Origin of the sequence: Pedobacter sp. KACC 23697 (assembly GCF_045348445.1) — a bacterium.
GTDB lineage: Bacteria > Bacteroidota > Bacteroidia > Sphingobacteriales > Sphingobacteriaceae > Pedobacter.
Map to the genome: position 1 here is coordinate 5,074,943 of NZ_CP157485.1, position 57,671 is coordinate 5,132,613.

Genomic DNA, 57,671 nt, shown 5'->3' on the forward strand with positions numbered 1-57,671 from the left:
TTAAGCAATTGAAACTGGGTAAGATTATCGGTACAGAAACTTACCGGTGGATTATTTTTACTTCGGCTAAAAGTTTGGTTGATGGTTCTTCTTATCGTTTACCATCTTGGGGCTGTTATACTATGGATGGTAAGAATATTGAAAAAGAGGGCGTTAAGCCAGATATCTTTGTTAAAAATACTTTTGAAGATCGCCTGGCAAATAAAGATCCTCAACTCGAAAAAGCTGTAGCAGAGATTTTGAAGGAGTTGAAATAGCATTAACTGGAAGGAAGGTTAACTGTTTAAATCGGTTAATCGTCACGCAACATCGTCATTTCGACTGATTGCAGCGAAATGGAGAAATCTTTTCCGCAAATTTAAAAGATTTCTCCACTGTGGTCGAAATGATGATAAAGTTTTAAGATAACATTTTGGCAACTCAGCCTTTTAACCAAATTCACACTTTGAACAGTTAACAACTTCAACCAATTAACCGATTTTTTCCGTTTCTTTGGGATTGGAATTATTAAAAACATGGCAAATTTATTAACCGACAGGGCTTTTTGGGTAAATTATTGGGAAAGTAAAAAAGGAATAGCGGTTCAGTTACCTGCTAACTATTTATTTCACAGGCAACTGGCAGATGTTATCCGGAAAGATAAGGTTAAGACCGCTATCGAATTGGGTGGTTTCCCTGGTTATTATGCCGTGTTCCTGAAAAAATATTTTCAGCTTGATGTTACCCTTTTAGATTATTTTGTTCACCCGCCTGTTGTTCATGAACTTTTGGCGAAAAACAGTTTAACCGAAAAGGATATCCACATCATCGAAACCGATCTTTTTAATTATACACCTGAAAAACAGTATGATCTTGTACTGAGCTGCGGTTTAATCGAACATTTTAATGATACGGCCGACATTATTAACCGACATATTGCATTTATAAAACCAGGTGGTACACTGTTTATCACGCTGCCAAATTTTAAGGCCGTTAATGGCTGGTTCCAAAAAAATTTCGATAGGGAAAATTACGACAAGCACAATATCGATAGTATGGACCCGGTACTGTTGAGATCAATCTGTGAGCAGGCTGGCCTTAAAGAGGTAAAATCGGGTTATTTTGGCCGATTCAGCGTTTGGCTGGAGAACGAAGATCAAAAATCAGCAGGTGTTCGTTTATTTAAAAAAGCGGTTTGGCTGGCCGGAAAAGTATTTACAAAGATTATCCCATTCGAAAGCAAAAATCTATCACCTTATATTATCTTAGTAGCGAAAAAAATATAACGCGCTATGTTAATCAGTTGGGGTTACTCACCTAAAATTGAAAAGTATATTCCTTTGGCCGATTTTCCGGCAGATAAATATTTAATTGTTGCCAAACAGGTCATCGAAAATCTTGGCTGGAGTTTAAGTCACGTTTCGGAAACCGGCTTACTTGCTTACACTCCGATATCCTTCCAATCATACAGTGAAGAAATATCGATCCGTATCCATGGAAATTTTGCTGTCGTAAAAAGCGAATGTGTAGGCATTCAGATGCTTTTTAACGATTATGGCAAGAATGATCTCAATCTGGAGAAATTTTTTCACGAATTTGAATATGTAGAATTCCACCTCAAAGATGTTTGGGAAGAGAGTCTGTTTAAATTCCGCCGGCTTATCGAAACACAGGACGATCACTATTTCGAAAAAGCACCTTTGGCTACAAAGAATAAAATCAAAAACGTATTATTTTTGTTTTTTCCTCAAAAGGGATATACAGTAACGCCAATTATTGTTTTACTTAATACATTATATTACATCGCAATTGTCTTTTTATCAATTGTGTTCATTGCTTATCTTTCCTTAAAAACCGGGCATGCTTCTCAAGAAGATTATCTTTTAGAAATAAAACGATTAGTGCTAAACTTTGGCGTTAATCAGCGCAACCTGGTTCTTGGAGGGCAATATTGGCGCTTAATTACCTATCAATTTATACATGGGTCGGTTTCACACCTGTTTTTTAATATGTATGCGCTGGTTTACCTGGGTTTAATGATCGAAAATAAACTCGGTTGGAAAAAATATCTTTTCATTTACTTAATGAGCGGTATTTGCGGAGGCCTGGTCAGTTTGATTTTTCATCAGGAAGGTGTAATGATGGGCGCTTCGGGTGCAATTATGGGCTTGTATGGTGCTTTTATCGCTTTGCTAATTAATAAATCTTTTGAGCGCAAGGCTACCAAAGCCTTACTGGTGAGTACGCTTATTGTATCATTATTGGTACTTATAAACGGGGCATTTGGTAAAAGGGTAGATAATGCGGCGCATATTGGTGGTTTTGTTTCAGGGTTTATCTTTACCTGTTTGCTTAACTATAAATGGAATAAAACTTTTGAGGTTAAAAGCCGGACAAGGTATGCTGTTGCTTTGCTTTTATTCCTGTTATTTTTTAGTGGGGTAATTTATTTTAATCCTAAATATGGAACTGAAGAGTACCGTAAACTAAGTGATACCTTTAATGGCAATTTGCAATCACTTAATGGCATTATGAACTTAAAAATTTCCTTGCCAAAAGATGTTAAATTAGCTTCGATCAAACAAGATGGCATTATCCCTGTAGAAAGGAATTTACTTGTGGTTAAGCAAATGCAGGCCTTAAATTTAAAACCTGAAGATATTACTGACCGGAATAAAAAAATAAAACTCAGTAAAGCATCCTATCAGGCAGTAACGCTGATGTACAGGGACATTAATGCCGATAGCACTTACCGTTACAGTAAAGAAACGTCTACGGCATTAGGAAAAGTATTCGAAATCCTTTATAAAGTAGAAGAATAACAGGTTTACATGGTTTTTTTGTATAGCCCAATTTCGCTCAGTGTAATACAAACCGGTGATTTGTTGATGTTTATTTTTACTTTGTTGGTTGTAACAGGATTATCCAGTTTAACCAAACGTTTTGCGCCAATACTTGTGCCATCATAAACCTTTTTCCAGGCATTGTTTTCAAATACTTCAATGGTATAGGCTTCTATTCGCTGACCTAAAGGAATGTATTCTTGCAGGCTGATAATGTCAAAGGTTTTAGCAGTTTTCAAATCCAGTTCTAAACTTGCCTGGTGCATATCGTCGTGAGTGGCCCAGTAACTCTCTTTTTTGCCGTCAAGCAGTGTAGCAACGTCATACTTTTTGCCTCTGCTGTTGCTTGCTTTAATTGATGCATTTTTGGCCAGGTTATGTTCAAAAGTATGTTTAACCATGTCGCCAAAAGTTTTCAGTGCAGCAACATCGTCATCATGAAGTTGACCACGGGTGTCGGGTGCTAAACCCAGATCTAAACCTGCACCACGGCCAACGCTTTTTAAATACAGATCAAACAACTCTTCCGGACTTTTTGGCTTTTCGTTAGGATGATAGAACCATCCTTTTCTAAGTGGAACATCACATTCTGCCGGCATCCAGAATTTTCCATTTCTAATTCCTTCGGGGCTTTGCGGGTAATTTGCCTGTCCCGGTACTGCTACACTTTTGCCGTCCGGGGCCATCGGGGTGAAAGTTGCCCAAGAGGTTTGCGCAGCATGCCCGTCTTCATTTCCCACCCAACGGATATCTAAACCAATATCGCTAAAAATATTCGCCATTGGTTGCATTTTACGTGTAATGGCCCAGGTATTTTTCCAATCGTAATAGGTGGTATTGTCTATAGAGCGTTTTTCTTTTGCACCGCCATAGTAGCCATCGCCACCATTAGCACCATCATGCCAGCTCATAAAAAGTTCTCCAAAATTGCTGTAAAGTTCTTTTAACTGTGCCTGATAAATAGCCAGGTATTGATCAGTACCATATAGTGGATTATTCCTATCCCATGGCGAGCAGTAAACCCCAAACTTTAAGCCGTTTTTACGTACAGCCTGTTCAACTTCTTTAACTAAATTTCCTTTTCCTCCTTTAAAGGGGCTTTTGCTTATATTATAAGCTGTAGTTTTGGTTGGCCATAAAGCAAAGCCGTCATGGTGTTTGGCAACCAAAACAATGCCTTTCAAACCACCTGCTTTAGCTGCTTTAATAATCTGGTCTGCATTAAAATCTGTTGGGTTAAATATTTTTGGATCAGCATCACCAAAGCCCCATTCTTTATTTTCGAAAGTAGTTGGTGTAAAGTGCATGATGCCATAAACTTCAACATCATGCCAGGCCAACTGCCTTTTTGATGGCAATGCGCCATAAGGCTGAGGAGGTGTTTGGGCATAAATAGCTGTAGAAAGAAGTAAAAAAAGGATTAGTAAAGATTTCATATACTTAAAGCTTAGATTTAACTAAAGTACAAATAATTACCATTGCCCGTGGTAAGTGTTAACCAATATTTAACCTGTTGAAAATGTAAATACGAAATTATTTTTACATCTTGAGTGTTACATCGATCTGTCAAACATTTAATTTCACTATACGTTAGTTAAACATGACCGCTTTTAACCAGCATCCGCCCGATGGAGGTACCATGTATACCGAAACCAATCTGGGTCAGTTATTTCCTGAGCCGTTTAATACCCTAACAAGTTGCTTTTTTCTTGCGATAGCGGTATATTGGACAATTAAGCTGTGGGGTAATTTTAAACAGCATACCTTTTTAAGTATTGCATTGGTGCTGCTCTATATTGGTGGCATTGGAGGCACTGCTTACCACGGGTTGAGGCGTTGGCCAATCTTTATTATGATGGATTGGATGCCGATTATGCTATTGTGCCTTTCTGCCGGTGTCTACTTTCTTTCTAAGCTAACCAAATGGTACTTTGCCGTTTTAATTGTAGCGGTATATGCCATTTTTCAGTTTTATGTAAGAAGGCTTTTTAGCAACGGTGATTTTCAGATTTTTATCAATATCAATTATGCTTTTATGGCTGCGCTGGTTTTATTTCCGGTATTTGGCTATTTAATCAAAACGGGGTGGAAAAATGGGAAATGGGTTGGCTTTGCCTTAATTGCCTTCATCTTTGCCTTAACTTTCCGAATTGCAGATAAGTGGGATATATTGAGTATCGGCACACACTTCTTATGGCATACTTTCGGAGCAGTAGCTTCTTTTTGTATGCTGAATTATATTTATTTGGTTAACCTGAAAAAAAATAAGACTTAAAATATTGTGCTATTCAGCTAATAGATAAGTTGAGCTTGCCGGTTAATTTCAACAAGCCCAACTATTATTTAAAACTTTGAATGGGCTTTATTGTAGTCTAGTTTCTTTTGCCCGCCTATGGCGTATTCAATACCTCCCCATAAATGATTCTGGAATTTATCATCTGCCCAACCTTCTTTGGTATGACCCATACAGGTATAAAAAGCTCTTCCGCCATCAAACTCGTGGTACCAGGCAAAAGGATGGAAATCGCCGTTTTTGCCGCCGGTATATGATTTTTCGTCTAAGTTAATCAGCACTTTAATGTCAGGGTTGATATTCTTAAAATTATACAGTTCATCTTTTCTCATCCATACCGAATCGGTAAGAAATTTCGTAGCGGGGTGTTTTTTATCTTTAACAATAAATCTGGCTTCCTGAACAGCTGGGTGGCTTATAAAATAAGCACCGGCCAATTTGCCATACCATGGCCAATCGTACTCCGTATCTGTTGCTGCATGGATACCCACATAACCTCCACCAGCCTGTATATACCTTTCAAAAGCCACCTGTTGTTTATCATCCAATACATCGCCCGTGGTATTCAGGAAAATAACAGTGGCATATTTTTTTAGGTTCTCTTCGGTAAAAGCATCAGAATTTTCTGTCGTATCCACTTCAAAATGATGTTCAGTACCTAATTTCTGGATCACTTCTTTTCCAGTTTCGATGGAGTTGTGCCTGAAACCCTTTGTTTTGGAGAAAACTAAAACTTTTGCCGGTTTCTTTGCTGTGGTATAGCTTTGAAATAAAATTACTGATGCAACTAATAAACATAAGGACAGGTATTTTTTCATTTTTTTCTCTGACTTGGTTAGTGTGATAGATTATAAGCTTTAAATTTAAGAAAGTTGTTTAATAATTTCCATACATCTTTCCTCAACCTGTTTACAAACAGGGCTAAACAGGCTATTATCCCAATATGGGTCTGTAACTTCGTCGTTATCAAGAAAAAGTTTAACCTTTTTCCGCTCATCATCGCTTTTTGCTAAATTTTTAACATCAGCCAGGTTGTTGCGGTCCATAACCAAAATCAGGTCGTAATCAGTAAACATGGATGGGTTAAACTGTTGTGCCCGCTGTTTACTGATGTCGTAACCCAATGTTTTGGCAGCAGCAATACTCCTTTGGTCGGGTGCTTTGCCAATATGCCAGTTACCTGTTCCTGCCGAAGCAATTTCCCAGTTTAAATGGGCTTTATCTGCCAGGTGACGCATAATGCCTTCCGCCAAAGGCGAACGGCAGATATTACCCAGGCAAACCATTAGAATTTTCAATATGGTAGTGTTTTATAGTAATTTATCGATAGCCATTAATAACTATCTAATAAGCTAAACCCGATTAATAAAATGCCTTTCAAAATTTTTAGTAGATATTCCAACCTATTATTGTCACCCTGAATTTATTTCAGGGTCTGTAATCTACCATGAAAGATGCTGAAACAAGTTCAGCATGACGATTTCATTGGGAAATAACGAAAATGGTCATAACACTTAGTATGAACCGAACTCAGTTTGACAGACTTTGACACTACTTTCATTTATGCATAAATATCATTCAGCATTTTGGCCAAACGCACGCCACCTTTCAGTAACTGGTTGTTAAGGGTTTCAACCCAGTCAAAATTATAGCGGTAGCTTAATTTAGCATCTGGTTTGGTGGTATCGTAAATTTTGTTGCAAATGGTGTACGATTCATAAATGCAATCTTTCAGGCTGGTGTTCTGCCAGTTGTACAGTTGTACAGCAGATGCATGATTTATGGCTTTTGCATATTCGGTATAGCTTAATTGTTGGTACTCGATCAGCTGTTCATCCCAAACCCGGTGGATATTCGATTTCTCGTTAAACCATAAAACCGAAATGCGGTTGCCACCCAAATCATCTTTACGGGCAACATGCATCGGCTGGCATAAATCTCCGGCCAGGTGAACCAACATGCGTAAAGCCAGTTTCTTTTCGGTTGGGGTGCTGCTTGTTTTCTTTAAAATGGCAATTAGATCAGGTATTTTATTGTAAAGGTTAGGCGATTTTTCAGTCTCCAAAAAGTTGTAAACACCATTTTTATCTAATCCTGCCGGAAGATTAACAAAGTGCCAGTTATACATATAGTTGTACGAAGAATCTGATTTAATGAAATCGCCCCAATTGGCCGACATGGCCAAAGTTTCATAACCTAAAATACTTTGAATGGCCTTTCGTGTTTTCGCTTTTAAATAACTATCAGCAATTTCGCCAACTACACGATGGCCAATGGTGCCCCATGCATTTGCCTGAATAGGGAAATAGGCTAAAAAAACCAAGGTTAAAGCCATGGTTAATTTCTGTTTAATTGATGTTAAAATCATTTTTTATAATTCTTTTGGTACGCAGGTAATTTTTTCTTTAAGTGTTAGTTTAATCTCGCGCTGATCGCTTAAACTTTCTAAAAATAATGTATCTGCTGATTTTTTGTTGATGAGGAAGTTTTTTTCGTACCGCCCGATGCGGTAACAGCCAGATATTTTTTGTTTGTAATTGGCATGCGTAAAAGTAGCGCCAACAAATAGCGTATCACCTCTTACTACATAAACACCCTTTGCATGTTCTTGCCAGATACCGTTATTATAGCATGAATCTTCATATAGATTCACTTTACTGTGGGTGACCATATCAATGTAAACCGAATCGCAGGTAAACTTGAAATGGTGTTGTGTGTAATTGCTCAATTTATGACTGTAAGCAACAGAATCTTCATTCCAAACACCTTGCATAAACTCTTCGCCCTTACCCTGTATGTTGGGGCGCGGACTACAGGCCAGCTGTAAAACGGATAATATAAAGAGGAAAATGTAACAAAGCCTTAATCCTAATTGCGGTCTACTCATGGTTATAATCGGTGCTTTTAGGGAATTGATTCTGGACTACTGCCTGTTTTTTAACCGTGTTGATCACCAGAATTAAAAGACCTGCTGCAAAACAAAGGCTGGCTATAAAGCTGATGATGCCCACAAAGGCATAGTATTTCGAAACTTCTGTATAAGCTAAATTTTGAGATGAAATTAGTAATGGCATCAAAAAGCTGTAAAACAGGGTAATGAGCAAGCCAATGCCTGAGCCAATGGTCATTAAAATGGCCTCAACTGAAGATTTTTTTATTAAAAAATAGCAGCAGGTTCCAAATACAATACAAGGCGAAATAATGGATATCAAGCTTAAAAGGTTAGAAAGTATTGAATTCATATTACCTATATTTAATTAACCGTATTGATTTGGGCATTATTTTTAAAAGTGACGTCATTCCCGTGCAGGCGGGAATCTTAATGCGATATATTTTAAGATTCCCATCCGATGGCTATCGGATCAGGTTGGGAATGACGACCCATCTAATCACTTATTTCAAGCTACCCACCATGTCTTCAGGGCGTACCCACTCATCAAACTGCTCATGGGTTAATAAGCCTAACTCTACAGCAGCTGCTTTTAAAGTCTTGTTCTCTTTATGGGCTTTCTTCGCAATTTTAGCTGCATTTTCGTAACCCACATGCGGGTTCAAAGCTGTAACCAGCATCAATGAATTTTGCAGGTGTTTTTCGATCTCAGGTAAGTTCGCGGTTATTCCTTCAGCACACTTATCCGTAAAGGAAACGCATGCATCGCCTATTAAACGTGCTGATTGCAATACATTGGCCGCAATTAAAGGCTTAAATACGTTCAGTTCGAAGTGGCCGCTCATGCCACCCACTGAAACGGCAACATCATTACCGATTACCTGCGCACAAACCATGGTTAAAGCCTCTGGTTGTGTAGGATTCACTTTTCCTGGCATAATAGATGATCCCGGTTCGTTATCTGGAATTACGATTTCACCAATGCCACACCGTGGGCCGGAGCTTAACATTCTCACATCGTTGGCTACCTTCATTAAGGCAACTGCAGTACGCTTTAATGCACCGGAAAGTTCTACCATAGCATCGTGTGCAGCAAGTGCTTCAAATTTGTTTGGGGCCGTAACAAAAGGCAGACCGGTTAAATCAGCAATTTTTTTAGCTACCAAAACATCGTATCCTTTTGGCGTATTTAAGCCTGTGCCCACAGCAGTACCACCTAAAGCCAGTTCGGCAACCATAACCAAAGCATTTTTAATTGCCCGGATACTGTTATCAATCTGTTGTACATAACCGGAAAATTCCTGCCCTAAAGTAAGCGGGGTTGCATCCATAAAGTGCGTACGGCCGGTTTTAACAATCGTACTAAATTCTTCCACTTTTTGGGCTAATGTATTTCTTAGTTTTTCTAAACCTGGTATGGTATTTTCTACCGTAAGCTTATAGGCTGCAATGTGCATTGCCGTTGGATAAGTATCGTTTGATGATTGTGATTTATTCACATCATCATTAGGGTGGAGTACTTTTTTATCGTCAGCTAATGAACCACCATTAATAACATGGGCACGGTTTGCAATTACCTCGTTGCCATTCATGTTACTTTGTGTACCCGAACCTGTTTGCCAGATGACCAAAGGGAACTGATCATCCAATTGACCAGCAATAATTTCATCACAGGCTTTAGCAATCAAATCGGCTTTTTCTGCCGATAATACACCAAGCTCAGTATTGGCCAGTGCTGCTGCTTTTTTCAGGTATCCAAAAGCGTGGATAATTTCTTTTGGCATCGAACCTTCCGGACCGATTTTAAAGTTATTGCGTGAGCGTTCGGTTTGTGCACCCCAGTATTTGTCGGCAGGTACCTGCACCTCGCCCATGGTATCGTGTTCTATTCTGAAACTCATTATATTTTTGATTTTTCTTGTCGCAAATTTAGGTTTTTTGCCTTTTAATGCGTTGGATTTATGTAAGATATTTGGTAGATAAGAAAGAATATAGTTAAAAGTACTTGTTCTTTGTGCTTGTACGCAAACTTTTATCCGGGCCACCTACTTCTACCAATGGAATCATATTCATACCTTTACCGCAGATATGCAGGGATTAGTTATTAAATCTACAGGGAGCTGGTATAGTGTTCTGGCCGATAATGGCGAACGCTACGATTGCAGGATTATAGGCAAATTCAGGATTAAGGGACTTAAAACCACCAACCCGATTGCGGTTGGCGACAGGGTGAAATTTGACCTGGAACGAGATAGCAACCAGGGTCTGATCAATGAAATGCTGCCCCGTAAAAACTATATCATCCGCAAGTCAATCAACCTGAGCAAACAGGCGCAGATACTGGCCGCCAACCTGGATATGGCCATGCTGGTGGTTACACTGGCCTCACCACGTACTTCGTTGGGTTTTATCGACCGTTTTTTGGTTACTGCCGAAGCCTATGATGTTCCTGCGGTATTGGTGTTTAATAAACTCGATCTGTTTAGTAAAGAGGGTTTGGAAATTTTACAGGAATTTAAAGATATCTATGAAAATATCGGCTATGCCTGCTATGAAGTTTCCGCTTTAAAAGGCATTAATATTCCGGTCATTCAGGAATTGATTACCAATAAAATTACCTTAATATCGGGTCACTCAGGTGTGGGAAAATCAAGTCTGATCAATGCTTTAATGCCCGATCGCGATTTAAGAACAGGTGAAGTTTCAGACTGGAGCGATAAGGGGCAACATACCACTACATTTGCCGAAATGTTCGAACTGCCACAGGGCGGTTTTATTGTAGATTCGCCAGGTATCAGGGAACTGGGCGTAATCGACATTGAAAAAGAAGAATTGGGGCATTTTTTCAGAGAAATCTTTAAAACTTCTCACAATTGCCGCTTTAATAATTGCAGGCACATTAATGAACCGGGCTGTGCCGTTATCGAAGCTGTAAATGAAGGTGAAATTGCGGTTTCGAGATATGAAAGTTACCTGAGTATTTATCACGGAAACGATACGCGACATTAGTTGAGTGGGGAGTCGGAAGTCTGGGGTCCGAAGATATAATCTGATTAAATGCATGGGACTAAACCTTTGCCAAAAAAATAAAGAAAATGAAATTTAAACTGGGAGATTTTGTGCGTTTTGTTGATGAAAAACGTGAAGGTTATGTAACCAAAATTATTGATACGCAAACTTTAGGTGTTACGGATGAAGATGGTTTTGAGATACCTGTTGCGGTAAGTAATTTAACCTCCGTGCATGGTCATGGTGTGGTTGCTGAAGAATTAGATGCGCCTAAACCCATCCAGGTGAATATCCCAAGTGTTAACAAAATCGAAAATGGCATTTATTTAGCCGTTGCTACCGATGATAAAGCGGGTAATGTGGTGCATTTTCACTTTCAAAATCATTCTCCCAATATTTTACTGCTAAGCCTAACCACCGAGCGTAAAGAAAAATATGCAGGTGCTTTTCATGGGATAATTGAATCTTACGGCTCTATTTTAGTTTATTCTGCATCTTTGGCCGATCTTGACCTTTGGCCGGAATTTAATTTTCAGGTTTTGGTATTTAGCAAAGCTGATGTTAAACCTATTGATCCGTTGGTGATCCGTAAGAAGTTTAGGGCAAAAGATTTTAGTAACGAACAAAAGGAATTACCTCAATTGAGGAATAAAGGTTGGTTCATCCGTTTGGATGATCTCACTCCGGTATCCATCGATCCACAGAAATTAAAAGAAAGTTTTTTTAAATCTGCAGATGAGAAAAGAACAGTTGAGGCACCCCAAAAAGAAATCGATCTGCATATCGAAAAACTAAGAGATGATCATCATTTTTTAGAAGCCGATGAAATGTTGCAGATACAGATCAATCACTTTCAAAATGCGATGGATGCTGCGGTGGTACATCATTTTGATAAGATCGTTTTTATCCATGGTTCGGGTAACGGCACCTTAAGAGATAAAATCCATAAACTGATCAGTAAAAATCCACATGTAAAAACGTACATGGATGCGCGGAAAGAAAAGTTTGGCTATGGGGCTACAGAAGTGGTTTTCAAATAAAATATCATCCTGAGCCTTTCGAGAGATCATCAGTTAATTACCTTATTTAATCATTTGGGCGTTCCCTAATCCCGTGAAGAACGGGAAAAGGGTCGGGCTCATATCTTTACCTTTATAATAAAAATAATCAAAAGAGGGAGAAAAATTTGTGGTCGGGCTGTACACGGGATTAACCGATGTTGATGTAAAAGGATCACCCTCCCTTTTTTATTTCTTAAAGTTTGAACAGTACCTATTGACCATTTCACTGTATTTGGATCATCTATATCATGAGCAAAAACTAAGAGAGATTATTGATTATTTCTATCTAAATAATTAAAGGTATGCTGAATTTAAAGTACTCTATCGGAATTGATGTCTCAAAAAAAGATTTTCATTGCTGTTTGTCGGTCATAGACAGCAGCCAGAAAGTAACTGTAAAATCCAGCCGTAAATTATCCAACAACCCTATTGGTTTTAAAGATTTTTTATCCTGGATCAAGCAGCACCAGAAAGAAGAGCTGCCCCTGCGTATCGTAATGGAGGCCACTGGTGTGTACCATGAACAGCTTGCGTGGCTTCTGCATTCCAAAGGCCTGGTGTTAAGTATTTTATTACCAAATAAGGCTAAGAAGTACCTACAGGCAGATGGATCAAACTCTAAAAATGACAGTATAGATGCCAAAGGCCTTGCTAAAATTGGTGCAGAAAAGAACCTGGAGCCTTGGGTTCCCGGCAGTGAGAAACTGTATGAACTCAGGCACTATACGCGTCAGCATCAAAACTTAAGAGAGACCATCAATGTTATGGCTAACCAGCTTGAGGCACTGAAACATGCCCAGTTCCAAAGTAAAGAAGTTATAAAACAACTGAACAAAACGATAAAACTGCTTGAGCAACAAGTAGCAGAAATGGAGATGGCAATGGAAAAGCTTGTTAAAACAGACAAGGTCTTAAATCTTCATTACGAAAACATTACAGCAATAAAAGGGATTAACCTGCTATCTTTTTGCGTAATCGTAGCTGAAACCAATGGCTTTACACTGTTTAAAAATTCGGCATCCCTGGTAAAATATTCAGGTTACGATGTGATAGAAAACCAATCGGGCAAACACATCGGAAAAACAAAAATTTCAAAAAAGGGGAATTCCCGAATTAGAAGAATTCTGTTTATGCCAGCATTTTGCGCGGTAAGGGACGACCAGCCACAATTTAAAAGCCTTTATGAAAGAGTTTTTGAGCGGACTGGATTTAAAATGAAAGGCTATGTTGCCGAGCAAAAGAAACTGCTGGTAATGATGTACCATCTTTGGAAAAATGAGCAGAGATACAATCCCCAATTCAATTATTCAGAAAAAAATAATAGCTCCAGAAAAATCCAGAGCTACACATGATAAAATTCCAGAAGGAAGTTTTCACTAAAACAAAGGTAAAGTTATGGCACTGTTTCACAAATGGAAAGCATTTAAATTAATGCTTCTCAAAAGCTAAATTTTTATAAGCTTTTATTTGCTTTTTAAGACAGTACCTTTTCAGGGCTTCGCTTCGCTGCGGTACCGATGAAAAATCGGTACTGAACCCTTCCAATCCCTAACGCAAAAACCAGCGTCGAAAAAATGTTAGGGGAAGATGCTGCTATATTACAGACTTCAAAACAGGTTGTCATCCTTAGCCCTGTTGAAGGATTCAGCGATAATCTTCTAAAATCTGCGGGATAAATTTCACGGCATGGTTTGAAAAACCTAAAACCCAAACTCCAGCACCACTACAATCGCATTATTGCTCAAAGCTTCAAGTTCTACCTGCTCAATATTCCAAAGCGCAAGGCCATCTCTTGCGTGCATTAACCGACCTTCAATTTCAAAGGCGCCGTCTACAATAAAAGTATAAAACTGGTGGTTTGGACTTTGCATTTTATAAATCACCTCTTCTCTGCCAGCGAAGATCCCTGCACTTAACTTAAAGGGTAATTTTGGGTTAGCAATAACTTCGATCAGTTGGTTTTGTTGTTTTTCAAAATCGAAACTAAAAAGCATTTCACTGGCCCGCATTAAAAACATACCTGTTTTAATCCCAAACTGAATGTAGTTGACAATATCGTTCTGATAAGGATTACTGATTTCCAGCACCTCACCTTTTCCCATGTTTAATACCTGTACCTGTCCGGTTTCTACAGCAAATTCTTTTCCATTCGCAACAAGATCTATTCCGCCTGTAATGGGCATAAATATCTGGAGTGAATCCTCCTTACAAAGAAAAAAGGTGATTTTTCCACCCACAACAGATTCATCATTAGATAAAAATAAATCGCCAAAAGGTTCTTTATGTTCGTTATAATACTTCTCGAAATTAAAAGTACTGTATCTTCTCAATACCGATGTTTCCGTCAATCCGCGTTGATCGGCCAAATATATTTTTCCTGGTTTGGATTGCATCTTTTAATCAATGTTTTTTATGGAGTGTATACTTACAAAAGGCTGTAGCTGAAAAAGATTGGTGAAAATTTCATCTTCATCTGTTTCCTTAGATTGTGATACTAAAAGTAAATTATCAATCGTATCATGCCAAATCATTGGCTTTGAAAAGAAATTGATCGCCACCTTGTGTTTTTTATGGTCATGAATATCAGAATTGATGATTTCGAACTTAAAATTTTCAAAAGTCAAAAAACGCCGGCCTAAGTTATCCAGTATGTCGGGTATAATTCCGTTTAATTGCCTCAAATATCCGGTAATGGCTGCGCTGACCAAAAAATGCAGTTTATCGGCTTCCGGAACATTCACCAGCATTTCTGCAAAAGTGCTAAACTGTAGTTCCTGATTATAAAACTGAGCCTGCATTTTAAATTCTATAAAACTATCTTCATATATAAACTTATCCCATGGACTTGTGTTGTTGGCATCAATTATTTTCCGATAGCACAACGTAATTACTTTTCTCGACATGGCATAAAATTAAAAAAGACGCCAGAAATCCAGGCGCCTCTATTAAAATAAAACAATAAGATTATTAAGCTTTAACATTTACTTTAAAAGTGAGATCGAAACCTGTTGTCAAAGTTCCGGTAACCGTTGCGATTTCTATACCTGTTTTATCATCGCTAAAAACATTATCTGCATTATTATAGGTGTAGCCGGTCATGCCTTTAGCGTAACCGTTTACCAGTGCCACTGCGGTACCGCTACCTTCAGGAAAAGCAATTTGTGTTACACTTAATGAAGTTCCGGAGGCATTGTAAACATGTACATGTATATGTGTTGCGCGACCGCTATACCAGCCCGGAAAAATCGAAGTAAAGGTTACTAATCCATTCGCATCGGTGATTTGACGACCCCTTAAAAAATGAACTGACTGGTAATTGGTATTTTGCATACCTGAACCACCATATTCAGAATAATTTCCTTCCGCATCGCAATGCCAAATGTCTACAATGGCATTGGCCAAGCCTGCACAGTTATTATTTAAATTGCCGATTGTAATTTTTGCAGTTAGTTTATAGCCGGATCTTCCGTCTGTAATATCACTTCTTACATAAGATGCAGGAACTTTAGTCGGAAATGGTCCTTCGGTTTCAGTAGGTGCCACAATACAAGTTCCGTTTGTACTTGCTGTTGTTCCTGCAGTTCCCGAGCCTGATGAAGTTCCGTCTGTCACACTGTTTTTTTTACATGCTTCAATTATTGCAGGAGTAGAGATTGCTCCAATCATTAAACTCCTGATGAAATTTTTTCTTTCCATGCTACTGTGTTCTTGTTAGTTACCACTGCTAAACTCGAAAGATTCTATAAGCCTGGCAAATGTGTACCGATAAAGCGGGCTTTTGTATCGGTAAATCAAAATTTAGTTAAAAAGTGTTAAAGGGCTTAACCTTTTTTCCATTCATTTATCGTTTCCATATAACTTTCGCTAACGGGTAATATTTCTCCGGTAATCAACTCTATTTTACGGTTGTGTATGGCTTTGATTTTTTGTATAGCGACCACAAAACTCCGGTGTATGCGTTTGAAACGATCTGCAGGTAATTTCTCCGTTATTTTTTTTAATGGCATTAAGGTTAAAACCATTTTGCTCCCCTGCAGGTGGATTTTGATGTAATCTTCCAGGCTTTCGATAAATAAAATATCAGGCAAATTTATTTTAATAAGCTTGTATTCCGAATGTACAAATATGCTTTCTACAACGTCTATTTTCTGTTTTCCATTTTGATAATGATAAAATTCCTTAGCCTTATTTACCGCTTTTTTAAATCTTTGGTAATCTATGGGTTTAAGCAAATAATCAATGGCCTCAAGTTCAAAACCTTCAAAGGCAAAGGTTTTATAAGCCGTAGTAAAAATTAACATGGGTTTATCCTTTAGCGATTTAAATAAATCTATACCTGTAATGTCAGGCATGTTTATATCTAAAAAGAGAAGGTCTGTTTTATGTTTGTTTAAATATTCAGAGGCCGCGATGGCATCTTCAAATACAGCTCCGATTTCAAGATGATCAGAAGCCTCTATATAACTTTTAATCAGGGCAGCTGCTAAAGGCTCGTCATCAACAACTACACATTTTAAGGTTGGGACCATTATAATTGAATCGTTAAATTAACAGTAAATAGGTTCTGGCTATTATCAATAGTTAAAATGTGCCTGTTTTTATAGATATGATTTAAACGGCGCCTTGTATTTTCTAAACCTATCCCACTTCGTTCGGTATTGATCTTATCAGGATATAAAGTGTTTTGGCAAAATAAGGTTAACGAATTTTGTTTGCTGAAAATTCTGATGATTAATTTGTTGCTGTTATGGTTGCTGATGCCATATTTGAAAACATTTTCAGCAAAAGCCATTAATATGAGGGGAGCAATTTTTTTATGCTCAAAATCGCCCTCCTGTTCAAATACCAGGGTTGTTTTTTGGGTTAGCCTTAATTTTTGTAGGTCAATAAAGTCTGTAATACAATTCAGTTCCTTTTGTAAACTTACAAAATCATTTCCGGTCTCATCAGTGATGTATCGCATAATATTAGACAGTTTCATGATGGAAGGTGCTGTATTTTCATCTTTGATTGTGGCGAGCGTATAAATGTTATTTAACGTATTAAATAAAAAATGCGGATTTACCTGTGCTTTTAAAAAAGATAATTCAGCCTGTGCTTTTTCCGCTTCTGCGATAAGTGCCCTTTGAGTTGTCAGGCTTAATTGTTTATTTGTTTCTTTGGTGAAACTGATAATAATTGTCAGGAAAAAAAGAAAAACACTGGCTACGTCAACCTTCGGTCCTGCATCAACACCTCTTTCAGGGCCGGGAGAAAATCTTTTCCCACTAAGTTGCGGAATCTGGTGATGGTCCGGAGGCAGCGGAGGTCGGTCGAAACCCGCAGAATGTTCAATAAATTCTTGGTTTTGAAAAATGAATTTATCAAAGGGCCTTAACCATATGATTCCGGCTAGAATGATGAGCAGTCCTGACAGGTATAAAATGTGCCGAGATTTGCCATATAATTTTGGAAACAGATATAGGCTATGTATAAAGTAAATCGAAATAAAAATCAGGCAAAAAAGGATATATTGAACTAAGCCTGGTCCCGTAATGATGTATTTAATGTTATGATCTGCGATGATAAGAAGTGGCAGACTTAACAAAAATATAGCAGCAATGATTTGAATAATTATTCTAAAATTTACTTTCTTAAGCATAAACAAATTAACATAAATCTGCAAAATTTATAGATAGGGTATCGGTAATTTACGCTTTTGTATGGATGATTCCATTATTCATGATTTTGAAGAAAATTATTTTGTGCGGGAAGGCGAAAAATTGAGGTATGCTTTTTGAAAGGCAGTAATTTCTTTTTATAAAAGATTAAAACTAGCTTTGCCGCAATTAATGAAACACCTCGTTACCATATCACTTGTATTTTTTAGCTTAACACATTTGGCAAAAGCCGAACGTGTTGAGGGGCTAAAGATATTGAATGAGTACTGCAGCGAGCATAATATTAGCGTTAATGCAGGTGGCAAGAGCGCTGTTCAGCTCAATGAAGACCGTAATCCTTATTTATTATCATACACCACATTAGCCTTAATCGGAACCCAGGCTCCGATAAAAGTGGCTAAATATGTGAGTGCAGATCAGGTGATTGCTGATTTAACCATCAGAAAAAAACCAAAGAACAATAGTCCCTAGTTCTCTTTCTCTTTAAAAAAAATCTTTTAAGATTTAAGCCCCTTTACACCAACAACTGCCAAACTGACTTAGTGCTGACAATGGCTTGGTTGTTGTAACACACCCATTTTTAATAATACATACGATTTAAAATATAATGTTAGGATTTTTAGCGAAGATTTTCGGAAGTAAATCAGAAAGAGATATAAAGGCTATACAGCCATTAGTGGTTAAAATTAACGAACACTACGGTAAACTATCTGCTTTAAGCAACGATGAGTTACGTGGTAAAACCATAGAATTTAAAGAAAGAATTTCTGCTTTTTTAACCGATATTGATGAGAAAATTTCAGCACTAAAAGCTGAAGCAGAAAGTGAAGAATTAGATCTTCACCAAAAAACAGCCATTTACGATCAGGTTGATGCCCTAGGTAAAGACCGCGATACCGAATTGGAAAAAGTACTTTTGGAAATCCTTCCGGAAGCTTTTGCTGTAATTAAAGAAACTTCACGCCGTTTAAGCGAAAACGATTATTTAGAGGTTACCGCAACCCAGTTTGATAGAGATTATGCTGCAAGAAAAAACAATGTTAAAATTGTTGGCGATAAAGCACAATGGGCTAATAAATGGGATGCTGCCGGAACAGAGGTAGCCTGGAACATGGTACATTATGATGTACAGTTGATTGGTGGTATTGTATTACATAGTGGTAAAATTGCCGAAATGGCTACCGGCGAGGGTAAAACCCTGGTAAGTACATTGCCGGCCTATTTAAATGCATTGGCCGGACAAGGTGTACATATTGTAACGGTGAATGATTACCTGGCCCGTCGTGATAGTGAGTGGAACGGTCCGTTATTCGAATTCCACGGTTTAAGTGTTGATTGTATTGATAAACATGAGCCAAACTCTGAAGAAAGACGAAAAGCTTATGCCGCAGATATTACTTACGGAACCAATAACGAGTTCGGGTTCGATTACCTGCGTGACAATATGTCGCAAACACCAGATCAATTGGTACAGCGCAAATTGCATTTTGCCATGGTGGATGAGGTCGATTCGGTTTTGATTGATGATGCCCGTACCCCTTTAATTATTTCTGGTCCGATTCCACGTGGCGATGAACACGAGTTTTATGAATTGAAACCACGCATTGAGCGTTTGGTTAATGCACAGAAAGCTTATGTAACGCAGGCATTAAACGAGGCTAAAAAATTAATCAATGCAGGCAACAGCGGAACCGAAGAAGGTGAAGGTGGTTTAGCCTTATTGCGTGCATATCGTGGTTTGCCAAAAAATAAAGCTTTAATTAAGTTTTTAAGTGAAACCGGTATTCGTGGTTTGTTGTTAAAAACTGAAAACCACTATATGGCAGATCAATCTAAGAATATGCCAAAGGTAGATTCTGAATTGTATTTCTATATTGATGAAAAGAATAACCAGGTTGAATTAACTGAAAAAGGTATCGAACTGATTACCCAATCGGGTGAAGATCCTCATTTCTTTGTATTGCCAGATGTGGGTACTGAAATTGCAGAGCTTGAAAAATCTGACCTTCCTTTAGAAGAAAAGGTTGTGCAGAAAGATGCTTTAATGCGCGATTATTCGGTAAAAGCAGAACGCATCCACTCGGTTAACCAGTTGTTAAAAGCTTATACCTTGTTCGAAATTGATGTAGAGTACATTATCGACGAAGGAAAAATTAAAATTGTTGATGAGCAAACAGGTCGTATTATGGATGGCCGCCGTTACTCTGATGGTTTACACCAGGCAATTGAGGCTAAAGAAAATGTAAAGGTTGAAGATGCTACCCAAACGTATGCAACCGTAACCTTACAGAACTATTTCCGTATGTACCACAAACTTTGCGGTATGACGGGTACTGCAACAACAGAAGCCGGCGAGTTTTGGTCGATCTATAAGCTGGATGTGGTAGAAATTCCGACCAACAGAAATATTTCGAGGATTGATGAACAGGATTACGTTTACCGTACCGTTCGTGAAAAATATAATGCCGTTGCTTCAGAAATACAATACCTGGTTTTCCCATATTCTCATTACGAAACCGAATATGAAACAGATAAAGAAGGTAATTTAAAGCAGAAAGACGGCAAGCCTGTTGTTAAATTCGACCAAACAGGCAGACCAGTTCCTAAATTGGATGCTAAAGGTGCGTTAATCCCTGCAGTTAACCCTCAAACAGGACAATTGGAGCCAAAAGCTGGTCGTCCGGTACTGGTGGGTACCACTTCTGTTGAGATTTCTGAGTTATTAAGCCGTATGCTTAAACTCCGCGGAATCAAACATAATGTATTAAATGCGAAAATGCACCAGAAAGAGGCCGATATCGTTGCCGAAGCTGGTCAGGCCGGAACGGTAACCATTGCAACCAACATGGCTGGTCGTGGTACCGATATTAAACTGGGTGCGGGCGTTAAAGAAGCTGGCGGTTTAGCCATTGTAGGTACCGAACGTCACGAATCCCGTCGTGTAGACAGGCAGCTACGTGGTCGTGCAGGTCGTCAGGGTGATCCGGGTTCATCACAGTTCTTCGTTTCATTGGAAGATAACTTAATGCGTTTATTTGGTTCAGAACGTATTTCTGGTATCATGGTGCGCATGGGTATCGAAGATGGTGAGGTGATCCAACACTCTATGATCACTAAATCTATTGAGCGTGCACAGAAAAAGGTAGAAGAAAACAACTTTGGTATCCGTAAACGTTTATTGGAGTACGATGATGTGATGAACTCACAACGTACCGTTATTTATGCTAAACGTAAAAATGCTTTATTTGGCGAACGTTTGGATGTGGATATGAACAATATGGTTTTCGATGTTGCTGAAGACATTGTAAGCGAATATAAACAAGAAGCAAATTACGATGGATTTAAACTGGAAGTAATCAAAAACTTCTCTTTAGATACGGAGATTACCGAAAAAGAATTCTCTTCAACCAGTATTCCTCAGTTAACTGAGAAGTTATTTGAAGAAGCAGAGGCATTTTATGCACGTAAATCAGATGCCATTATTCAGCAATCGTTACCGGTATTAACCCAGGTTTACGAAGAGCGCGGAGACCATATCGAACAGATTGTGGTTCCGTTTACAGATGGCATCCGCGGTATCCAGGTAGCTGTTGATTTAAAGAAAGCTATTGATAATAAAGGAAAAGAGGTGGTTCGTTCATTCGAAAAAACCATTGTTCTTGCTTTAATTGATGATAGCTGGAAAGAGCATTTACGCGAAATGGACGATTTGAAGCAATCGGTACAAAATGCGGTTTACGAGCAAAAAGATCCATTGGTAATTTATAAAATGGAAGCTTTCAACTTATTTAAAAACATGCTTAATGCAGTGAATAAAGAAGTTGTGAGTTTCTTATATAAAGGCGGTATCCCGGTACAGCAGGAACCAGATCAGGTAAGAGAAGCACCAGCTCCGGTTAAGCAGCCAAAGCTGCAAACCACCAAACAGGAGTTTGGCAGAGAAGAGCCAGGAATTGAGTTTGGCGATACACGTGAAGCTGTTCCACAGCAGCCAATCCGCAAAGAAGCAACTGTTGGTAGAAACGAACCTTGCCCATGCGGTAGTGGTAAAAAGTACAAAAACTGCCACGGCGCGAATTTATAATTAAGATATACAGTGCTTTACAAAGCCTCAACATTTGTTGAGGCTTTTTTTTTTAACTAAATTTTTAATTCTCAAATTAACAGTTATATTTATGAACAGTCAATTTGAAATTGGTAGGCAATTTCTTACTGACGAATAAACTTAAAAATGGAGTCCAGAAACCATAAAAAACGGGGCGTAACCGAAAAGCCATAAGAGTAGGAATTACACACAAACACACACAAATGAAAAGAATTTTTAACCTTGCCGCTGTTTCAGCGACATTGCTGCTATCAAGCTGCGCCACTATTTTTACAGGTACAAAACAAACCGTTCAAATCAATTCCAATCCTCCGGCTGCTACTATCGAAGTAGATGGCATTAAAGCAGGTGTTACACCAATGGCTGTACCCTTAAAAAAGGGTTTTACAGGACAAATCGTTAGTTTAAAGCTGGATGGTTATGAAACTAAAACATTTCAACCCCAATCCACATTTAATGCTGTGTCTGTAGTAAATCTATTATTTTTTCCTGGTTTTATTGTTGATGTGGCTACAGGCGCGATGATGAAATATGATCCTAAAGTTTACGAATTTACATTAGAACTTAAGAAAACGAATTAACTTAATCTGCTTAATGGAAATAATTCAAAAAGCCAGGTCCATAAGGAATCTGGCTTTTTTATTACTGCCACTACATAAATTGGTCGTCATTTCGACTGAAGCTGCAGATTTTTCTTCGGCAGCGGAATGGAGAAATCTTTTTCAAAAAACTGATTTTCGGCCGCACTATAGAAATTTTTGAATTAAACTTAGCTGATTACCTATTTTAAAAGATTTCTCTACTTCGCTGCGCTCGAAACGACGAGTTAAATTTCCCAAATAATAAGCATTTGCTTAACCCGTAAAGAATGCCGATTTTTGCAACGATTTCGGCATTCTTGTTGTTAAGAAGTATGAGACAATACATCCGCTCATCAAATGCCAATTATTTTGCCCATGAAAACAACATTAACTTTTATATCCTGCCTGCTTCTTACCATAACTGCTTTTGCACAGAAGGGCGAAGTAACCGTTATAAAAGACCCTTTAATTGATAGTTTAATTGCCAAACGGCTTGAGGTTTACAAAACGTCGGGTGAGGTAAAACCGGGCAAACCGATCGTTTCATCCTATGGTTACCGCGTGCAGATCTTTTACGGTTCAGACCGCCGTGAGGTTTTTAACCAGCAGGCACGTTTTAAAGGAATGTATCCTCAGTTAAATACTTACCTTACTTATAAAGAACCCAACTATTATGTTCGGGTGGGCGACTTTAGAAGCCGCCTGGAGGCTCAGCGCCTGATTAACGAACTTCGACCAACCTTTCCCACACTTTTTATTTTTAGGGAAAAGATAAATGCACCAACTTTAGATACCACAACAACCAATGATCAAAAATAAAGTACAGGAATTGGCCGCTCACATTTTTAATGATGTAGTAGCTTATCGTCAACATATTCATGCCAATCCAGAGTTATCTTTTAAAGAATTCGAGACTTCATTATTCATTAAGGATAAATTAAAAAAATGGGGAATTGAATATACCGACTGTGCCAATACAGGTGTAGTGGGTTTAATTAAAGGTAACCTGCCATCTGATAAAGTTATTGCCTTACGTGCCGATATGGATGCATTACCGATCCACGAGGCAAACGATAAACCCTACCGTTCTAAAAACCATGGAGTAATGCATGCCTGCGGACATGATGTGCATACTTCTTCACTTTTAGGAACAGCTTATATCCTGAATCAAATGAAAGATGATTTCGGCGGAACCATTAAACTGATTTTTCAGCCTGCTGAAGAACTTCTGCCAGGTGGGGCAAGCATTATGATTAAAGAGGGGGTACTCGAAAATCCAAAACCGCATCATATTGTTGGCCAGCATGTAATGCCATTAATTGATGCCGGTAAAGTAGGTTTCCGTTCGGGTATTTATATGGCTTCAACAGACGAACTTTATGTTACCGTAACCGGAAAAGGTGGTCATGGTGCACAGCCACATCAAAATATTGATCCTGTTGTAATCGCTTCACATATTATTATCGCATTGCAGCAGATCGTGAGTCGCAATGCAGATCCACGCATTCCATCGGTTCTGTCTTTTGGTAAAGTAACGGCCAATGGCGCAACCAATATTATTCCCAATGAGGTCAAAATTGAAGGTACATTCAGAACCTTAGATGAAAACTGGAGAGACGAAGCGCACAAACGCATGAAAAAAATGGCCGAAGGGATTGCCGAAAGCATGGGCGGAAGCTGCGATTTCGATATCCACAGGGGTTACCCATTTTTAATCAATGAAGAAAAACTAACCGCAAATGCAAGAGCCTTTGCAGAAGAGTTTTTGGGTAAAGAAAATGTGGTTGATTTAGATATCTGGATGGCTGCTGAAGATTTTTCTTTCTACTCACAGGTAACAGATGCCTGTTTTTATCGTTTAGGTACCGGGAACGCAACTAAAGACACGCAATACTCGGTACATACGCCAAGATTTGATGTGGATGAAGATGCCTTGAAAATATCAACCGGATTAATGGCTTATATTGCTTTAAAACAATTAGGGAATTAATGATGGATGATGGAGGAGGTAAGATGGATGACGGAATTAAAATTACTATCATTAATCTTATCATAACGCATTCCCCATCTTCCTTCTTCCATTTTACCTTTTACATTTATCCATGAAAAAAATATTGCTTTTTTTAGTGTTAATACCGCTGTTTCACAAAGGTTTAGCGCAAGAAATCAACCGCTTTAATCCAGATACGATTAAAACGATTGTACTCGATTCGGCTGTAAATATTAAGGCCGAAAAGTTGAATGTAGAAACCTTTATCAGAAAGGTGATGTACGATACCTCCTTTTATCAGTCGTTCAGGGATATGAAACGTTATACTTTCATTGCCGAAAACAGGATTTACAGTTACGATAAAAAGAATAAGGTAGATGGAAAAATTTACCGTAAAATCCGCCATAATAATAGTGGTCCTTATAAAATGGAATACCTGGTAAAGCAGGATACCGGAAAAATTTACAAAAGGAACGGGAAATACCAGCTTTATACCGTAGAAATGTTTGATTACATTTTCATGAACGCTTACAATACTGATTTTGTTCCCAATGCACCCAAACCTGACGGGAAAGGGGGAACAAACGAAAGTTATAAGGATAAGCTTAAAACGTTAATCTTTAATCCTGGCCGACCAGTTAAAGTACCTTTTATCGGTAGTAAAACTGAAATATTTTCGGCCAATATGAGGCAGTATTATGATTATGGCTTCACCAGCGGGACTTACCTGGATTCTATCCCGGTGTATCGTTTTAAGGTTTCCGTAAAGCCTGATTTAAGTAGCTGGACAAAAGACGGCATTATGATCAAAGAACTGGTGACCATTTTTGATAAGCGGAATTTTAATATTCTTGGGCGTTATGTGGATATGAAATACAGCAATATGCTGTTTGATTTTGATGTGCAGATGAATATAGAGATGGGTTATTTCGGAGAGGATAAATTACCAACCAAAATTACTTACCAGGGTAACTGGGACTATCCTTTCAAAAAAGAAGAAAGAGCAAGTTTTTTAATCGTACATAAAGATTATAAACTTGAAAAGGGTAAATAGGGATTCGGTTATCGCCTAAAAGATTTATTATCTTTAAACGATTATTTAAAACCACCAATATGCAACTCTTATTTTCCTTAAAATTCAAAACATCCATTGCTTTATCGCTGTTTTTGAGCATCCAGTTGCATGCACAAGTACTCACTTCAAAACAGATCGATAGTGTGGTCGAAAAAACACTAAGCACCTTCAATGTTCCCGGTATTGCGGTTTCTGTAATTAAGGATGGCAAAGTTATCCATTTAAAAGGTTACGGGGTAAGTTCCATCAAAACCAATAAAAAGGTTGATGAAAATACTCTTTTCGGCGTCGCATCAAATACAAAAGCTTTCACCGCGGCCGCTTTAGGTATGCTGGTTGATGAAAAGAAAATTACCTGGGATACAAAAGTGACGGATGTAATTCCTGAATTTAAAATGTACGATGCCTATGTAACCAGCGAATTTACGATTCGCGATCTGCTTACGCATCGCAGTGGCTTGGGTTTAGGTGCAGGTGATTTAATGATCTGGCCTGATTCATCAACTGTAGATAAAAAGCAGCTCATTCACAATTTACGGTACTTAAAACCGGTTTCCTCTTTCCGTACTAAATACGATTACGATAACCTGATGTATATTGTTGCCGGTGAAGTGGTAGCTAGGGTTTCAGGAACCACTTACGAAGATTTTATCGAAGGAAGAATCATTAAGCCATTAGGCATGACAAAAACTGCTGCTTCGTGGTACCGTTTAAAAGATAAATCAAATGTTATTGATGGTCATGCACCTTACGAAGGTAAACTGCTTCCCGTAGGTTTAAGCTTTGGCGAAATTGCAAATGCAGCAGGAGGTATTTACTCAAACGTTACCGATATGAGTAAATGGGTAATGGCGATGATCAACGGTGGTAAATATGGCGAAACCCTGGATAAAAAGTTATTCAGTCCTGCTGTGGCAAGAGAACTCTGGACCCCGCAAACCATTATTGCAGGGGGTAATCCGGCAGCTTTTAGCAGTTATGGTTTAGGATGGTTTTTGAGCAACGTTAATGGTAATTTCCAGGCGACACATACCGGTGGTTTATCCGGTATTGTAACGCAGGTGACCATTCTTCCTGAACTGAAACTCGGTATCATTGTGTTAACCAATCAGCAGTCTGGTGCCGCTTTTAATGCCATTACCAATTCGATAAAAGACGGTTACCTTGGCATTAAAGGACAGGATAGAATTAAAACCTATAATGATAACAGGCTTCGGAATGAAAAACAGGCCGATGAGATGGTAACCAAAGTTTGGAATGATATTGCAGCTCAACAAAAATTATCAACTGCAAAACCCGATAGTAAAAACTACTACGGCACTTTCCATGATTCATGGTTTGGTGAAGTCACCATTAGTGAAGTAAAAGGTAAAATGCATTTTCAGGCTAAAAATTCGCCAAAACTCAAAGGCGATATGACCTACTACAAAGGAAATACCTTTATTGTAAAATGGTACGACAGAAGTTTAGACGCTGATGCCTTTGTTAATTTCAGTTTAGATAACAATGCCCTGGCTGATGGTTTTAAGATAGAAGCCATTTCTCTATTAACCGATTTCAGCTTCGATTTCCAGGACCTTGATTTTAAAAAGACCGATAAAAAATAACCTAACCAATTATACACAATGAAAACAGTAATAAAAACGAGTATTTTACTAAGCTTTTGCTTAATTGCATTAATCTCAATGACATTTAAACCAAAACGGATTATCTTTTTCGGCGATTCGATTACCCAACAGGGTGTTTCTAAAAACGGCTACGTAACCCTGATTAAAAAATCACTTGATTCTACAAAATACGACATCATTGGTGCGGGTATAGGCGGCAATAAGGTTTATGATCTTTATCTACGTTTAGAAGATGATGTGTTGAATAAGAAACCAGATTTGGTGGTTATTTATGTAGGTATTAACGATGTTTGGCATAAACAATCTTCTCATACCGGAACCGATTATGATAAATATTTAAAGTTCTATCAGGCTTTGATTAATAAAATTCAGGGTGTGGGCAGCAAAGTGGTATTGGTTACCCCTTCAGTTGTTGGCGAGAAAAAAGATGGTACCAATGAGTTAGATGCCGATTTAAATAAATATGCGGAAGGTATCAGAACATTGGCTGCTAAAAATAATCTTCCGGTATGTGATTTAAGAAAGATTTTTGCCGAATACGAAGCAAAAAATAATCCGGAAGATAAAGAAAAAGGCATTTTAACCGTTGATAGGGTACACCTAAGCGAAACCGGCAATAAATTGGTAGCCGATCAGTTATTGCCTCTGGTGAAATAAAATATATTCGTCATTGCGAACCGAAGAAAGGGAAAGTGTGTTGGAGTGAAGCAATCTTTCCTGTTTAGCGGTAAATTTAAAATGTAATATGGAAAGAGGCGGAACAATCTACATCATTACTAATTTTACCCATACCACTTTATATACTGGAGTTACTTCAGATATTATGTTTAGGGTAAAAGAACATAAAGACAAGGAGTATCCCAAATCTTTTTCTGCTAAATACAATACAGATAAATTGGTTTATTTTTGTTCTTATGATTCAATTGAGGAAGCAATTGCAGAAGAAAAGAGAATTAAAGGTGGAAGTCGGAAAAAAAAGATAAAGTTAATAGAATCCATGAATCCTGAATGGGAGGATTTATGGGAGTTAGTAAAGGAATGGTGAAGGTCATTGCGATTAAAAATATCGTCATTGCGAACTGAAGAAGAGGAATGTGCGATGGAGTGAAGCAATCTTTCCTGAAGGTAAAACAGTTTAAAATAAAAATAGCAAAAAAGATTGCTTCGTCGTGCCTCCTCGCAATGACGACAATATAAGTATGATAAACCGCGAAACAATAGATAAGATAATGGATACCGCCCGTATTGAGGAGGTAGTTGGGGATTTTGTGCACTTAAAAAAACGCGGAACCAGTTTAATTGGTAATTGTCCTTTCCATGGTGAAAAAACGCCTTCCTTTCACGTATCCGTAACCAAAGGAATTTATAAATGTTTTGGCTGCGGTAAAGGAGGCGATTCGGTACGCTTTATTATGGATCATGAAAAATATTCATATCCTGAAGCACTTAAATTTTTAGCCAATAAATACAACATAGAAGTAGAGGAAGCTGAACTTTCGCCTGAAGCTGCCGAAGCCCAGAGTGCCAAAGAAAGCCTGTACATCGTATCGCAGTATGCTGCTGCATTTTTCGTAAAACAGCTTTGGGAAACAGATGAGGGCAGGGGAATAGGCCTGAGCTATTTTAAAGAGCGTGGTTTCAGAGAAGATATCTTAAAAAAATTCGAGGTTGGTTATTCTCCCGATGTTTGGGATGCGATGACGCAAAGCGCAACCCATGCAGGTCATAAATTAGCGTTTCTGGAAGCCACTGGTTTATCCATCAAAAATGATAACGGGAAAATTTACGACCGTTTCCGCGGGCGTGTGATGTTTCCTATCCACAACTTTACCGGTAGGATTATTGGTTTTGGTGGGAGAACCCTAAAAACAGATAAAAATGTACCTAAATATGTAAATTCTCCTGAAAGCGAAATATACCACAAATCGAACGTACTTTATGGTTTGTTCCACGCCAAAAAAGCCATCCGCGATTTAGATAACTGTTATCTGGCCGAAGGTTATGCCGATGTACTTTCCGTTCATCAGGCCGGTATAGAAAACGTGGTAGCCTCTTCCGGTACATCTTTAACGGTAGAGCAGATTAAACTGATCGGGCGTTTTACCCAAAATATTACCATTCTTTTTGATGGCGATGCTGCAGGTATTAAAGCTTCACTCCGTGGTTTGGATATGATTTTGGAAGAAGGTCTGAACGTGAAGATTGTTTCTTTCCCTGATGGGCATGACCCGGATTCGTATATGCATCATGTGGGTGGCGGCGCATTTAAAACCTACCTGGAGCAGAATAGAAAAGATTTTATTCTTTATAAAGCAAATGTGCTGCTTAAGGATGCCGGTAACGATCCCATCAAACGTGCTGGTATTATCCGGGATATTGTAGAAAGCATTGCTAAAATTCCCGATCCGATTAAAGCTTCGGTTTTTATCCGCGAGTGCAGCAGCCTGCTCGAAATAGAAGAAAACATTTTACTGAGCGAACTCAATAAAATGCGCTCGGCAAAGCTTAAGAAAAGCTTTGATAATAACCAACGGGCAACTCCTTCCTCAAGTCCCAAACCATATGCTTCAGGCGCACCTGAGCCGCTTGGTCCACCAGATGATTTATGGGATGATAGTGCAGGGCCAATGGGTTACGAACAACCTATAAAGGAAGATGAGCATCAGGAAAAAGAAATTGTGCGCTTATTACTGGCTTACGGACACGAATTTGTTAACTGGGATAAAATTGATGATATGTATATTGGTTCATTTATGATGCAGCATTTGAGCGATGTAGAATTTGAAGATCCACTTTGCAAAAGAATTATTGATTATTATAGATCTGAAATTGACAATGGCAGATTACCGACTTCCAACCACTTTGTTAAGCATGAGGACAGGGACATTGCTGATCTTGCGATTACACTTTCTACCTCCGAATACGCTTTAAGTGAAAATTGGTTGAATAAACACCTTATCTATGTTAAGGATGAGTCGATGAATTTAAAAGCAACCATTTTGGGCGGTATTTTTCACCTTAAAAAACGTAAAGTTGAAAAAATATTGATGAACCTGTTAAAAGAGATAAAGGAGGAAAAGAATGAGGAGAACCAAATCATTTTGATGCAACGCTATGGGGTGATTAAAGGTGTAGAACGTGAAATTTCAAAGTTCCTGGGTTCGGTTATTGTTAAGTAAATTAGAAATAACTGAAGTCCTGTAGAGATTTCGTCATCTCGACTGAAGCATAGCGAAATGGAGAGATCTATTTAAACAGATTTTGCTTCGCAGAGCCTTCAGGTTCTCGACAGCGTTGCACTACGCTAGAAATGACGATTTTTCAATCATGACGATTGTCCTTGATAAAGAGACTATAAAATTCATTCCTTCAAAACTCACTCATTCAATAATTGTTAGATATGGCGCTTCACAATGAATTAGGCAGAACGGGTGAACGGATTGCGAAACAATATCTGGAAGATCAAGGATATGAGATTTTAGATGAAAACTGGACACATGGTAAGGCTGAGGTAGATTTAATCGTGTATAAAAATGGTATTATGGTTTTTGTTGAAGTTAAGTCCCGTAGCTCTATCGCTTTTGGCGAACCAGAAGAATTTGTGCAAAAATCAAAACAAATTCAAATGGAATTGGCAGCTAATGCCTATATTGAAATCATGAATCATCAAAATGATATCCGATTTGATATTATTGCGATTACCTTTACAAAAAATAAAAATTATCATTTAAAACACATAGAAGATGCATTTTGGCCTGAAGATTAACTATATTAAAAACTTTGCATTTATTGGAATTGCACTTGTACTTTTAAACTCTTGTAAGGAGAGTGCCACTACAACTTACCGCAGCTTTGTTTCTCCATTAACTGGTGTTAACGTGCCATCTGGAAATGAATTTGATGTAAAAGTGCAGTTCGGAACCGAGCAAAAAGTAGATTCTGTGGTTTATTTGATCGATACCATCAAAGTTGCTTCGAAAACCGATACTTTAGCACTTAAACTTAAAACAGCAGGTCTAAAACTAGGTAATCACCTGTTAACTGCAAAAGTATTTGGTGAAGGAAAATCAGAAGATTTAACTTCAAATATAAATGTATTGGCAGCTCAGGCACCTGCAGAATATACTTATAAGGTCATAAAAACCCTGCCTCATGATACCGCTTCATATGTAGAGGGCTTAGAATATCATGACGGCTTCTTTTACGAAAGTGCGGGCGATTATGGCCACTCGAGCTTGCGTAAGGTAGACCCTGCTACAGGAAAAATTCTTCAGCAAACAGATTTGGATAAGCAGTATTTTGGCGAAGGTATGACCGTAATCGGAAATAAGATTATTCAGTTAACATATCGCGAAAAAGTAGGTTTTGTTTATGATAAAGCCACTTTTAAGAAATTATCGGAGTTTTCTTATACCACAGGAAGAGAAGGCTGGGGTTTGGCTTTTGATGGAGAGAAAGTGTTGAATACCGATGGTTCAAACACGATCTTTTTTCTGAATAAGGATACTTATCAAAAAATTGGCTCAATCGATGTTTTTGATAATAAGGGTCCGATCCAAAATCTGAATGAACTTGAAGTGATTGATGGTAAAATTTATGCAAACGTATATACCACGAATGAGATCATGATCATTAACCCGCAAACGGGAGCTGTTGAAAGTAAGATCGATTTATCAGGGCTGTTGCCAGCCGATTATTTTAAAACTGATGATGAAAAAAATAATAATGTATTAAACGGGATTGCTTACGATAAGGTGGGTAAAAGACTTTTTGTAGCAGGTAAAAAATGGCCACACATCTTTCAGATCGAGTTGGTGAAGAGATAAATTAAAAGTTATTATCTTCTCTTTAGGTATGTCATGGTGAGCTTGTCGAAACGACTGTAATTATTAGGCCCTTCGACAGGCTCAGGATTGACAAATCTTGTTTTTCAAGCTTTTATTTAACCCTTTTTCTTCGGCTCTTCCAAATATCCATTAAAAATGATGGGTTGTTTATTTATACTGCTGGCCGTTAAAGAAGCATAACCGTTGGTAGAAATGTTAATCGTGAACCGGTAATTTTCTCTTACCACATCTTTTGTTTCAATTTGGATGGTATACATTCCTTTTTTATTCTTCGATTCTTTGTAGGTGAAATTTTTTGAAGTAAATTTAATTCCCCCTTGCGTCGGATCCATCGGAGCAGAAAAAGACCTTCCAAAATAAGGCAGGTAAGCAACAATACTATCTTTGGTAACTTTTACATCGTATTGAGATCCGGTTAGATTTATCGAAGAACCTGCCTGACTACCTGGCATCGCTGACAATATCCTGTTAATATCATTGTTAGACATTGGTGTGGCCGTGTTGGCTACAAAAGTATAATTTTTATCTCCCACGATTTTTATTGTGGTTTCCTTACCGGTTTGGGCAAAAGATTGAAATCCTATCGAAAGAAATATAAGGCTGAATATTAAATTTAAATGTTTCATAATGTGTGTTTTAAATGTGTAATAATTTAAAGATGCACAGATTTGAAAGATTCCATAATAGTGCCAAAAAATTGGAGTAACGTAAATTAATGATATTAATATTTGGGATTTACTTTTTCCGAATAACTCGATTTGTATAATGGATTACCTTTCTCTTCTACAGAAGCGCCCATTGCAGTGAATTTATAGTTACCTGCAGGCAGGTTATTCAGTTCTATTTCGCCATTTTCGTTAGTGATTAAAGTGATTAAACTTCCTCCCGGATTTTTACCACCCTTAACAATAATACCTCCAATTGGTGATCCTGCCACCCGTGATCTGGGATTGGTGGAAGGGACCATAATGATAAATTTATAATTTCCATTGCTCGAATTGTTAAATTCTATTTCTCCGTTTTGATTGGTAACGAAATTTAGAGTACTGCCCTCAGGGGTTTTACTGCCTTTAACCACAATGCCACCAATAGGTTGCCCTTTGACGAAACTTACCTCACCAGTAGTTATATCCAGTTTACCTTTAATAGATTTCATGATGCAAGGGAAGTGAGATTCCGGATAATTTACTTTGCAATAATCACAGTAATGCCCTTCAGCTGTCTGTACCCTTAATTGTGGTGTATTTGTTTCTTTGGTTTCTGATGTAGCAGTTCTTTTAACTTGAGCCAGGATGGTTAATGAAATGAATAGTAGAAATGTTGCTAAAGCAGCCCCTTTTTTCATAAAATTTGATTAGAAGGGTAAAATTAATCAAAAAATGTGGTTTTGACCAGTGCTGGCCGGTTTTGGAATTTGTACCCGTTATTTTTTCTTTGATGCTTTGGCAAAAGGGTTAAAATCCAGGGCAAGCTTAACCCAAAAATCAAGTTCATCATTTCTAACTAAAACATCTTCTGATACCGAAATATAGCCCTTCATCGGTCGGCCGCCCATTACCATTTGTTCCCAGCCATCCTTATCCGATAAATTTTCTAACGCATTGGGATCCAGTCTTACCATCAGACCCTCTTTGGAAACACCGATGCACATTTTGCCATTCACCATAAATACCAATCCGTTAAACATCAGTTTTTCTTCCACATCGGCAATGTGCATTAAACGTTCGGCTACACGGTGGGCAAGGGTTTCGTTGTATACTCTCATAGGTCATACTATTGGCAATTGATAAACAGAAACAATTTAATCTTTAACTTTCATTCACAAAAAATAAAATAATTAAATTTGCAACATGTTGTTAAACTGCTATCAGGAAGAATTATTAGAGGCTGGATGTGATGAAGCGGGAAGAGGTTGCCTTGCAGGGCCGGTTTTTGCAGCAGCGGTAATTTTGCCCAAAGGTTTTGTACTTGAGGGTTTAAATGATTCCAAACAGCTTTCTCACGAGCAAAGGGCGTTGTTAAGGCCAATTATTGAACAGGAAGCGCTGGCATGGGCAGTGGCATCCTGCGATCATGAGGAAATCGATCGCATTAATATTTTAAATGCATCTTTTCTGGCCATGCACAGGGCCATTGAAAAATTGCAGACCCAACCACAATACCTGGTTATTGATGGAAACCGTTTTAAAACTTATCCTCAGATTCCGCATAGCTGTATTGTTAAAGGCGACGGTAAATACCTCAATATCGCTGCAGCTTCCATATTAGCCAAAACACATCGCGATGAATATATGACCAACCTGCATGTAGGTTATCCTCATTACAATTGGCAGCAGAATAAAGGCTATCCTACAATAGCACACCGTAAAGCTGTACTCGAAATCGGCTTATCGCCTTTTCACCGTAAAACTTTTAATGTGAGCGATCCTCAACTAGAACTGTTTTCAAAAAACGCCTAAAATTTCGTATTTTCACCACGTTGTGAAAATTCTGTTGATTACTAAGCGGGTTCCCTTTCCGCCAAATAGTGGTTATCCGATTGTGGTATATAACACCATAAAAGGTTTACTGCAACTTGGTGCAGATATTACATTGTTTAGCCTTAACCCAACAAAAGGGCGGATCGATATTGAAGATATTTATGATCCTGTTTTTGAACAGGTTAAATACCATACCTATGATTTAGATACCGATGTAAACGTGTGGTCGGCTTTTTTCAATATTTTCACCAACGAATCGTACAATGTATCCCGTTACTACAGTGAAGATGCTGCAAGGCAGCTGGAAAATCTCTTACGGGAAAACGTATTTGATATCATCCAGTTCGAAGGTCTGTTTGTGGTGCCTTATTTGGATGTAGTTAAAGCAAATAGTAATGCTAAGCTGATTTATCGTGCACATAATATTGAATTTACGTTGTGGGAACGTCTTTCGCATTCAGAAAAGTTTCTCATCAGGCGCAAATACCTGGCGTTTTTGGCACAACGGCTCAAAGCATACGAAACGGATCAGATTAACCGGTTTCACCACATTTTTGCCATTTCCGAACCCGATCGTCAAAGTATATTAAGGTTTGGTTGCGAGATTCCGATGTCGGTTTTTCCCGTTGCCATCGATTTGGAAAAATATCAGGTAGACAAGACCAAAACCAGTTTCCCTACGCTTTTTCATTTGGGGGCTATGGATTGGCGGCCAAATCAGGAAGGGTTAGAGTGGTTTTTAGATGATATCTGGCCGGATATTGAAAAATTAAATAAAGATCTCCGGTTTTATATCGCCGGAAAAAACATGCAGAAACATTTTTTTGAGTACGATTCTGAGAACCTCATCGTTGAAGGAGAGGTATTTGATGCAGTAGAGTTTATGAACTCAAAAGCAATTATGATTGTGCCCTTAATTTCTGGTACCGGAATGCGGGTGAAGATTATTGAAGGCATGGCGATGAAAAAATGTATCATTGCTACAACCACTGCAGCTGAGGGAATTAATTGCAAGCATGGCCATGATATCTTAATTGCTGATTCTGCAGATGAATTTTATCGGTCAATTTTACAATGTGTTATCAATCCTAAACGTTGGGTAGAAATAGGAGAAAACGCCAGGAAAACGGTCGAAAATGATCATGGGGTTCATTTAATCTCCAGTAAAATGCTAAAGATTTACGAAGAATTGGTGAGTGCATAATGTTGAATGTAATAATGGCATATAAATTTCAGAAACTTTGAATCATAGCGCCTGTTTAAATTCAATAAATAATTATCGCTTCTTGAGTCTGTCTGAGCCAGTGCTTTGACTGAGGCTAATCGATGCTGAAACAAGTTCAGCATGACGGATAAATAGAAAAATCGCCTAAAAACGCCATATAAATTAACCTCAAAATTTTGTCTTTTTCTTAGTAGTTTTGCCCCACAAAGAATTAGAATGAAATCACCATCATTGTGGTTTAAATTGTAATCGCTTCATTATTCATAAAAAATAAAATTTACGGATGAAAAATACCGCATTAACAGAAAAACACATCGCTTTAGGCGCTAAAATGGTTCCATTTGCAGGTTACAATATGCCTGTTACTTACGAAGGTATTAATGCCGAACATGCAACTGTTCGTAATGGGGTAGGTGTTTTTGATGTGAGCCACATGGGTGAATTTATTCTTAAAGGTGAAAATGCATTAGACCTGATTCAACGGGTTACCAGTAACGATGCTGCTAAGTTGTATGATGGAAAAGTTCAGTACTCTTGTTTGCCCAATCAAGATGGTGGTATTGTTGATGATCTTTTGGTTTATAAAATAGATGATAAGACCTATATGTTGGTGGTAAATGCATCAAACATTGAAAAAGATTGGAACTGGATACAACAGTTTAATACAGAAGGAGTAGAAATGCACAATATTTCTGATCAAACTTCTCTTTTAGCCATTCAAGGGCCAAAGGCTGCTGATGCTTTACAAAGCCTAACCGAAGTTGATCTGGCTTCAATGGAGTATTATACCTTTGTAAAAGGCACTTTTGCAGGTATTGATAATGTGGTGATTTCTGCAACAGGTTACACTGGTGCGGGTGGCTTTGAGATTTATTTCGAAAACCAATATGCCGATCAAATCTGGGATGCTATTTTTGAATCAGGTGCGCCGTATAACATTAAGCCAATTGGTTTAGGTGCACGTGATACTTTACGTTTAGAAATGGGTTTCTGTTTATACGGAAATGATATTGATGATACGACTTCGCCAATTGAGGCCGGTTTAGGCTGGATTACTAAATTTTCTAAATCTTTTACCAATTCAGAAGCATTATTGGCGCAAAAAGAAGCAGGTATTCAAAAGAAATTGGTTGGTTTTGAAATGATCGACCGTGGTATTCCTCGCCATGATTATGAAATTGCTGATGCTGAAGGAAATATCATCGGTAAAGTAACTTCTGGTACCCAGGCACCTTCTTTGCAAAAAGCAATCGGTATGGGTTACATTGCAAAAGATTTCGCTAAAGAAGGAACTGAAGTTTTTATTGTAATCCGCAATACGCCAATTAAGGCTAAAGTGGTTAAGTTTCCTTTTTATAAATAAGATTTATAGTTAAAGCAGTAAAATATTTTTTGAAGTGATGGAACTGGAAGAAAATAAATATAATGAGCTGCTTTATCACATTGGGTCAACTTTACAAACGGCAAAGCAGAATGCGATAAAAGCAATTAATGTTGAACTGATTATTGCCAATTGGAAAATTGGGAGATATATTGTTGATTTTGAACAACACGGCAAAAAAAGAGCCGGGTATGGTAAGGAATTATTGGTGACGCTTTCTGCAGATTTGAAGTTGAAATTTGGAAAAGGATTTAGCCGGTCAAGTTTGCAGCTTATGCGTTTGTTTTATATAAACTATCCTAAATTTCAACCCTTAGCAGACGAAGATTTAATTCGCCAGACGGTGTCTGGCGAATTTCCAAAACGCCAGACACCGTCTGGCGTTTTTCTTAGCTGGAGTCACTATGCGGAACTTTTAAATATTGGTTATATATGCTACAGGAGGACTTTCTAATAAAATCTTCGTCTCCAAATATCAGCTTTATTTACCTGATCAAAAACTCCTGGAAGAAAAGGTAAAAGAAATTATTAATGAATAAATCTCCTCAAATGTCAAAAAAAATAGAAGTTTGTTTAACGCCAGCCCTGATCGATTTATACGATATTGAGCAGAGCATTGTGGTGGTCATTGATATTTTAAGGGCTACCTCCTCTATTACCTATGGCATAGATAATGGCGCTGAAGCGATTATTCCGGTGGCCCAGGTGGAAGATTGTTTAAGCTATCGCGATAGCGGATTTTTATTGGCGGCAGAACGAAACGGAGAGGTTGTAGCAGGTTATGATTTCGGCAATTCGCCATTCTCTTATACCTACGAAAAAGTAAACGGAAAAACAGTTGTTCTAACCACAACAAACGGCACCAAGGCTTTACATTTGGCACAGAAAAGAGCCTGTCAAGTTGTGATCGGGTCTTTCCTGAACTTAGATTCGCTTTGTAATTATTTGAAAATTCAGGATAAAAATGTGCTTTTACTTTGTGCAGGCTGGAAAGATCAGTTCAATTTAGAAGATACCCTTTTTGCAGGTGCGGTGGTAAGCAATCTGCGTCAGAACTTTGAACATTTTGATGATTCCAGTGTGGCGGCTGAAGATTTATACGGCCTGGCTAAAGGAGATCTTAGAAAATACCTTCACAAATCATCGCATAGCCATCGCCTGGCCCAATTGAATATAGAAGAAGATGTTGTTTTTTGTTTACAGCTTAATCTGTGTAAAACAATTCCCGTACTGGAAGGTGAACGTTTGGTAGCCTTAAAAACTAATTAATATAGTTCACGTTTATAAAGGGAATTGTGAAGAACTAAATTTGTAATGTGGTTGCATCAATCACAAGAATAGTTTCTTCTCGGCTATAAAAATGCCACTCTCTATTATTCTCGTCGCAAATGAGGATAATGGATAGTATTAAAACTAAAAGCCGAAATTTAAGCCTAGTAATACTGCATTTTTTCTAAAATTAGCACCGTTAAATTGAGTTTCCTCTGTTGCCCGGGTATTGTAATATGCTTTATCTACACCAGTATAGGTATTGATGTTATTGATTCTATAATCAACCTCCAACCGTAAACTTTTATTTAATGGTACTGCCAGATTGATATCTCCCGCTAATGAAAAGGAATTTGCCTGATGTGTAAAACTTACCGGCTTTGCAAAATCAGGGATTAAATTCCAATTGGCTTCGGCTGAATACTGGTAAAAACCACTTAAAACGGTAGCCCCGATACTGAATTTTTGCATTTTAAGAACGAATGCTGCTCCAAAATCAAAGCCTTTATATCTTGCTTCATATATAGAGTTTAGGCCTTTGCTATCGGGGTTACCGGCACTTTCTAACAGATGAAATTTTTGCTGATTATACGACAGGCCAACAATTGGATTAATGCTAAAACCTCCAAATTTTACGAACTGATAGCCTAATTGTAAACTACCATTGTATAAATAGCCTTTATTTGCGTTGAGCAGATCAAAATAAAAAGCATTTTGCCTGTTATCATCTGCATAATCGGTATCTTCTACTTCGCCTTTAGTTATGCTGCCGTATTGGTTGATGGCTTTAATAGTGAACCGATCGGTAATCTTGTAGCTAACATCTAGCCCAAAACCAGGCCCTTGAAGATTTTTCCAGACCAGTTCTGATAATATATTTGGATCTGTTCCGGCCGCGTTCCCGGCAATAGACCAATCAAATCCCGATTGCTGGAGACCAACATAAGGCTTTATCTCCCATTTATTGGGATCATATTGTGCGGATGCAGTCTGGTAGAATAGAACGAGTATTACGCAGGCTAAAAATGGTTCGATAAATGAAATCCGTAAAACGGTTGGCATACCTGTTTTTAATTTTATGGCATTAAAATACACATAGTGGCCAATAATACCACTATGTGTTATTATTATTTCCTAAAATGGATATACTGAAGCAATAAATGTTTTATCAGTGGGAGATAATACGGTATTCCATCCAACTTCATAGTCACCGATGGTTAGTTCATTTGGAACCGAATAGTGCATAATCGAATATTTATCATAAGCACTATAATTGGTTTGTGTTGTGCTGTATTTTGCAAATAAATTATTATCAACATCAGCTTGGCTCCAATAATTTGGGGCAGCAGCATAATAAGCATAAACAGCTGGTTTATCCCATGGAATAGCTACCAATGGATGTTGATGTTCATGAATCATCCCCAATGCATGACCAAATTCATGTATCACTACACGGCTATACTCAGAATCTGCTGTGCTTGCTGTTAACCAGCCAAAATTCATGGTAGCACCAGTACTTGGTGTTGATTTTCCGATGTAAGACCAGGATCCATCTCCGCTTACAAAACTTACCCTGATTTTAGCAGTATTGTCGTTCGTAACAAAATTAAATTTAATGTTGGCGTATTGTTCCCACTCTTTGGCATACTGGATTACCTTAGCCCTGATGGCTGCGGTGCTTCCATTTAAACTTACTTTAATTGTGGTTCCTGGTGTCCATTTAGTCGACTTTAATACAGCGCCTCTTGGTGTAGTGCCATCTAAAGATCTTTCAGTACAGATCTGAATGTTACCAAGCGGATTAACAGCAGCTATTTCCGGTTTTTCTAAATCTGCATTTTCTGTAGGTCTTTCTTTTTTACAAGCGTATAATACTGTAGATAGCGCAAGGGCAGTTAATAAGGTTTTATTTAATTTTAAAAATTTCATGTTTAGGTTTTTTTAGGTAAAATAATGATCTGATTTTTGACTGAAAATCAATTTAGAAAATAGTGAAGACAGGAATTCTTCTTCTTTGGAAAAGAATAATTTGGTGAAAAAACATAGATAGACATTTAGGTTTGTTTGCCGCAAAGTTGCGGAGTATGTCCCAAAATAAAATTTAAATATGTTATTATCAAGAAAAATGTAATATTTATATCTCAATAGTGTATACAATACACTTCATAAATATTGATATAATAACTATTAATTAGTATAATTAATACTACATTTTGAAAAAAAATATGTTGTAGAGAAAGCTGCTTATTTTGTAATTAATTCAGAAATTGTCGGACTGTTTTTGATGGTAATTAAAGCTTCTTCGTGCGCCAGCCAGTAAATGTCTTCTGCGCGTTTCATGTCGAAAGTACTGATTGCCCCTAAACCTTTTGGCTCGATTAATACATTACAGAATTTAGCTTTTCTTTCCATATCATGGTTAATAGACATAATGCCTGCGCGCCCCATTAAATTGGTGATACCTGTAATTTTATCAACTGGTTTGAGGTGGTTGCATGATGAGCCTATAATAAAATCGCAGTCATCCATTAAAGGTTCAACGGGAAAATTATTTAAGATGCCGCCATCCACATACATCTGGCCATCGATCATAATAGGTTTAAAAATGCCAGGGATACAACTAGAGGCATGGACAGCCCTGATCAGCGGTCCTTTTGTAAAATAAACCAACCGGCCTTCGCTAAAATTTACAGCAGCAATAGTTAAAGGTATTTTTAATTTTTCAATGGAATCTTCAGGGAAATATTCCTTTAGAATTAAAGCGGTATTTTCAATATTAATTAAGCCTAGTGAACCAACTGCCGGACGTACAAAGCGCCAGAGCTTTGTTCTGAGGAAAATACTTAAGCCTTCTTCGGGATCTATACCGGCGGCAAAAAAGGCGCCGGCAATGGCTCCTGCACTTGTTCCGCTAATGTGGCTAAAGGTAATGCCCAAATTACTAAAGGCCTTTAAAACGCCTAAATGTGCTATCCCTCTAATGCCTCCGCCCGATAATACAATGCCAACTTTCATAGATTTAATTTAGGATACTTGTTTAATAAATTGACTCAGGACTAATAACTCCGGACTATTTTTGCTGTTTAGGTTTATACTTCGATTGATTTAAAATTTTCTGCGCATCATTATCTGCCATTAACTCTTGCAAAGTAATATCAGGATGCGTTTTCATATATTTTTTAACAATCTGCCATCCCATCCATACACCCAATTTTGGTGCCGAATCTCTATTTTCGCCCAAACCTGGCGTAAAAGGTCCTTCAGATAAAAACACCTGTATTTTTTGATAGTCGGTTTCATACAGATAATTGTTCTCTAAAAAATATGCCCAGATATCTCCCTCAAAATTTTGTGCCCAGTCTAATTGCTGTTGGGTATATCCGATTTTGGTAGAATCGCCAACATTTTCAGGCAAAACCTGATCAAGAAAGTATAAAATCTTTCCCTGAAAAATCATTTTAGATAATAAGGTTCTATTGTCATCAGGCTCTGCAAAAAGTTCTTCATGCGCATAGGTTTCGGCTACACGGGGCACAATATATTCAGGTGTAAACCTCCTGGAAAGATATAAGGGTACACTTTGCACAATAGCCCTGTAAAATTTGCTGTCCTTGCCCAGAAACATGTCTAAACCAATACCCAGATAATTATCGCCTACCGGCATCTGGTAAGCAAAACCTGAAGCAAAGGAAATAAATTTTGGAATCTTTGCTTTTGGATAATAGTATTTAATGTATTTAAAAGTTTCGTTTAATCCTTCCTCCTGTACATTTAAATTTGGAAAAACACTATCCACTTCCTTACTTAAATCGGTATAGGCCTGATCATGATATAAATTGGCCAATGATTCAATGTTGGAATACTTACTGTCTAAAATCCGGTGGATAAAATCATCATAAAACACACCATACTTTAAAGCAAGTTGTTTATCTACATTAACAACATCTTTGTTTTTTCCATTAAAGAGTTCCTGATCAAATCTTTCAATTTTGATGTCTACCTGTATATTGCTTACATCAGGCCTGTTGCTATGACTGCAGGAAATAAATGTGATGGCAAAAAGAAAAATTAGATAAATTTGCCAGTGTTTTACGTTGTACATCATGTATCACAAATATATAAACACCTATAGCATGAAAAAAATATCAACCATTTTAATTTTATCTGTTTTAAGTTTTGGTGCCCGGGCACAAAATTTGCCTTTAACCAGTTACGGCTTTAGACTAGGTTTAACTGCTACTCCAACACTTGGTTGGATTAAACCCGAGCAAGGAAAAACAGATGGAATAGCTTTGGGCTTTTCTTATGGTTTAATTGGGGATTTTAATTTTGCTCCAAATTACAGTTTTTCTACAGCGCTGACCATTACTTCGATTAATGGTAAAAGTACAGAGGCTAATGTATTACCTTATTATGCGCCAAGTTCGGCACCGAAAGCTTATGATTTAAAATATAAACTACAATACGTAGACCTGCCGTTAACCATAAAATTAAAAACCGTAAAAACGGAAGGAAGACGTTGGTATGGTCAGTTCGGATTGTCTAATTCAATCAACATCAGCGCAAAACAAGATGCAGTTACAGGTGGAACAGTAGTTGGCGATAATTTAAAAGTATCTGATCACATCAAACTTTACCGTGCCGGACTCATTATTGGTGGAGGTGGGGAATTTGATATTTCTGGCAATACCAGTATTGTTGCAGGTTTAACTTTTAATAATGGTTTCACTAATATTGTAACAGATAAAGCGAGAGATGTTAGAAATCACTATTTAGCGCTTAATTTCGGCATATTCTTTTGATCGAGATATCTGTCTTAATACTCGCTTTTCACTACTTGATACTCACTATTACTTGATACTACAACCATGAAAATAGCACTAGCACAACTTAATTACCACATCGGTAACTTTGAGGCCAACACTAAAAAAATAACCGAAAATATTCAATTGGCTAAAGAAAAAGGAGCTGATCTGGTTGTTTTTGCCGAATTAGCTATCTGTGGCTATCCTCCAAGAGATTTTCTGGAGTTCGAAGAGTTTATTGCCCTGTGCGAAAGTGCAGCTCAGGAAATAGCAAAGCACTGTGCAGATATTGCCTGCATTGTTGGTTTACCGATAAAAAATGAGGTATTACAGGGAAAAGACCTGTATAATGCAGCTTATTTTATTGAGGAAGGAAAAATTAAGGCCGTTGTTAAAAAAGCATTATTGCCCACTTACGATGTGTTTGATGAATATCGCTATTTCGAACCTGCCACACAATTTAACTGTATTGATTTTAAGGGTAAAAAGATTGCTTTAACCATTTGCGAGGATCTTTGGAATATTAACGATAATCCATTGTATGTATCAAATCCAATGGATGAGCTGATTAAAGCGCAGCCAGATGTAATGATTAACATTGCAGCATCACCTTTCTCCTATACCCATGATGATGAACGCATCAAAGTGTTGGCCTGTAATGCAAAAAAATATCATCTCCCGGTATTTTATGTAAACCAGGTTGGTGCGCAAACGGAGATTATTTTTGATGGCGGTTCTCTGGTTTTCGATGCTGATGGAACAATGAAAGCAGAGATGAAGTATTTTGAAGAAGATCTTCAGGTATTTGATCTGGAAGAGGTTGAAAATGTGCGGAATAAGTACCCGAAATCTGAAAGATTAACGGATATTGAACAGATCCATGATGCGCTGGTTTTAGGAATAAAAGATTATTTTGGGAAGTCTGGTTTTAGTAAAGCGGTTTTAGGCTTGTCTGGCGGAATTGATTCGGCTGTGGTATGTGCCCTGGCCTGTCGTGCATTAGGCCCTGAGAACGTAATGGCCGTTTTAATGCCCTCTAAATTTTCATCCGGCCATTCTGTTCAGGATGCTTTAGACTTGGTTAATAATATCGGTTGCATGCACGAAATTGTGCCCATTAAAGACGTTGCAGAAGCTTTTGATCATATACTGGCTCCGGCTTTTAAAGGTTTGCCGTTTAACCTGACCGAAGAGAATATCCAGGCCCGGATCCGCGGCATCATTAACATGGCGATGAGCAATAAATTTGGCTATATTTTATTAAATACCTCTAACAAAAGTGAATGTGCAGTAGGCTATGGTACGCTGTACGGCGATATGTGTGGTGCAATCGGTGTTATTGGTGATGTATATAAAATGCAGGTTTTTGAGCTGGCGAAGTACATCAATAAGGAAAGGGAAATTATACCGGTTAATACCATTGTTAAACCACCGTCAGCAGAACTGAGGCCTGATCAGAAAGATTCCGATTCTTTGCCTGAATATGAAATCTTAGATAAAATATTATACCAGCACATCGAAAAGAAACAAGGCTCAAAAGCCATTATTGCGCAGGGTTTTGATGAAGCATTAGTGCTGCGTATTTTAAAGATGGTAAATATTGCTGAGTTTAAACGTTACCAAACGCCACCTATATTAAGAGTATCGCCCAAAGCTTTCGGTATGGGAAGAAGAATGCCGATAGTTGGAAAATATATGGCTTAAGTTGTTTTAACTGCTCAATTGTTGGAATTGTTAGGTTAACTGGTTAATTGTTTAACCTTAAAATTGGTAGAAGAGGCTGTCTCGTAAATACATTGTCATCCTGAGCCTGTCGAAGGACCTTTTTTTAATTTTTTACAAGGCGTTTCGACAGGCTCAACGTGACAAATTCGAGGTGAATACAATTTATAATACAGCCTATATTATAATCTGAATAGCATGACCAAGCATCTGCAACTTATTAAACAGATACTTCGTAATTCAACATGACAATACTTTAAGCTAAAGTAGCATCAACTGTAATAGTTGTATTCAATAATTTAGAGATCGGGCAGTTTTTCTCCGCATCTGCTACAAGTTCATCAAATTTTTCCTGTGTTAAGTCTGGTACGGAAGCCGTTAAAGTTAAGTGTGATTCTACAATTTCACCTTTTGATGGATCAAGGTTAATTTCACATTTAGTTTCCAGTTTGTCTGCTGTAAATCCTGCTTCAGTTAAGTTAGCAGATAGTTTCATGGTAAAACATCCTGCGTGTGCTGCAGCAATTAATTCTTCCGGATTTGTGCCCACACCATCTGCAAAGCGAGTATTAAAAGAATATTGAGTGTTATTTAAAGTGGTACTTTGTGTAGTGATGTTACCACTACCTTCTTTGATAGAACCTTGCCATACGGCTGTTGCATTTCTTTTCATGATCGGATTTTATTTTTAGATTGTTTAACACCTAAAGATAAAAATATGTTTGTGTAAAGCCGCCAGTTCTTTGTTAAGAAATCCTTATTATAAAAATTATTTCCCAATTTTTTAAATACGCATATCAAAAAAAGAGAAGCTATTTACTGAAACAGCTTCTCTTTCATTACGATCTTTTAGGTTATTGATCTGATTTTTAATTATAAAGGATATAAGACAGCAGTAGCTTGTTTATCTTTGGCAGATAAAACCGTAGCACCACTTCCGCATTGCCCGCCGTTCATTAGCGATTGTGCATCTGTTCCGCCAACACCAGGAACATTAGTTGTTGTAGATTGATTAGTATGCTTAAATGAAATGGTATGACCAAACTCATGCGTGATGGTTCTGGTGCGCTGTGCAAAAGAATTGTTTTGAATAAGCGCCTGATTGATCCAAACGGTATTACCAGCTTTACCATTTGATGTTGACAGATAAGCCTGTCCACAGGTGGAACTTCCGATCGTATTATCCACTTTAATCAGGATATCGTACACCGTTCCGGTGGTGATTACAAATTTTAGTTTAGAATTAGGTACCGTATTCCATTGGTTAATGGCGGAATTGATTTCGCTGGTCATGCTGGTTATTGAAGGATCAATTTTTACGCGGATGTTCGTGCTGTTGGTTACGATATAACCATTGTAATATTGTTCTGTTATCGCTTTTCCATAATCAGCCGGAACTTCCATTTTCTTGCTGAATACGATATCTCCATCAACTACGTAATTGTCGCCACTTTCTACGATCTGCGTATCAGTAAAGCCGAGATTTTTAATGTAAGCGAGCACTTTTTGATTTTGATTAGTTTGAATTTCCGCGTCACCAGGAACATCATTTTTTTTCTGGCACGAGAGGATAACTGTTGACAGCAAGGCAATCAAAGCAGCTTGTTTAAATAAGTTTTTCATTGTTTAGGTTTTTAGTTTAGATCGTAATTAAGTATTAAATAAAATAAATATAGCCATAAAAAAATGAAATTGTATTTTTATAACTATTATTTTGTAATCTTAATCAGTATTTTTAGATCTAACTTACTGTCCTAATTTATTTCGTGTTTTAACTGATTATTTCTGATTGAGTGATATAGTAGCATGCCTATACCTATCATAATTGAAATATCGGCAAAATTAAAAACACCTGTCTGGAAGAAATAAAAATCCATGTGCATAAAATCTGTAACCGATCCATGAACAATCCGATCATATAAATTGCCTGTACCCCCACCAATCAGAAAACACAAGGCAATTTGCATAGTCAGTGGCAAGTTCGTTTTACTAAACAAAAAATATAACCCATAACCCAAAAATAATAAGGGTAAGCCTGTTAAAATAATGAGCCTGAAAATATAGGGCATGTTATCGCCCAGACTTAAAAATGCACCACTATTTTCTACTTTGGTTAAGGTAAAACGGTCTTTTATAATGCTAATATGCTCATAATCACTGATTTCAGTACGGACAATTCTTTTAGAAATCTGGTCGCAGCTAAAATTTAAGGTTAGTAATAAGAGCAATATCGACCAACGGAGGTTTTCTATTTTTTGCATAATTTTATCTGATAATATCGGCATCAACCGGTGTGTAGCCTAAATGCCTGCTTAATGACATGATTTGCCCCTTGTGATGAAATTCGTGGGTAATAACATGGGTAAACAATTGCAATGGATTTACCGTTACAATCTGTCCATTTCTGTGCAATTCCATTTCCTGCAGCTCATTTCCTTTAAACTTTTCGATAAATAAGCCAATATATTCATCTGCCTGACTAAAATAAGTCTGGCAGTCTTGTAGGGTCTGGTAATTTTCGAAAGGTAAAAACTCCTGTTCAATGCCTAAGGCTCTTTCGCCAATCCACGCACAATAGGTTTGACAGATGTGAACCAGTAAATTTCTGATAGATCCTCTGCCGAAAGAACTGTTGTTGGTTAAGAAATCCTGTTCTGAAATGCCCCTGATATAATTTAAAAGGGTATTTCTGGATGATAAAATGAAATCTTACTGTTGTTTAAGCATGGCCTGGTTTCCTGATCCATTTTCTAAACGGAATAATCAAAGCCAATATAATGGCGGTAATGCTCAATAATTTTGCGATTAGATCTCCGCTTTTTACATAAAAGGTAATCTCGTCATTCAGGTTGATGTTGGCCTTCAGGGCAGTTCTGGTCCACCATTTGGTGCTTTGTGTTATATCGCCACGTTGATTGATGAAGCACGAAATTCCCGTATTGGCCGAGCGGGCTACATCGCGATGGGTTTCAATGGCTCTCAGTTTGGCATACATCATATGCTGGTCTTTTCCTGAGGTATTTCCCCACCATCCATCGTTGGTAATAATCGCAATAAACTGTGCCCCGTCTTTAACCTGCTCACCGATCCAGTCGCCCCATAAACTTTCATAACAAACCACAGGCGCAACCCCAATGCCGCTCTGGGCGTAAAGCACACTTGGCTTATCTTGCCAGCCCCATCCTCCAACAGTTCCGCCCAACTGCGCAAAAACACCGTCTAAAAATGAAAATACTTTTGGAAAAGGCATTTTTTCTACACCGGGGACCAATTTGGATTTATGATAAAACTGAACGTTTGCAGAATTTTCTACCTGCATGGCGGTGTTAAAATTATCAAAATAAATACCACGCTGATCATCAAACTTTGAGGTTATAGTTTTTTTATCCTGATAAATTTTAATACTTTCTATACCTGTAATTAATGTTCCGTTTTTGTACTTTGATAAAAAGCTTTGCAGGGTGATGAAATCACTATTGCCTCTGATTTTATCTTCATCTGCGTAATTTGGAATGGCAGTTTCCGGCCAGATAAAGTACTCGGTATTGGTTTGCCCAATAGAGTCTGATAGGTGTGTCAATATCCTGATCTGTTCGGCTGGTGGGATATTTTCCAGTTTTTGGTAGGGATCTATATTAGGCTGAACCACCACCACATTACTTGGTGTACCCTTTTGTACTGCCGTAAAATATTTGGTTAATGAGATGCCGATGGGAATAATGACCACCAAAGCCCAGATAACTGCTGTTCTAAACTTTAAATAACCCTTTTGTGATTTAAAGTTCTGGTAAGCTTCAAAAGCCAGGATATTGCTCACTAAAATCCAAAGTGAACCACCATAAATACCGGTATAATCATACCACTGTGCCAGCTGGTGCATTCCTGCTAAACCATTACCCAAGGTCATCCAGGGGAAGGCTAAATCCCAGGTTTGCTGGAGATATTCCAAAGCAATGTAAAAGGAAATCAAGCCGATATAGGCAATCTTTTTGTTTACATACCGGCTTAATCGATAGTATAACCAAAAGGCAAAGGTCATCAACAAAGCGCCTAATCCAAAAGGGATTAAGGAAACTGGTAGTGCTACTGCCGGGCCATTGTAGGCGCTTATTGCATTATACACCCAATAAATAGATGCCGTATTCCAAACTAAAAAAGTCAGACCTGCCGTCAGGAAAATTCTTTTGCCCTGTTTTTTTTCGGAATTAGTTGAAATCGAATCAAGTGCAATAAACAAAGGCACCAAGCCGATCAATAACAAAGGTGTAGTAAAAGGCATTGGCGGCCAGGCCAGCCAAAGCAAGCATGCACTGAGGAGGGCGAGGAGGTAGGTTTGTTTAGATTTCATTACTCAGGGGTAAAATCGTCATGCTGAATTTATTTTACAAGTAGAAACAGTGTTTTCAATTGCCTTGTAGCTACTCCGTGGTCAGCATCTTAAATGCTATTTTCTTTTAAGGATTTTAAGCAGGAAGCATTTATTTAAGTGTTAAGAATAAATCTTCCCAATTAGGATTTAATTCATTTATTAAATTTATTTTCCATGCCCTTTTCCAGTTCTTTAACTGTTTTTCTCGTATTATCGCTTCTTCAATACTGTCAAATTGTTCAAAAAATACCAACAGATTACAATTATATCTAGCAGAAAATGAATTAGGATAACATTTATCTTTATGTTCTTTAATTCTGAAATACAATTCTGATGTCACACCAATATAAAGAACCGTATGTTTAAAATTGGTTAGTATATAAACATATCCGCCTCTTTCCATCTTTAATAATCAATTAAGACCCTGAAATAAATTCAGGGTGACGGATTTCGTCTACAAACTTTCCAAAATAGTGGCTTTTTTAGCTTCATATTCTTCCTGGGTAATCAGGTGTTTATCGTATAGTGTTTTAAGCTTGCGTAATTTTAATGTGGTTTCGTCTTCCGGCTCTTCTACCACTTCGGCAATTTGGATAACAGGTTGTACCGGTTCCGGAGCTGGTTCATAAGCGGGGATTTCGGCAAGCGGCTGCGCGTTTAAATTAATGGGAGAGGCTGTAGCACGGTTTTCTTCCAGTTTTTGCTGGCGTAACATTTCTTTATACGCTTCTAATTGCTGGTTTGCAGCCTGATGTAATTTACGGGCCTGTACTTTCGGAATAAACTCGGTTACAATATTTTCGCCATGTTGTGGAACACAGATAAATTTAGAACCAAAAAATTCTTCTTTAAATGAAACCTCTTTAATGCTTTTCCACGAAATATCTTTAAAATTCATCGTTAAGCCTAAATTACCCGGTTCGCAATAAAAAATCCGTTTGTTGGAAATGGCAATACTATCTGGCAACAAGTTTACCGCTGGTTTTTTCTGTACGGCTAAATATAAAAGTTCTTCACCTGTGGTTAAAAGGTCGTTTAATTTTCCAATAACTTTTTCAACCGCTTTTGGGTCTTGCTCGTCACTTAGAAATCGATCTATACTCATCATAATATTTTTAATTGTGGTGTTGGTTATGTTTTTTGATGCTACGCTTCAGCATCGTCATATTTGTTTTTGCTCTTAACATTGGGTTTCCCCGCTATGCAAATTACAAATTCTCCTTTTAAAGTATTGTTTTCAAAATGTGATTTTATTTCTGCCAAAGTGCCTCTTACCGTTTCTTCGAACATTTTGGTGAGTTCTCTACTTACCGATGCCTGCCTGTCGGCTCCCAAATAATTAGCAAACTCCTCTAAAGTTTTTAATAAACGGTGCGGACTTTCGTAAAGTATAATGGTACGCTCCTCTTCGGCTAGTTTTTTAAATTTGGTTTGTCTGCCTTTTTTAACCGGCAGAAAACCTTCGAAACAAAATGCATCGGCTGGTAAGCCCGAATTAACCAAAGCAGGTACAAAAGCCGTTGCGCCAGGTAAACACTCTACAGCAATTTCATTTTTAATGGCCTCGCGTACCAGGAAAAACCCCGGATCTGAAATGGCCGGTGTTCCGGCATCAGATATCAGGGCAATTTTTTGTCCTTCGTTTAAAAACTTAATAATTTCTGATGTGGCCTTATGTTCATTGTGCTGGTGGTGTGAGAAAACTCTTTTATCAATCCCAAAATGTTTGAGCATCGGGGCACTGGTACGGGTATCTTCAGCGAGGATCAGATCACATTCTTTTAAAATACGGATTGCCCTAAAGGTCATATCCTCCAAATTGCCTATGGGCGTTGGTACGAGAAAGAGTTTACCATCCATATTTCGGTTTTCAGTTTAAAGTTACCGGTTTGCAGTTTTTTCCAAACTCCTTACCCCAAACTCCAAACTCTTGTTATCTTTGCTTAAAAAAAATTAAATAATGCTGCAAGTTAACTATATCCGCGAAAATAGAGAGAAAGTTTTAGAACGTTTAAGTATCCGTAATTTTAAACAACCGGAACTGGTAGATGAAATCATTAAAATTGATGAAGAGCGCCGTTCCACTCAAACTTCTTTGGATAATATTTCTGCTGAGGCTAATGCAGCGGCCAAACAGATTGGCGATTTAATGCGTACGGGTAAAAAGGAAGAAGCGGAAGCCATTAAGGCACAAACGGCTTCTCAAAAAGAAAATATCAAAAACCTGAGCGATAAATTAAATGAGCTGGAAACTGCTCAGCACAATTTAATTGTTCAACTGCCTAATTTGCCTTATCACCTGGTGAAACAGGGATCTACTGCAGAAGAAAACGAGGTTGTTTTAACACACGGCGAGCCAGCTCAATTACCAGACAAAGCATTACCACATTGGGAGCTTGCTGCGAAATATGATATTATCGATTTCGAATTGGGTGTAAAAATTACCGGTGCCGGTTTCCCGGTTTACAAAGGTAAAGGAGCGAGGTTACAGCGTGCACTGATCAATTTCTTTTTAGATCATGCCACTGCAGCGGGTTATAAAGAAATGCAGGTGCCTCATTTGGTTAATGCGGCTTCAGGTTTTGGTACCGGGCAGTTACCTGATAAAGAAGGACAGATGTATCATTCAACGGTTGATGATTTATATTTAATCCCAACAGCTGAAGTTCCGGTAACCAATTTATACCGTGATGTAATTGTTAAAGAAGAAGATTTACCTATCAAAAATACGGCTTATACACCTTGTTTCAGGAGAGAAGCAGGTTCTTATGGTGCCCATGTACGGGGTTTAAACCGTTTACACCAGTTTGATAAGGTTGAAGTGGTTCAGATTACCCACCCGGATAAATCTTACGAAACTTTAGAAGAAATGAGCCAATATGTACAGTCTTTATTGAAAGAACTGGGATTGCACTATCGTGTATTGCGTTTATGTGGTGGCGATATGGGCTTTACCTCTGCCATGACTTACGATATGGAAGTATGGAGTGCTGCTCAGGAGCGCTGGTTAGAAGTTTCTTCTGTATCAAATTTCGAAACCTACCAAAGTAACCGTTTGAAATTACGTTTTAAAGGAAAAGAAGGAAAGGCACAGCTTGCGCACTCTTTAAATGGAAGCGCATTGGCGTTACCGCGTATTGTAGCTTCGATTTTAGAAAACTACCAAACCGAGAATGGAATCAAAATTCCTGAAGCTTTGATAAAGTATACAGGGTTTGATAGGATAGATTAGGCTTAGATAAATCGTCATTGCTCCTTGCAATGAAGATTTTTTCATAAAAAAAGCTTTGCAGTAGTGCAAAGCTTTTTGTTTTTATAGATAGATGTGTTTTTTCTGATGATTATAAAATCAGGATCAACAATAAGATGATGATGATAATTGCGCCAACTGAAAGGTAAACACCACCGGAAATAGCACGGGCCTGACCTTTTAATTCTTTTAGCTCGCTACGTAAAGCCTTACGTTCTGCTCTCGTTAAATTCGATTTGTCCATGTCTCTGATTTCTTCAACACGGGTTTTGATTCTTTCCAGTTTCACTGCTTGTTCTGCAGATAATTCTGTTGGGTTTTTTGCAGGCTTATCAGCTGCCTGAGCCGAATTAAAACTAATGCCTAAAGAGAAAACCAGCGCTAGCGTGTAAATGAATTTTTTCATAATATTTAATTTTTTAGTGTTCGATTTCTATGTAACAAAAAACCTACCAAAATGTTCTGGTAGGTTTGAAAAGCATTAATTTAACGCTTACAATTTTTACTTGATCTCGAAAACCGCATTTACTGTAAAATTCAGTTTTATCTTTTTAAAATCAATTTCCGGTGTGCTGGAAGCATCAGCCATTTCAGCTTTCATCGCATAATTTCTGTAAACGGGTTGCATTACATTATCTCCACCATCTTGTATCTCAATCACACTGCCCAATTTATCACCTAATGCCTCTACCATATATACTGCTTTCTCTTTTGCAGCTAATAAAGCTTTAACTTTAAGCTCTTTTTTTAAGCTTTCGATTTTAGAATAATCGTAGCTTTCGATATTGGTATTGGCAATTCCTTTGGCATCTATCGCTTCTAATATCGCGTTGAATTTGTTCAGGTCGCTAACTTTTAAACGGTATTGTTTGCTGGCCAGGAAATCGGGATTTTTCTTTTTTTCCGTTTCATAATTCCAGCTGCTCAGGTTGCTGATGGTTAAGTTTTCTTTGGCAATGCCTGCTTTTTGTACAGCGGCATACAATTGTTTTTCCAATTCTGTGATGTCTACTTTTTTCTTTCCGTTCAGGTATTCCTTAAGCGAAATGCCGATGTAAATAATATCTGGGGTAACTTCGGTTTCTGCTGTGCCGCTTACGCTGATTTTTCTGCGTAAATCTACTTGTTGGGCCATCGCTGTTGATAATCCTAAAAATGCAACCAGTGCAAATGCTATTAACTTTTTCATAATCTGTAGTGTTTTTTAATTGTGATGAAGCTTGCATAAGCTTTTTATATTTAGCTTTTGTTTGCTTATGCAGGTTTCATAACTTGTTTTTCTTTGTGTGTACTGTAATGATGTAAACCATGTACAAATTCCACACCGGGATTTTATTTTTTTTATTTCATAAACGATTATCGCCAGTTAAAGGCTACAATTTTTTCTCTTGATAATCCTATATGGTTTATTTACAGTATAATAAATTGTCCTCCGTTTGGTGGGGCAAAATTAGATAGCATACATTTTTGGATGAAAAAATGCTGGAATAATTGAGAAGTCCTGTTTTAGAGGTCTAAATTTCTTCAAAATTATTCTGTATTTCCTGGGGAGAATACCTGATGAAGAAAATTATGCGCAAGGTTTTATGCTTAAATAGACGGAATTATATATGGTTATAAAACCTGGCGCAGCAGAGTTCTCTGCAGAATTTTAATCATGTTTCACAATCGGGAATTGCAAAAAGAATTGAATGTAGGTTGTTAAACCTTTGATACTTTAACTGCCGTTGGTCCTTTTTGACCCATTTCTACCTCGAACGTAACTTTATCACCTTCTTTAATCTGGGTGATCAAACCGTTTGCGTGAACGAAAATACTGTCCTGTGTTTCAGTATTTTTAATAAAACCATAACCTTTACTGTCGTTGAAGAAAGTAACTGTTCCTTTTTTAACAGGATTTTCATCAATGATGTCCTCTTGTCTGGAGATACCGATCTGAATATCTTCTGTATTAATAACTTTCTTTTTCTTCGGATCTGGTGGAGTAGAAGAGATGTTTCCGTTTTCATCAACGTAAGCCATCATGTCTTCAAGTGATAAACCTTTTTTGGCATTAGCCTGACGCTCTTCTTTTTTCTCTTGTTTATCTTTTTGTTTTTTTAATCGTTTTTTTTCGTTCTCTTTTTTACTGTATGTTGCCTGAGATTTAGCCATATTTTATTTAATTGTTTTGTTTTTGAAAGGTGAGTGGAATGGAGAATTATACAAAGATAACAATACTTAAGCATAAACACGATTTTATTCGGTGAATGCTCTTGTCATGGCGGATAATGTTTACCACGGAAACGTAAGATGTAGCTTTCAACTAAGTTTTGATGCCAAAAAGTAAGAGCCCTTCGGTGGCGGCGCACCTGTACCGATTTTTCATCGGTAGCCGAGGCAAGAATTGTGCGAAGGAAAAAACGTCAATCATATTGATTTTTATCCAATAAATTATCCCTCAGGATGACAAAACAAGTAGGATATGTCTTTAACAGTGATAACGGCTGTGGTTAAAAATGTTTTACGAAATCCATTTTACCTTATCAATCTGGTAAACGAAATTCCATTTTACCGGTTCTCCATAGTAAGCCACCTCGATTTCGGAAATTTTAATTGCACCGAGCTTTTCTGATGCTTTTTGCGAACGGAAATTTGTTGCGCCGATGTGCAGGATTACTTTATCTACAAATTTAAATGCATAATCAAGCATTAATGTTTTTAAAGCCCTGTTATGTCCTTTGCCCCAAAATTCGCGTGCAATAAAGGTGTAGCCAACCGCAACTGAACTGTTTGCCTCATCGAGCTCATAATACCTGGAGCTGCCCACAATTTTGTTGGTTTCTTTTTCATATACAATGAAAGCTCCATTCGATTCCATTGCGCCCTTAAAGAAATTTTCGAAAACTTCTCTCTTATAGCGGTCTTTGTTGGGGTGCTGTTCCCAGATCAATGGATCGGAAGCTACAGCAAAAAGGGCTTCGAAGTCAGACTCTTTTAATGGAACTACTTTAATTAAATTATTTTCTAGTGTGGGCTGTAGATCGAAATTCATTTATTAAGGAATAAAAACGGCCGGCTTTGCGGCCAGCCGTTCATTGTGATTGTATTATTTGGCAAGGTAATAGATTTCTACATTCCGTTGCACTTCAGTTAAAATGGCGTGATGAGTTAGTTTACTAAACCTTCAATTTCTACTACTTCCTGTGCATCTTTTTGATAGTCAACTTGATCAATTTCGAAACCGAACAGGCTTAAGAAATCAGATCTGTAACCTGGCAAATCACCTATCGCTGGTAAAGTTTCTGTAGTGGCTTCTTTCCAGAGTTCTGCAACTTTAGCCTGGATATCTTCACGCATTTCCCAATCGTCTATTCTGATTCTTCCTTTTTCATCAACAGGAACCGGGTTGCCGGTATATAATCGATCAGCATATAAACGTTGGATCTGCTCGATGGTACCTTCATGAACACCTTCGGCTTTCATTATTTTATATAATAAAGAGATGTATAAAGGGATTACCGGAATGGCCGAGCTGGCCTGGGTAACCAATGCTTTATTCACCGATACATAAGCTTTGCCATCTATATCTTTTAATTTATCGGTAATTTTAAAAGCAGTAGCTTCCAAATCGTCTTTAGCTCTTCCAATAGTTCCTTTGCGGTATACTGGTTCGGTTAAAGCAGGGCCTATGTATGAATAAGCTACTGTTGTTGCACCTTCGGCAAGCAGATTTTCTGCTTTTAAAGCATCAATCCACATAGACCAATCCTCGCCGCCCATTACAGCAACGGTGTTGGCAATATCTTCTTCGGTAGCTGGCTCAATGGATATTTCGCTTACATTACCCGTGTGGAAATCGACAGTTTTATTGGTGTAGGTGCCACCGATAGGTTTTAAGGTAGAGCGGTGCAATATTTCGGTATCAGGGTGTTTTCTTACCGGAGAAGCCAGGCTATAGATGACAAGATCTATCTGACCAAGGTCTGCTTTGATCAGCTCAATGGTTTTTTGTTTAATTTCTTTAGAGAATGCATCGCCATTTATACTTTTGGCGTATAAACCGGCAGCATGGGCTTCTTTTTCAAAGGCTGCGGTATTGTACCAGCCTGGTGAAGCCGTTTTGCCTTCAGAAGGTGCTTTTTCAAAAAATACGCCAATGGTAGAAGCACCTGAGCCATAAGCAGCAGCAATACGCGAAGCTAAACCGAAACCTGTTGATGCGCCAATCACCAATACTTTTTTAGGACCGTTTATAGCTCCTTTAGATTTTACATATTCAATTTGATTCTTTACGTTTTGCGCGCAACCATCAGGATGTGCGGTTAAACAGATAAAGCCCCTCATTCTAGGTTCGATAATCATTTTTGTTCTTTTTTACGTTTTGTAATATTAAAATAAGCACAGTTTTAAGGTTTTTATAATGCCTTAATGCCCAAATCTTAAACGAAGATATATTTTTAATCGCTTAACGTTAAATGAAATTTGAATATTGAAGATTTTGAATGTGGGAATTTGCCAAGAACGCAGAGTTGCTTGTCAGTTTGATCGGAGTTGAGGGCCACCACCGAGGGCGCTGAGTTTTGCACGGAGGAGCACATAGGGGAGGAACTTTTACTTCTGACCTTTGACTCTTTTTAACCGCAAAGGGACGAAGGTTTTCGCCAAGAACGCAGAGTTGCTTGTCAGTTTGATCGGAGTTGAGGGCCACCACAGAGGGTGCTGAGTTTTGCACGGAGGAGCACAGAGGGGAGGAACTCTTTTACTTCTGACCTCTGTCCCCGGACCTCCGACTCTTTTTAACCGCAAAGGGCACGAGGTTTTCGCAAAGAACGCAGAGTTGCTTGTCAGTTTGATCGGAGTTGAGGGCCACCACAGAGGGTGCTGAGTTTTGCACGGAGGAGCACAGAGGGGAGGAACTCTTTTACTTCTGACCTCTGTCCCCGGACCTCCGACTCTTTTTAACCGCAAAGGGCACGAAGTTTTTCGCCAAGAACGCAAAGTTACCTGTCCGTTTGATCGGAGTTGAGGGCCACCACAGAGGGTGCTGAGTTTTGCACGGAGGAGCACAGAGGGGAGAAACTTTTACTTCTGACCTCTGTCCCCGGACCTCCGACTCTTTTTAACCGCAAAGGGACGAAGGTTTTCGCCAAGAACGCAGAGTTACCTGTCAGTTTGATCGGAGTTGAGGGCCACCACCGAGGGCGCTGAGTTTTGCACGGAGGAGCGC

At 38.0% G+C, this 57,671-nt stretch carries 59 protein-coding genes (1 of these 59 cut by a window edge); 27 read left to right on the forward strand and 32 right to left on the reverse strand.

Annotated features, from left to right (window positions below):
- From ABEG20_RS20760 to ABEG20_RS20770, 3 genes are all read left to right on the forward strand, one after another.
- Positions 1–257: the final stretch of a S41 family peptidase gene (locus tag ABEG20_RS20760; protein WP_406825120.1), read on the forward strand. 2,941 nt of this gene lie to the left of the window's left edge; the window shows 257 of its 3,198 coding nt (coding positions 2,942–3,198); the start codon falls outside the window, past its left edge; the stop codon is at positions 255–257.
- A gap of 258 nt (positions 258–515) precedes the next feature.
- Complete coding sequence (locus ABEG20_RS20765; protein ID WP_406825121.1) at positions 516–1,265, forward strand: methyltransferase domain-containing protein; 750 nt, start codon at positions 516–518, stop codon at positions 1,263–1,265.
- Between the two features lie 6 nt (positions 1,266–1,271).
- The gene (locus ABEG20_RS20770) at positions 1,272–2,801 is read left to right on the forward strand and encodes a rhomboid family intramembrane serine protease (protein ID WP_406825122.1); all 1,530 of its coding nucleotides are present in this window, start codon (positions 1,272–1,274) and stop codon (positions 2,799–2,801) included.
- Positions 2,802–2,806: 5 nt separating this feature from the next.
- On the opposite strand, the gene ABEG20_RS20775 is transcribed toward ABEG20_RS20770, so the two are convergent.
- The gene (locus ABEG20_RS20775) at positions 2,807–4,258 is read right to left on the reverse strand and encodes an alpha-L-fucosidase (protein ID WP_406825123.1); all 1,452 of its coding nucleotides are present in this window, start codon (positions 4,256–4,258) and stop codon (positions 2,807–2,809) included.
- 164 nt (positions 4,259–4,422) lie between these two features.
- Here ABEG20_RS20775 and ABEG20_RS20780 point away from each other — a divergent pair, with 164 nt between their 5' ends.
- Positions 4,423–5,097, forward strand: a complete 675-nt coding sequence (locus ABEG20_RS20780; RefSeq protein ID WP_406825124.1) for a hypothetical protein — start codon at positions 4,423–4,425, stop codon at positions 5,095–5,097.
- A gap of 68 nt (positions 5,098–5,165) precedes the next feature.
- On the opposite strand, the gene ABEG20_RS20785 is transcribed toward ABEG20_RS20780, so the two are convergent.
- From ABEG20_RS20785 to fumC, 6 genes are all read right to left on the reverse strand, one after another.
- Positions 5,166–5,933, reverse strand: a complete 768-nt coding sequence (locus tag ABEG20_RS20785; RefSeq protein ID WP_406825125.1) for a ThuA domain-containing protein — start codon at positions 5,931–5,933, stop codon at positions 5,166–5,168.
- A gap of 45 nt (positions 5,934–5,978) precedes the next feature.
- On the reverse strand, positions 5,979–6,413 hold the full coding sequence (locus tag ABEG20_RS20790; RefSeq protein WP_406825126.1) for a low molecular weight protein-tyrosine-phosphatase: 435 nt from the start codon (positions 6,411–6,413) through the stop codon (positions 5,979–5,981).
- Positions 6,414–6,676: 263 nt separating this feature from the next.
- Complete coding sequence (locus ABEG20_RS20795; RefSeq protein ID WP_406825127.1) at positions 6,677–7,483, reverse strand: S1/P1 nuclease; 807 nt, start codon at positions 7,481–7,483, stop codon at positions 6,677–6,679.
- A gap of 3 nt (positions 7,484–7,486) precedes the next feature.
- Positions 7,487–8,002 carry a fumarate hydratase gene (locus ABEG20_RS20800; protein WP_406825128.1) on the reverse strand — a complete coding sequence of 172 codons (516 nt, stop codon included), beginning with the start codon at positions 8,000–8,002 and terminating at the stop codon, positions 7,487–7,489.
- Complete coding sequence (locus tag ABEG20_RS20805) at positions 7,995–8,357, reverse strand: hypothetical protein (RefSeq protein ID WP_406825129.1); 363 nt, start codon at positions 8,355–8,357, stop codon at positions 7,995–7,997. Before ABEG20_RS20805 ends, ABEG20_RS20800 begins: the two co-directional genes overlap by 8 nt.
- Positions 8,358–8,508: 151 nt before the next feature.
- A complete protein-coding gene (gene fumC, locus ABEG20_RS20810) occupies positions 8,509–9,906 on the reverse strand; it encodes a class II fumarate hydratase (protein ID WP_406825130.1) in 1,398 nt (465 codons plus the stop codon).
- 187 nt (positions 9,907–10,093) lie between these two features.
- Between fumC and rsgA the strand changes: the two genes are divergently transcribed.
- From rsgA to ABEG20_RS20825, 3 genes are all read left to right on the forward strand, one after another.
- Positions 10,094–11,014 carry a ribosome small subunit-dependent GTPase A gene (gene rsgA / locus ABEG20_RS20815; protein ID WP_406825131.1) on the forward strand — a complete coding sequence of 307 codons (921 nt, stop codon included), beginning with the start codon at positions 10,094–10,096 and terminating at the stop codon, positions 11,012–11,014.
- Positions 11,015–11,100: 86 nt separating this feature from the next.
- Positions 11,101–12,054 (forward strand): Smr/MutS family protein, encoded by a 954-nt coding sequence (locus ABEG20_RS20820; RefSeq protein WP_406825132.1) that lies wholly within the window; start codon positions 11,101–11,103, stop codon positions 12,052–12,054.
- 323 nt (positions 12,055–12,377) lie between these two features.
- Entirely contained in the window at positions 12,378–13,427 is a 1,050-nt protein-coding gene (locus tag ABEG20_RS20825; protein WP_406825133.1) for an IS110 family transposase, read from the forward strand.
- A gap of 348 nt (positions 13,428–13,775) precedes the next feature.
- On the opposite strand, the gene ABEG20_RS20830 is transcribed toward ABEG20_RS20825, so the two are convergent.
- From ABEG20_RS20830 to ABEG20_RS20850, 5 genes are all read right to left on the reverse strand, one after another.
- Positions 13,776–14,468 carry a hypothetical protein gene (locus tag ABEG20_RS20830; protein ID WP_406825134.1) on the reverse strand — a complete coding sequence of 231 codons (693 nt, stop codon included), beginning with the start codon at positions 14,466–14,468 and terminating at the stop codon, positions 13,776–13,778.
- A 3-nt stretch (positions 14,469–14,471) separates the two neighbouring features.
- Positions 14,472–14,978 (reverse strand): hypothetical protein, encoded by a 507-nt coding sequence (locus ABEG20_RS20835; RefSeq protein WP_406825135.1) that lies wholly within the window; start codon positions 14,976–14,978, stop codon positions 14,472–14,474.
- 64 nt (positions 14,979–15,042) lie between these two features.
- On the reverse strand, positions 15,043–15,771 hold the full coding sequence (locus tag ABEG20_RS20840) for an intradiol ring-cleavage dioxygenase (RefSeq protein ID WP_406825136.1): 729 nt from the start codon (positions 15,769–15,771) through the stop codon (positions 15,043–15,045).
- Positions 15,772–15,896: 125 nt separating this feature from the next.
- Positions 15,897–16,604: a LytR/AlgR family response regulator transcription factor gene (locus ABEG20_RS20845; RefSeq protein WP_406825137.1), complete on the reverse strand. Its 708-nt coding sequence runs from the start codon at positions 16,602–16,604 to the stop codon at positions 15,897–15,899.
- Positions 16,604–17,716: a sensor histidine kinase gene (locus tag ABEG20_RS20850; RefSeq protein ID WP_406825138.1), complete on the reverse strand. Its 1,113-nt coding sequence runs from the start codon at positions 17,714–17,716 to the stop codon at positions 16,604–16,606. The genes ABEG20_RS20845 and ABEG20_RS20850 overlap by 1 nt, the downstream gene beginning before the upstream one ends.
- Positions 17,717–17,906: 190 nt before the next feature.
- On the opposite strand from ABEG20_RS20850, the gene ABEG20_RS20855 reads away from it, so the two are divergent.
- From ABEG20_RS20855 to ABEG20_RS20910, 12 genes are all read left to right on the forward strand, one after another.
- Complete coding sequence (locus ABEG20_RS20855; protein ID WP_406825139.1) at positions 17,907–18,206, forward strand: hypothetical protein; 300 nt, start codon at positions 17,907–17,909, stop codon at positions 18,204–18,206.
- A gap of 136 nt (positions 18,207–18,342) precedes the next feature.
- On the forward strand, positions 18,343–21,819 hold the full coding sequence (locus ABEG20_RS20860; RefSeq protein ID WP_406825140.1) for a preprotein translocase subunit SecA: 3,477 nt from the start codon (positions 18,343–18,345) through the stop codon (positions 21,817–21,819).
- 224 nt (positions 21,820–22,043) lie between these two features.
- Complete coding sequence (locus ABEG20_RS20865; protein ID WP_406825141.1) at positions 22,044–22,421, forward strand: PEGA domain-containing protein; 378 nt, start codon at positions 22,044–22,046, stop codon at positions 22,419–22,421.
- A 375-nt stretch (positions 22,422–22,796) separates the two neighbouring features.
- Positions 22,797–23,240, forward strand: coding sequence for an SPOR domain-containing protein (locus ABEG20_RS20870; protein WP_265853060.1), 444 nt, complete (start codon positions 22,797–22,799; stop codon positions 23,238–23,240).
- Positions 23,227–24,411 carry a M20 family metallopeptidase gene (locus ABEG20_RS20875; protein WP_406825142.1) on the forward strand — a complete coding sequence of 395 codons (1,185 nt, stop codon included), beginning with the start codon at positions 23,227–23,229 and terminating at the stop codon, positions 24,409–24,411. Before ABEG20_RS20870 ends, ABEG20_RS20875 begins: the two co-directional genes overlap by 14 nt.
- 112 nt (positions 24,412–24,523) lie before the next feature.
- Positions 24,524–25,465: a hypothetical protein gene (locus ABEG20_RS20880; protein WP_406825143.1), complete on the forward strand. Its 942-nt coding sequence runs from the start codon at positions 24,524–24,526 to the stop codon at positions 25,463–25,465.
- A gap of 59 nt (positions 25,466–25,524) precedes the next feature.
- The gene (locus tag ABEG20_RS20885; RefSeq protein ID WP_406825144.1) at positions 25,525–27,093 is read left to right on the forward strand and encodes a serine hydrolase; all 1,569 of its coding nucleotides are present in this window, start codon (positions 25,525–25,527) and stop codon (positions 27,091–27,093) included.
- A gap of 78 nt (positions 27,094–27,171) precedes the next feature.
- Positions 27,172–27,771: an SGNH/GDSL hydrolase family protein gene (locus tag ABEG20_RS20890; RefSeq protein ID WP_406825145.1), complete on the forward strand. Its 600-nt coding sequence runs from the start codon at positions 27,172–27,174 to the stop codon at positions 27,769–27,771.
- 88 nt (positions 27,772–27,859) lie between these two features.
- Positions 27,860–28,159, forward strand: coding sequence for a GIY-YIG nuclease family protein (locus ABEG20_RS20895; RefSeq protein ID WP_406825146.1), 300 nt, complete (start codon positions 27,860–27,862; stop codon positions 28,157–28,159).
- A 154-nt stretch (positions 28,160–28,313) separates the two neighbouring features.
- Positions 28,314–30,293: a DNA primase gene (gene dnaG / locus ABEG20_RS20900; RefSeq protein ID WP_406825147.1), complete on the forward strand. Its 1,980-nt coding sequence runs from the start codon at positions 28,314–28,316 to the stop codon at positions 30,291–30,293.
- A 221-nt stretch (positions 30,294–30,514) separates the two neighbouring features.
- Complete coding sequence (locus ABEG20_RS20905) at positions 30,515–30,880, forward strand: YraN family protein (RefSeq protein WP_406825148.1); 366 nt, start codon at positions 30,515–30,517, stop codon at positions 30,878–30,880.
- Positions 30,858–31,940, forward strand: coding sequence for a glutaminyl-peptide cyclotransferase (locus ABEG20_RS20910; protein ID WP_406825149.1), 1,083 nt, complete (start codon positions 30,858–30,860; stop codon positions 31,938–31,940). Before ABEG20_RS20905 ends, ABEG20_RS20910 begins: the two co-directional genes overlap by 23 nt.
- Positions 31,941–32,056: 116 nt before the next feature.
- On the opposite strand, the gene ABEG20_RS20915 is transcribed toward ABEG20_RS20910, so the two are convergent.
- From ABEG20_RS20915 to ABEG20_RS20925, 3 genes are all read right to left on the reverse strand, one after another.
- The gene (locus ABEG20_RS20915) at positions 32,057–32,587 is read right to left on the reverse strand and encodes a DUF4251 domain-containing protein (protein WP_406825150.1); all 531 of its coding nucleotides are present in this window, start codon (positions 32,585–32,587) and stop codon (positions 32,057–32,059) included.
- A gap of 95 nt (positions 32,588–32,682) precedes the next feature.
- The gene (locus tag ABEG20_RS20920) at positions 32,683–33,306 is read right to left on the reverse strand and encodes a hypothetical protein (RefSeq protein ID WP_406825151.1); all 624 of its coding nucleotides are present in this window, start codon (positions 33,304–33,306) and stop codon (positions 32,683–32,685) included.
- 78 nt (positions 33,307–33,384) lie between these two features.
- Positions 33,385–33,726, reverse strand: a complete 342-nt coding sequence (locus ABEG20_RS20925; protein ID WP_406825152.1) for a TfoX/Sxy family protein — start codon at positions 33,724–33,726, stop codon at positions 33,385–33,387.
- A gap of 85 nt (positions 33,727–33,811) precedes the next feature.
- Here ABEG20_RS20925 and ABEG20_RS20930 point away from each other — a divergent pair, with 85 nt between their 5' ends.
- The 5 genes from ABEG20_RS20930 (at position 33,812) to ABEG20_RS20950 (ending at position 38,316) form a co-directional block, all read left to right on the forward strand.
- Positions 33,812–34,420: a ribonuclease HII gene (locus ABEG20_RS20930; protein ID WP_406825153.1), complete on the forward strand. Its 609-nt coding sequence runs from the start codon at positions 33,812–33,814 to the stop codon at positions 34,418–34,420.
- A 34-nt stretch (positions 34,421–34,454) separates the two neighbouring features.
- Positions 34,455–35,645 (forward strand): glycosyltransferase family 4 protein, encoded by a 1,191-nt coding sequence (locus ABEG20_RS20935; RefSeq protein ID WP_406825154.1) that lies wholly within the window; start codon positions 34,455–34,457, stop codon positions 35,643–35,645.
- 304 nt (positions 35,646–35,949) lie between these two features.
- Entirely contained in the window at positions 35,950–37,029 is a 1,080-nt protein-coding gene (gcvT, locus tag ABEG20_RS20940; RefSeq protein ID WP_406825155.1) for a glycine cleavage system aminomethyltransferase GcvT, read from the forward strand.
- A 37-nt stretch (positions 37,030–37,066) separates the two neighbouring features.
- Positions 37,067–37,501 carry a DUF1016 N-terminal domain-containing protein gene (locus tag ABEG20_RS20945; protein WP_406825156.1) on the forward strand — a complete coding sequence of 145 codons (435 nt, stop codon included), beginning with the start codon at positions 37,067–37,069 and terminating at the stop codon, positions 37,499–37,501.
- Between the two features lie 95 nt (positions 37,502–37,596).
- Positions 37,597–38,316, forward strand: coding sequence for a 2-phosphosulfolactate phosphatase (locus ABEG20_RS20950; protein WP_406825157.1), 720 nt, complete (start codon positions 37,597–37,599; stop codon positions 38,314–38,316).
- A 144-nt stretch (positions 38,317–38,460) separates the two neighbouring features.
- Here ABEG20_RS20950 and ABEG20_RS20955 read toward each other — a convergent pair whose 3' ends face one another.
- The 4 genes from ABEG20_RS20955 to gldB all read right to left on the reverse strand — a co-directional run bounded on the left by ABEG20_RS20955 (position 38,461) and on the right by gldB (position 42,421).
- Positions 38,461–39,378, reverse strand: coding sequence for a hypothetical protein (locus ABEG20_RS20955; protein ID WP_406825158.1), 918 nt, complete (start codon positions 39,376–39,378; stop codon positions 38,461–38,463).
- A 72-nt stretch (positions 39,379–39,450) separates the two neighbouring features.
- Positions 39,451–40,245, reverse strand: a complete 795-nt coding sequence (locus ABEG20_RS20960; protein ID WP_406825159.1) for a M12 family metallopeptidase — start codon at positions 40,243–40,245, stop codon at positions 39,451–39,453.
- 315 nt (positions 40,246–40,560) lie between these two features.
- Positions 40,561–41,331 (reverse strand): patatin-like phospholipase family protein, encoded by a 771-nt coding sequence (locus tag ABEG20_RS20965; protein WP_406825160.1) that lies wholly within the window; start codon positions 41,329–41,331, stop codon positions 40,561–40,563.
- Between the two features lie 55 nt (positions 41,332–41,386).
- Positions 41,387–42,421: a gliding motility lipoprotein GldB gene (gene gldB, locus ABEG20_RS20970; RefSeq protein WP_406825161.1), complete on the reverse strand. Its 1,035-nt coding sequence runs from the start codon at positions 42,419–42,421 to the stop codon at positions 41,387–41,389.
- 28 nt (positions 42,422–42,449) lie between these two features.
- Between gldB and ABEG20_RS20975 the strand changes: the two genes are divergently transcribed.
- Positions 42,450–43,118 carry a porin family protein gene (locus ABEG20_RS20975; protein ID WP_406825162.1) on the forward strand — a complete coding sequence of 223 codons (669 nt, stop codon included), beginning with the start codon at positions 42,450–42,452 and terminating at the stop codon, positions 43,116–43,118.
- 66 nt (positions 43,119–43,184) lie between these two features.
- A complete protein-coding gene (locus tag ABEG20_RS20980; RefSeq protein WP_406825163.1) occupies positions 43,185–44,825 on the forward strand; it encodes an NAD+ synthase in 1,641 nt (546 codons plus the stop codon).
- 274 nt (positions 44,826–45,099) lie between these two features.
- Here the strand turns inward: ABEG20_RS20980 and ABEG20_RS20985 are convergent, their stop codons facing one another.
- The 8 genes from ABEG20_RS20985 to rsmI all read right to left on the reverse strand — a co-directional run bounded on the left by ABEG20_RS20985 (position 45,100) and on the right by rsmI (position 51,072).
- The gene (locus ABEG20_RS20985; RefSeq protein WP_090983017.1) at positions 45,100–45,516 is read right to left on the reverse strand and encodes an OsmC family protein; all 417 of its coding nucleotides are present in this window, start codon (positions 45,514–45,516) and stop codon (positions 45,100–45,102) included.
- 200 nt (positions 45,517–45,716) lie between these two features.
- A complete protein-coding gene (locus tag ABEG20_RS20990) occupies positions 45,717–46,466 on the reverse strand; it encodes a M57 family metalloprotease (RefSeq protein ID WP_406825164.1) in 750 nt (249 codons plus the stop codon).
- Between the two features lie 131 nt (positions 46,467–46,597).
- The gene (gene lspA / locus ABEG20_RS20995; protein WP_406825165.1) at positions 46,598–47,104 is read right to left on the reverse strand and encodes a signal peptidase II; all 507 of its coding nucleotides are present in this window, start codon (positions 47,102–47,104) and stop codon (positions 46,598–46,600) included.
- Between the two features lie 4 nt (positions 47,105–47,108).
- The gene (locus tag ABEG20_RS21000; RefSeq protein WP_406827407.1) at positions 47,109–47,546 is read right to left on the reverse strand and encodes a DinB family protein; all 438 of its coding nucleotides are present in this window, start codon (positions 47,544–47,546) and stop codon (positions 47,109–47,111) included.
- A gap of 16 nt (positions 47,547–47,562) precedes the next feature.
- A complete protein-coding gene (gene lnt / locus ABEG20_RS21005) occupies positions 47,563–49,191 on the reverse strand; it encodes an apolipoprotein N-acyltransferase (protein WP_406825166.1) in 1,629 nt (542 codons plus the stop codon).
- Between the two features lie 130 nt (positions 49,192–49,321).
- Positions 49,322–49,615: a GIY-YIG nuclease family protein gene (locus ABEG20_RS21010; RefSeq protein WP_406825167.1), complete on the reverse strand. Its 294-nt coding sequence runs from the start codon at positions 49,613–49,615 to the stop codon at positions 49,322–49,324.
- 51 nt (positions 49,616–49,666) lie between these two features.
- Positions 49,667–50,320, reverse strand: a complete 654-nt coding sequence (locus ABEG20_RS21015; protein ID WP_406825168.1) for a PH domain-containing protein — start codon at positions 50,318–50,320, stop codon at positions 49,667–49,669.
- 38 nt (positions 50,321–50,358) lie between these two features.
- Positions 50,359–51,072 carry a 16S rRNA (cytidine(1402)-2'-O)-methyltransferase gene (gene rsmI / locus ABEG20_RS21020; protein ID WP_406825169.1) on the reverse strand — a complete coding sequence of 238 codons (714 nt, stop codon included), beginning with the start codon at positions 51,070–51,072 and terminating at the stop codon, positions 50,359–50,361.
- A gap of 100 nt (positions 51,073–51,172) precedes the next feature.
- On the opposite strand from rsmI, the gene serS reads away from it, so the two are divergent.
- Entirely contained in the window at positions 51,173–52,444 is a 1,272-nt protein-coding gene (serS, locus tag ABEG20_RS21025) for a serine--tRNA ligase (RefSeq protein ID WP_406825170.1), read from the forward strand.
- Positions 52,445–52,553: 109 nt separating this feature from the next.
- On the opposite strand, the gene ABEG20_RS21030 is transcribed toward serS, so the two are convergent.
- From ABEG20_RS21030 to fabV, 5 genes are all read right to left on the reverse strand, one after another.
- Positions 52,554–52,868: a hypothetical protein gene (locus ABEG20_RS21030; protein ID WP_335317655.1), complete on the reverse strand. Its 315-nt coding sequence runs from the start codon at positions 52,866–52,868 to the stop codon at positions 52,554–52,556.
- 96 nt (positions 52,869–52,964) lie between these two features.
- The gene (locus ABEG20_RS21035; RefSeq protein ID WP_406825171.1) at positions 52,965–53,651 is read right to left on the reverse strand and encodes an SIMPL domain-containing protein; all 687 of its coding nucleotides are present in this window, start codon (positions 53,649–53,651) and stop codon (positions 52,965–52,967) included.
- 512 nt (positions 53,652–54,163) lie between these two features.
- Complete coding sequence (locus tag ABEG20_RS21040) at positions 54,164–54,616, reverse strand: cold-shock protein (RefSeq protein WP_205059235.1); 453 nt, start codon at positions 54,614–54,616, stop codon at positions 54,164–54,166.
- 349 nt (positions 54,617–54,965) lie between these two features.
- Positions 54,966–55,496 carry a GNAT family N-acetyltransferase gene (locus ABEG20_RS21045; protein ID WP_406825172.1) on the reverse strand — a complete coding sequence of 177 codons (531 nt, stop codon included), beginning with the start codon at positions 55,494–55,496 and terminating at the stop codon, positions 54,966–54,968.
- Positions 55,497–55,612: 116 nt separating this feature from the next.
- Positions 55,613–56,806: an enoyl-ACP reductase FabV gene (gene fabV / locus ABEG20_RS21050; RefSeq protein WP_406825173.1), complete on the reverse strand. Its 1,194-nt coding sequence runs from the start codon at positions 56,804–56,806 to the stop codon at positions 55,613–55,615.
- Between the last annotated feature and the right edge of the window lie 865 nt (positions 56,807–57,671).

Excerpts from the sequence above, each read along its gene's own strand:
- ABEG20_RS20765 (WP_406825121.1), top strand. The coding sequence starts at position 516 with ATGGCAAATTTATTAACCGACAGGGCTTTTTGGGTAAATTATTGGGAA.
- ABEG20_RS20770 (WP_406825122.1), top strand. The coding sequence starts at position 1,272 with ATGTTAATCAGTTGGGGTTACTCACCTAAAATTGAAAAGTATATTCCT.
- ABEG20_RS20775 (WP_406825123.1), bottom strand. The coding sequence starts at position 4,258 with ATGAAATCTTTACTAATCCTTTTTTTACTTCTTTCTACAGCTATTTAT.
- ABEG20_RS20780 (WP_406825124.1), top strand. The coding sequence starts at position 4,423 with ATGACCGCTTTTAACCAGCATCCGCCCGATGGAGGTACCATGTATACC.
- ABEG20_RS20785 (WP_406825125.1), bottom strand. The coding sequence starts at position 5,933 with ATGAAAAAATACCTGTCCTTATGTTTATTAGTTGCATCAGTAATTTTA.
- ABEG20_RS20795 (WP_406825127.1), bottom strand. The coding sequence starts at position 7,483 with ATGATTTTAACATCAATTAAACAGAAATTAACCATGGCTTTAACCTTG.
- ABEG20_RS20800 (WP_406825128.1), bottom strand. The coding sequence starts at position 8,002 with ATGAGTAGACCGCAATTAGGATTAAGGCTTTGTTACATTTTCCTCTTT.
- ABEG20_RS20805 (WP_406825129.1), bottom strand. The coding sequence starts at position 8,357 with ATGAATTCAATACTTTCTAACCTTTTAAGCTTGATATCCATTATTTCG.
- fumC (WP_406825130.1), bottom strand. The coding sequence starts at position 9,906 with ATGAGTTTCAGAATAGAACACGATACCATGGGCGAGGTGCAGGTACCT.
- rsgA (WP_406825131.1), top strand. The coding sequence starts at position 10,094 with ATGCAGGGATTAGTTATTAAATCTACAGGGAGCTGGTATAGTGTTCTG.
- ABEG20_RS20820 (WP_406825132.1), top strand. The coding sequence starts at position 11,101 with ATGAAATTTAAACTGGGAGATTTTGTGCGTTTTGTTGATGAAAAACGT.
- ABEG20_RS20825 (WP_406825133.1), top strand. The coding sequence starts at position 12,378 with ATGCTGAATTTAAAGTACTCTATCGGAATTGATGTCTCAAAAAAAGAT.
- ABEG20_RS20830 (WP_406825134.1), bottom strand. The coding sequence starts at position 14,468 with ATGCAATCCAAACCAGGAAAAATATATTTGGCCGATCAACGCGGATTG.
- ABEG20_RS20835 (WP_406825135.1), bottom strand. The coding sequence starts at position 14,978 with ATGTCGAGAAAAGTAATTACGTTGTGCTATCGGAAAATAATTGATGCC.
- ABEG20_RS20840 (WP_406825136.1), bottom strand. The coding sequence starts at position 15,771 with ATGGAAAGAAAAAATTTCATCAGGAGTTTAATGATTGGAGCAATCTCT.
- ABEG20_RS20845 (WP_406825137.1), bottom strand. The coding sequence starts at position 16,604 with ATGGTCCCAACCTTAAAATGTGTAGTTGTTGATGACGAGCCTTTAGCA.
- ABEG20_RS20850 (WP_406825138.1), bottom strand. The coding sequence starts at position 17,716 with ATGCTTAAGAAAGTAAATTTTAGAATAATTATTCAAATCATTGCTGCT.
- ABEG20_RS20855 (WP_406825139.1), top strand. The coding sequence starts at position 17,907 with ATGAAACACCTCGTTACCATATCACTTGTATTTTTTAGCTTAACACAT.
- ABEG20_RS20860 (WP_406825140.1), top strand. The coding sequence starts at position 18,343 with ATGTTAGGATTTTTAGCGAAGATTTTCGGAAGTAAATCAGAAAGAGAT.
- ABEG20_RS20865 (WP_406825141.1), top strand. The coding sequence starts at position 22,044 with ATGAAAAGAATTTTTAACCTTGCCGCTGTTTCAGCGACATTGCTGCTA.
- ABEG20_RS20870 (WP_265853060.1), top strand. The coding sequence starts at position 22,797 with ATGAAAACAACATTAACTTTTATATCCTGCCTGCTTCTTACCATAACT.
- ABEG20_RS20875 (WP_406825142.1), top strand. The coding sequence starts at position 23,227 with ATGATCAAAAATAAAGTACAGGAATTGGCCGCTCACATTTTTAATGAT.
- ABEG20_RS20880 (WP_406825143.1), top strand. The coding sequence starts at position 24,524 with ATGAAAAAAATATTGCTTTTTTTAGTGTTAATACCGCTGTTTCACAAA.
- ABEG20_RS20885 (WP_406825144.1), top strand. The coding sequence starts at position 25,525 with ATGCAACTCTTATTTTCCTTAAAATTCAAAACATCCATTGCTTTATCG.
- ABEG20_RS20890 (WP_406825145.1), top strand. The coding sequence starts at position 27,172 with ATGACATTTAAACCAAAACGGATTATCTTTTTCGGCGATTCGATTACC.
- ABEG20_RS20895 (WP_406825146.1), top strand. The coding sequence starts at position 27,860 with ATGGAAAGAGGCGGAACAATCTACATCATTACTAATTTTACCCATACC.
- dnaG (WP_406825147.1), top strand. The coding sequence starts at position 28,314 with ATGATAAACCGCGAAACAATAGATAAGATAATGGATACCGCCCGTATT.
- ABEG20_RS20905 (WP_406825148.1), top strand. The coding sequence starts at position 30,515 with ATGGCGCTTCACAATGAATTAGGCAGAACGGGTGAACGGATTGCGAAA.
- ABEG20_RS20910 (WP_406825149.1), top strand. The coding sequence starts at position 30,858 with ATGCATTTTGGCCTGAAGATTAACTATATTAAAAACTTTGCATTTATT.
- ABEG20_RS20915 (WP_406825150.1), bottom strand. The coding sequence starts at position 32,587 with ATGAAACATTTAAATTTAATATTCAGCCTTATATTTCTTTCGATAGGA.
- ABEG20_RS20920 (WP_406825151.1), bottom strand. The coding sequence starts at position 33,306 with ATGAAAAAAGGGGCTGCTTTAGCAACATTTCTACTATTCATTTCATTA.
- ABEG20_RS20925 (WP_406825152.1), bottom strand. The coding sequence starts at position 33,726 with ATGAGAGTATACAACGAAACCCTTGCCCACCGTGTAGCCGAACGTTTA.
- ABEG20_RS20930 (WP_406825153.1), top strand. The coding sequence starts at position 33,812 with ATGTTGTTAAACTGCTATCAGGAAGAATTATTAGAGGCTGGATGTGAT.
- gcvT (WP_406825155.1), top strand. The coding sequence starts at position 35,950 with ATGAAAAATACCGCATTAACAGAAAAACACATCGCTTTAGGCGCTAAA.
- ABEG20_RS20945 (WP_406825156.1), top strand. The coding sequence starts at position 37,067 with ATGGAACTGGAAGAAAATAAATATAATGAGCTGCTTTATCACATTGGG.
- ABEG20_RS20950 (WP_406825157.1), top strand. The coding sequence starts at position 37,597 with ATGTCAAAAAAAATAGAAGTTTGTTTAACGCCAGCCCTGATCGATTTA.
- ABEG20_RS20955 (WP_406825158.1), bottom strand. The coding sequence starts at position 39,378 with ATGCCAACCGTTTTACGGATTTCATTTATCGAACCATTTTTAGCCTGC.
- ABEG20_RS20960 (WP_406825159.1), bottom strand. The coding sequence starts at position 40,245 with ATGAAATTTTTAAAATTAAATAAAACCTTATTAACTGCCCTTGCGCTA.
- ABEG20_RS20965 (WP_406825160.1), bottom strand. The coding sequence starts at position 41,331 with ATGAAAGTTGGCATTGTATTATCGGGCGGAGGCATTAGAGGGATAGCA.
- gldB (WP_406825161.1), bottom strand. The coding sequence starts at position 42,421 with ATGATGTACAACGTAAAACACTGGCAAATTTATCTAATTTTTCTTTTT.
- ABEG20_RS20975 (WP_406825162.1), top strand. The coding sequence starts at position 42,450 with ATGAAAAAAATATCAACCATTTTAATTTTATCTGTTTTAAGTTTTGGT.
- ABEG20_RS20980 (WP_406825163.1), top strand. The coding sequence starts at position 43,185 with ATGAAAATAGCACTAGCACAACTTAATTACCACATCGGTAACTTTGAG.
- ABEG20_RS20985 (WP_090983017.1), bottom strand. The coding sequence starts at position 45,516 with ATGAAAAGAAATGCAACAGCCGTATGGCAAGGTTCTATCAAAGAAGGT.
- ABEG20_RS20990 (WP_406825164.1), bottom strand. The coding sequence starts at position 46,466 with ATGAAAAACTTATTTAAACAAGCTGCTTTGATTGCCTTGCTGTCAACA.
- lspA (WP_406825165.1), bottom strand. The coding sequence starts at position 47,104 with ATGCAAAAAATAGAAAACCTCCGTTGGTCGATATTGCTCTTATTACTA.
- lnt (WP_406825166.1), bottom strand. The coding sequence starts at position 49,191 with ATGAAATCTAAACAAACCTACCTCCTCGCCCTCCTCAGTGCATGCTTG.
- ABEG20_RS21010 (WP_406825167.1), bottom strand. The coding sequence starts at position 49,615 with ATGGAAAGAGGCGGATATGTTTATATACTAACCAATTTTAAACATACG.
- ABEG20_RS21015 (WP_406825168.1), bottom strand. The coding sequence starts at position 50,320 with ATGATGAGTATAGATCGATTTCTAAGTGACGAGCAAGACCCAAAAGCG.
- rsmI (WP_406825169.1), bottom strand. The coding sequence starts at position 51,072 with ATGGATGGTAAACTCTTTCTCGTACCAACGCCCATAGGCAATTTGGAG.
- serS (WP_406825170.1), top strand. The coding sequence starts at position 51,173 with ATGCTGCAAGTTAACTATATCCGCGAAAATAGAGAGAAAGTTTTAGAA.
- ABEG20_RS21030 (WP_335317655.1), bottom strand. The coding sequence starts at position 52,868 with ATGAAAAAATTCATTTACACGCTAGCGCTGGTTTTCTCTTTAGGCATT.
- ABEG20_RS21035 (WP_406825171.1), bottom strand. The coding sequence starts at position 53,651 with ATGAAAAAGTTAATAGCATTTGCACTGGTTGCATTTTTAGGATTATCA.
- ABEG20_RS21040 (WP_205059235.1), bottom strand. The coding sequence starts at position 54,616 with ATGGCTAAATCTCAGGCAACATACAGTAAAAAAGAGAACGAAAAAAAA.
- ABEG20_RS21045 (WP_406825172.1), bottom strand. The coding sequence starts at position 55,496 with ATGAATTTCGATCTACAGCCCACACTAGAAAATAATTTAATTAAAGTA.
- fabV (WP_406825173.1), bottom strand. The coding sequence starts at position 56,806 with ATGATTATCGAACCTAGAATGAGGGGCTTTATCTGTTTAACCGCACAT.